This is a genomic window from Serratia sp. 22264 (genome assembly GCF_052045345.1).
Taxonomy (GTDB): domain Bacteria; phylum Pseudomonadota; class Gammaproteobacteria; order Enterobacterales; family Enterobacteriaceae; genus Serratia; species Serratia plymuthica.
In genome coordinates this window covers 56,230-113,323 of record NZ_JBQEOY010000010.1, presented here as the reverse complement: position 1 = coordinate 113,323, position 57,094 = coordinate 56,230, and the positions used below count along the sequence as shown (strand labels likewise).

The following is a 57,094-nucleotide window of genomic DNA, read 5'->3' as shown; positions in this document are numbered from 1 at the left end:
GAGCAAACCAGCGGCCGTCGTACACCACGTAGGACATTTCCAGGCCCAACTGCTCGCGCCATTTGAAGCTGTCGCGATCCAGAACCAGTTGCTCAACGCCGCGCAGTGCCGCCACCATGATGGTGCCGCCCGGAGTTTCGTAGCAACCGCGAGATTTGATGCCTACCAGACGGTTTTCCACGATGTCGATCCGGCCCACGCCATGTTTGGCGCCCAGCACGTTCAGGGTTTCCAGACATTTGTATGGGCTCAAGGCTTCACCGTTAACCGCCACAACGCGGCCTTTTTCTACGGTGATGGTCACTTGCTCAGGCTGGTCCGGCGCTTCCTGCGGATCTACGGTCCAAACCCAGCAGTCTTTGTTCGGGGCATTCCACGGGCTTTCCAGCACGCCGCCTTCGGTAGAGATATGCCAGGCGTTCTCGTCACGGCTGTAGATTTTTTCCAGCGACGCAGTCGTTGGGATATTGCGCTCTTTCAGGTAATCCAGCAGCGCTTCACGGGAACGCAGGTTCCACTCACGCCAAGGCGCAACCACTTTCAGGTGTGGCGCCAGCGCGGTGTAGGTGGTTTCGAAACGCACCTGGTCATTGCCTTTGCCGGTTGCACCGTGGCACAGCGCATCAGCGCCGACCTTCAACGCCAGCTCAACCTGCGCTTTAGCGATAATCGGGCGCGCCATTGACGTGCCCAACAGGTAGCTGCCTTCATACAGCGCACCGGTCTGCAGAACCGGATAAACGTAATCGCGGATGAATTCTTCACGCAGATCAACCACGTGACACTCAGAGGCACCGGATTGCAGGGCTTTTTGCTCCACGCCTTCCAGATCGCTGCGCTCCTGGCCGATATCCGCCACGAACGCCACCACTTCGCAGCCGCCGTAGTTTTCTTTCAGCCAAGGAATGATGGCCGAAGTATCCAGGCCGCCAGAGTACGCCAGAACGATTTTTTTGATGCCTTGGTTTTGCATGGTCTTTTCCTTTTTAATTCTAAATTTAAGCGAGGATCCGGGTGCCAATCGACACGCCGTTAAACAGAGCTGGAAGCTGATCGGCATGGCGCCAGCTGGCGATATCCACCGGCCGGCCAAGGGTGCGGGCCGCGTCGAGCGCCGCATTCACCTTCACCACCATACCATCGGTGATGATGCCTTGGGCAATCAGTTGTTCCGCTTTTTGTGCCGTCATTTCTGCAATGCGTTGCCCTTTCCCATCGAGAATGCCACTGACATCCGACAGCAGGATCAAATCCGCACCCAGCGTGGCGGCCAGGGCCGTCGCCGCCTGATCGGCGTTCACATTCATTAATTCCCCTTCGGCGGTGATGCCGATAGAACTGATCACCGGCAGGTAGCCGGCGCCCAGCAGGGTATTGAGCAGCACCGGTGAACCGGGTTGCGCATTGCCTACGTGGCCCAGCGCCGGATCGAGTTGGGTCACGGAAACGCTGCCGCCGTCCGCCAGGCTCAGGCCCACCGCATTGATCCGGTGCTTGATGGCCCACGCCAGCAGGGTCTTGTTGGCAGTACCGGCCAGCGCGCCGGTAATGATGTCGATCTGGTCAGCAGGGGTCACCCGCAGGCCGTTTTTCTTCACCACCGGCAGAGAAAGTTGTTTCATCAGCTCATCCACCAGGCAACCGCCGCCGTGAACGATAACCAGCGGGCGCTGATGCTGCTGACGGTAGCTGTCCAGGGCGGTGAATAAACGCTCCAGCGCCTCTTCACTGTCTAATAACACGCCACCTAACTTGATAATTAACGGATTCATCGCTGTTTACATCCCACGCTGGTTATTCATTAAAGTAATGACTGGGTTTCCGGGAACCCAAAACGGATATTCAGGCATTGCACCGCCTGAGCAGCCGCGCCTTTCAACAGGTTGTCTTCCGCCGCTACGGCGATCAGGTGTTCGCCCTGAACGGCAAAGCCGATATCGCAGAACGGCAGGCCCACCACCGCTTTCAATGCCGGCACGCCTTTGTCGTACAGCCGCACCAGCGGTTTGTCGTCATAGGCGGCGTGATAGGCTGCGGCCACGTCCTGCGAGGTAACGCCGGCTTTCAAACGGCAGGTGATGGTTTCGAGAATACCACGCGGGAAGTTACCCAAATGTGGCGTGAAGATGACCGGTGCACCCAGATGCGCAACGATTTCCGGGTGATGACGGTGGTTGAAGATGCCGTACGGCTGCAAGCTCACTTCACAGAAGCTGGTGGTCACGCTGGCTTTGCGGCCCGCGCCGCTGACGCCGCTGGTGGCGTTGATGACCGGCCATTGGTCAAGATTCAACAGTTGTTGATCGATCAGGGGTTTCAGCGCCAACTGCGCCGCCGTCGGGTAGCAACCCGGTACGGCGATCAGTTGCGCCTGTTTGATTTTTTCGCTCTGCCACTCCGCCAGGCCATATACCGCCTGATCCAGCAGCTCAGGATGCTGATGCTCGAAACCGTAGTACTGGGTATAGAAACCGGCGTCTTTTACGCGGAACGCACCGGACAGATCGAACACCACACAGCCCGCAGCCAGGAACAAAGGCGCGATATCGTGGCTGACCTCGTGCGCCGTGGCCAGGAACACCACGTCGATACCATCGGCGGCGGCAGCCACGTCAACCAGCGGTTGTAACGGCAGATCGACGATGCCTTTTAACTGGGGATGCAAATCAGAAAGCAATTTTCCTGCATCTGCACTTTGCGCTGAAACCGCTAATGCGGTTATGTTCATATGTGGGTGACGATTCAGGTAAGCCGTGAGCTCCGCTCCGGCGTAACCGCTGGCACCAACGATCAGCGTATTCAACATGTGGCCTTTCACCTTCTTGGCTTACGAGTGGTCGTATTCGACTCAGGTAACCGGGCTCACCAGCGTTGTTTCGCCGTTCACCCACGTGGTCGAGCGTTGATGTTTTTATAATCATCCGGGAATCGGGTTCCCTTACGCTCTAGCTTACTGTATTTTTATTCAAAATAAATGCATGAATATTGATACTACCCTAACCAAAGGCTGTCAACAGTGAAGATGAAATTACCTCCATTTATTGAGCTGTACCGGGCGTTGATCGCCACTCCGTCGATCAGTGCCACCGATGGCGCCCTCGATCAGAGTAATGAAGCGTTAATCAACTTGCTGGCCGGATGGTTTGCCGATTTGGGCTTTCGCGTCGACGTACAGCCAGTGCCCGATACCCGCAACAAATTCAACCTGCTCGCCAGCATCGGCGAAGGCAGCGGTGGCCTGCTTTTGGCGGGCCACACCGACACCGTACCTTATGACGAAGGCCGCTGGACACGCGATCCCTTCACCCTGACCGAACACGACAATAAGCTGTACGGTCTGGGCACCGCGGACATGAAAGGCTTCTTTGCCTTTATTCTGGATGCCGTGCGCGACATCGATGCCGGCAAACTGACCAAGCCGCTATACATTCTGGCCACCGCAGATGAAGAAACGACGATGGCCGGCGCACGTTATTTCGCCGCCTCGACCGCCATCCGCCCGGATTTCGCCATTATCGGCGAGCCCACCTCACTGCAACCGGTGCGCGCGCACAAGGGGCATATGGCCAACGCCATCCGCATTGTCGGCCAGTCCGGCCACTCGAGCGATCCGGCGCGCGGCGTCAACGCCATCGATTTGATGCACGAAACCATTGGCCGCCTGATGGAACTGCGCAAAACGCTGCAGGAGCGCTACAACAACCCGGCATTCGCCGTGCCTTATCCGACGATGAACTTCGGCCATATCAGCGGCGGCGACGCGGCCAACCGCATCTGCGCCTGTTGTGAATTGCACCTGGATATTCGCCCGCTGCCGGGCATGACGCTCGACAATATCAACGAGCTGATGCACCAGACGCTGGAGCCGGTCAGCCAGCGCTGGCCGGGCCGCCTGAACATTGAGGAACTGCATGCCTCGGTCCCGGGCTACGAGTGCCCGACCGATCATCATATGGTGGCGGTGATTGAGAAACTGCTGGGCACCCGCACTCAGGTAGTCAACTACTGCACCGAGGCGCCGTTCGTCCAGCAGGTGTGCCCGACGCTGGTGCTTGGCCCGGGGTCAATCAACCAGGCGCACCAGCCGGATGAATACATCGATACGGCGTTTATCGAGCCGACGCGCAAGCTGCTGGGTCAGTTGGTCGAGCACTTTTGCCATCAATAAACCTGACACAAGGTAGGGGTAATGATTTATCATCGTCCCTACCTATTAAGAAGTATCAAAACAATATAATAAGCCAGACTGATAACCGGCGCGCCGTAATTAAATTTCAGAAAATGCGCCGATTTTGATGTTTTTTTGCTAAAAATAGTGTCAATTGACGATTGGACAGGAACGTGGCGAGATGAAACAGGCGCTCTTCGCCTGACACGTGAAATTTACTTACAAGATAAAAAATCATACAGAACTGGGCCAGGGGTTATATGAACGAACAATATTCGGCAATGCGAAGTAATGTCAGTATGCTCGGCAAATTGCTCGGCGATACCATCAAAGATGCGCTGGGCGAGCATATTCTCGATCGCGTTGAAACTATCCGTAAGCTTTCCAAATCTTCACGTGCCGGTAACGAGGCGCATCGTCAGGAGCTGCTTTCCACCTTGCAGAACCTGTCCAACGACGAGTTGCTGCCGGTCGCGCGCGCCTTCAGCCAGTTCCTTAATCTGACCAACGTCGCCGAGCAGTACCACAGCATTTCGCCCAATGGCGAAGCCGCCAGCAATCCCGAAGCGCTGGCCCAGTTGTTCACCCGGCTGAAAGACAAAAAGCTCAGCACCAAAGAGCTGCAAAATGCGGTCTCTCAGCTCTCCATCGAGCTGGTGCTGACGGCGCACCCGACGGAAATCACCCGCCGCACCCTGATCCACAAGCTGGTTGAGGTCAATACCTGTCTGAGCCAACTCGATCATAACGATCTGGCCGATTACGAGCGCAACAAGATCATGCGCCGCCTGCGCCAGCTGGTTGCCCAGTCATGGCACACCGACGAGATCCGTAAAAACCGCCCTTCGCCTATCGACGAAGCCAAGTGGGGCTTTGCGGTGGTGGAAAATAGCCTGTGGGAAGGGGTGCCTGCCTTCCTGCGCGAATTCAACGAGCAGTTGGAAAACTCCATCGATTACAGCCTGCCGGCGGAAGCCGTGCCGGTGCGTTTCACCTCCTGGATGGGCGGTGACCGCGACGGTAACCCGAACGTGACCGCCGAAATCACCCGTCACGTGCTGCTGCTCAGCCGCTGGAAAGCCTGCGACCTGTTCACCCGCGATATCCAGGTGTTGGTGTCCGAGCTGTCGATGACCGAATGTACTCCGGAATTGCGCGCCCTCGCCGGTGGCGACGAAGTGCAGGAACCGTACCGCGAAATCATGAAACAGCTGCGCGGCCAGTTGATGCGCTCTCAGGCCTATCTGGAAGGCCGCCTGAAAGGCGAACGCGTGCTGAAACCGAACGACCTGCTGGTAAGCAACGATCAGCTGTGGGAACCGTTGTTCGCCTGTTATCAGTCGCTGCAGGCCTGCGGCATGAGCATCATTGCCAACGGTCAGTTGCTGGATACCCTGCGCCGCGTTCGCTGCTTTGGCGTGCCGCTGGTGCGTATCGACGTCCGTCAGGAAAGCAACCGCCATACCGAAGCCATCGCCGAACTGACCCGTTATCTGGGCCTCGGCGACTACGAAAGCTGGTCAGAAGCCGACAAACAAGCATTCCTGATCCGCGAACTGAACTCCAAACGCCCGCTGGTGCCGCTGAAGTGGGAACCGAGCGCCGATACCCAGGAAGTGCTGGAAACCTGCCGCGTGATCGCCGAAGCGCCGCAAGGCTCCATCGCCGCCTACGTCATCTCCATGGCACGCACCCCTTCTGATGTGCTGGCGGTCCATCTGCTGCTGAAAGAAGCCGGTTGCCCGTTTGCACTGCCGGTCGCGCCGCTGTTCGAAACCCTCGACGACCTGAACAACGCCGACGACGTTATGACCCAGTTGCTGAATATCGACTGGTATCGCGGCTTTATCCAGGGCAAGCAGATGGTGATGATCGGCTATTCCGACTCGGCGAAAGACGCCGGGGTGATGGCCGCGTCCTGGGCGCAGTACCGCGCGCAAGATGCCTTGATCAAAACCTGTGAAAAGGCCGGCGTGGCGTTAACGCTGTTCCACGGCCGTGGCGGGTCGATTGGTCGCGGCGGCGCGCCTGCGCATGCGGCGCTGCTGTCGCAGCCTCCGGGCAGCCTGAAAGGTGGCCTGCGCGTGACCGAGCAGGGTGAGATGATTCGCTTCAAATTTGGCCTGCCGGAAGTGGCCATCAGCAGCCTGGCGCTGTATGCCGGCGCGGTTCTGGAAGCCAACCTGTTGCCGCCGCCGGAGCCGAAGAAAGAGTGGCGTTCGCTGATGGACGACCTGTCGGAGACATCGTGCAAAATGTACCGCGGCTACGTGCGCGAAAATCCGGACTTCGTGCCCTACTTCCGCGCCGCAACGCCGGAGCTGGAACTGGGTAAACTGCCGCTGGGTTCACGCCCGGCCAAGCGCAAGCCAAACGGTGGCGTAGAAAGCCTGCGCGCCATTCCGTGGATCTTCGCCTGGACGCAGAACCGCCTGATGCTGCCGGCCTGGCTGGGTGCCGGCGCAGGTTTGCAAGAAGCGGTGAAAGCCGGCAAACAGAATCAGTTGGAGGCCATGTGCCGCGACTGGCCGTTCTTCTCTACCCGCATCGCCATGCTGGAAATGGTCTTCGCCAAGGCCGACCTGTGGCTGGCGGAATACTACGATCAGCGCTTGGTCGACAAATCGCTGTGGCCGCTGGGCCAGCAACTGCGCGATCAGCTCGAAAGCGACATCAAGGTCGTGTTGACCATCGCCAATGACGCTCACCTGATGGAGGATCTGCCGTGGATCGCCGAATCCATCGCGCTGCGCAACGTGTATACCGATCCGCTGAACGTGCTGCAGGCAGAACTGCTGCACCGCTCGCGCCAGCAGGAACATCCTGATACCCGCGTTGAACAGGCATTGATGGTCACCATTGCCGGCGTCGCCGCCGGCATGCGCAACACCGGCTAGGTTGCGCGTCAAAGCACGGCTCCTGTTCACAGGAGCCGTTTTTCCATGTGTCGCTGACGGGCGCGGAGGTGCGCGATGGCGTTATCCCTCTCGGACTGGTTTGTTGCCAACGATATCGAGTGCTCGCGCCTGACGGCGATCAATGCCTCCTTCCCCCGTCACACCCACGATGAATACGTGATCAGCGCCAATTTGAGCGGTACCGAACAGATTTGGCTGAACGGCAAAACCTCGCTGGTACGCGGTGGCGAAATCACCGTTTACAACCCGGCCAGCATTCAGTCCTCGCAATTTGGCAGCGAGCAAGTCGAATTCTGCAGCGTGCATTTGCCGCAATCACTTTTGCGCAGCCTGACTAACACCCATAACCTGAGTTCCGATCGCCAGGCGCCGGCGCTGACCGAAGGCGTGCTGCGCAACCCGGCGTTGTTCGACGCCATTTGCCGCTATGCCTGCACCCCGCACGACGCCGTTGAACAAGAGCAGAATCTGCTGTGGCTGCTGGGTACCCTGCTGGACGATCGCACCGCGGATCACCCGCAACCGACGGAAACCGTCGGCCGGGCACTGGAATTCATGCGCGACAACCTGACGCTGAAAATCAGCCTGGACACATTGGCCCAGATCAGCGGCATGAGTAAATATCATTTTGTCCGGCTGTTCCGGCAACGCGTCGGCATGCCGCCGCTGCAATATCACATGCAGTTGCGGCTGCTGGAGGCGCGTAACCTGTTGCGGCAGAATCAACACACGCTGGACGTGGCGCTGGCCCTGGGTTTTTACGATCAAAGCCATTTTATTAACGCTTTTCGCAAAACAATGGGCATCACGCCGCATCACTATCTGCAATCCTTCACCCGCTAAATAAACTCACGGTAGCCCGACACCACCACGTACAGCGCGAAGTAGCCAAAAATCACCGCCGAAGCAAAGTAAGAATATTTCAGCAGGCGTGCCCCCAGCATTTTGCCGCCCAGGCTGCCAACGGAACAAAGCACCGCCGTCCACACCACGCCGGCAATAAAAAAGCCGGAGAGGAACCACGACGTTGCCGCCGGCCCCCCCTGACCCATACGTGAAATCAGCGCGCCGCCCACCGCCGCAAACCACAGGATCGCCGTAGGAGATGACATCGCCAGCACCACGCCGCGCAGAAAGTTGCGCGGCACCGAGCGTGGCGTCTCCGGCTCAGCCACTGCCAGCTCAGTCGCCCTGGCGAAGGCCGCCCGCAGCATTTTGTAAGCGAACCACAGCAGCATCATTGAGCCGCCGATCCACAGTACCCAGCGGACACCTTGGTATTGCAACAGCACCGCCATGCCCGCCAGCGCCAGCACCGCATAAATCAGGTCACCCACGCAGGTACCGATCCCCAGCCAGAAGCCGTGAAAATAGCCGCGTTGCATCGCCAGCGTGATCATGGCGATATTGGCGATGCCAATATCCAGACAAAGCGACAAACTGAGTAAAAAACCATTGGAAAACGGCATCATGGTGACGAGCTCTTTTCATGGGGATGATGCGTCATCTCACCATGCCGCTAAAGAGGGGTATTGGAAGAAATTGCGCCCAACAAAAAGGGCGCTGTTTTTACGCAGCGCCCCTCCCGATAGTGAATGGATTATGCAGCGGCCGGGCGCACACCCAGCGTATGGCAGATGGCATAGCTCATCTCGGCGCGGTTCAGCGTATAGAAGTGGAAATCTTTCACCCCTTCGCGGCTGAGGATCTTCACCATGTCCATCGCGATATTGGCGCCGACCATTTTGCGGGTTTCGGCGTCGTCGTCCAGCCCTTCAAACATGCTGGTCATCCAGCTCGGTACGCGTACGTTGGTCATGGTGGCGAAACGCTGCAGCTGCTTGAAGTTGGATACCGGCAGAATGCCCGGCACGATTTCCACGTCAATACCGGTGGCGACACAGCGATCGCGGAAACGCAGATAGCTTTCCACGTCGAAGAAAAACTGGGTGATCGCGCGGTTGGCGCCGGCATCGATTTTACGCTTCAGGTTAATCAGATCCGCCTGCGGGCTTTTCGCCTCCGGATGCACCTCAGGGTAGGCGGCAACGGAGATATCGAAATCGCCGACCTCTTTCAGCAACCGAACCAAATCGGTCGCGTACATGTCCGGCTTGCCGCCACCCGGAGGCAGATCGCCGCGCAGCGCCACGATATGACGAATGCCGTTGTTCCAATAATCGGTGGCGATTTCACGCAGCTGAGCCGGGCTGGCGTCGATGCAGGTCAGGTGTGGAGCCGCATCCAGACCGGTGCGGTCCTTGATCCCTTTGATGATGCTGTGGGTGCGATCGCGCTCGCCCGAGTTTGCGCCATAGGTCACAGAGACAAATTTAGGTTTCAGGCTGCTCAGACGATCAATGGACTGCCACAGGGTATCTTCCATCTCGCTGGTGCGCGGCGGGAAAAACTCAAACGATACGTTAATCTGGCCGTTTAATTCCGCCAGACTCTGATTCAGCGCTTCCCGCTGGTTTGCGTGAAAAAAACTCATACCCTGTCCGCCTCTTATCGATCACTGTTTTGCATTTTGCTTTATTTTAATAAGCGTCTATACGTTTAGACGTCTAAATAGAAAATGCCGTATGTTGGCTAAAGAGTCAACAGGAAACTGGGGGAATAAGATGATTAATCCTCACCGGCAAAGAGAAAGAATTTCATGTTCGAAACAAGATGAATTATGGCAGGAAAAACGAGGGGCGCGGTGAACCCGCGCCCGCAAGAAAATTAAAGCAGTTGCGCCAAACGGTTAAGGTCTGACTGGATCGCCCCGGCCGTGACGTCGCGGCCGGCACCCGGCCCGCGGATCACCAACGGATTATCGCGGTACCAGCGGCTTTCGATAGCAAACACGTTGTCGCACGGCAACAGCGCCGCCAGCGGGTGCTCAGGACGCACCGCCTCTACCCCGACACGCGCCTTGCCGTTGGCATCGAAGCGCGCCACGTGCCGCAGCACCAGCCCCATTTCGCTGGCAGCCTCAAAACGCTGCAGCATCTGTTGGTTCAGCGCATCGCCGTTCTCGAAGAACTGATCGACAGAGCCCTGCTCGGCACCGGCAGGCACCAGCGACTCTACCCGCACCTGATTCGGTTCGATGTCATAGCCCGCTTCGCGCGCCAGAATGACCAGCTTGCGCATTACGTCCTGGCCGGAGAGATCGACGCGCGGATCCGGTTCCGTCAGCCCCTGCTGCCAGGCCTGATCCACCAGTTCGGTGAACGGCACCGTGCCGTCGAACTGCAGGAACAACCAGGAAAGCGTACCGGAGAAGATACCGCTGATCGCCAAAATGCTGTCGCCGCTGTCGCGCAGATCGCGCACCGTATGATTGACCGGCAGACCGGCACCGACGGTGGCGTTATACAGCCAGTGACGACCGGTTTTGGCGAAGGCATCGCGGATTTGGCGGTAGTTATCACCGCACGACGCGCCCGCCAGCTTGTTGGCGCTAATCACGTGAAAACCGTAGCTGGCGAAGTCCAGATACTGCTCGGCCAGATTTTCACTGGCGGTCACGTCAAGCACCACCAGATCGTCGAACGGGTGCGCACGCATCCACAGGAACAGAGACTCTTCGTCCAGCTCCTGCGCTTCGTCCTCGAAGAATGCCAGCGCGCGGCTGGCGTCCAGCCCGTCGTAATCCAGCAGGCTGCGGCGGCTGTCCACCACCCCGGCCAGAGTGAATTCAAAACCGCTGCGGGCGGAAATATTTTTCTGCTCGCGGGCAAACAGTTCCAGCCAGCGTGCGCCAATGTTACCTTTGCCGAACAGCACCAGACCGATGCGTTTTTCAGCGCGGAACAATGACTGGTGCAAGCCCTGAATCAGCAAGGCAGTCGGCCCCTGACGCAGTACCGCCACCAGGCTGATGCCGTCTTCCGCCTGCCAGATAAACTCAACCGGCTGGTCTTTCAACTGTTGGTAGAAACGATGGCTGTGCAGCGGGTTTTTGCAAACCCCCGCCCCCACCAGCGCCACCAGCGCCAGCCCTTCGCGCAGCTTCAGTTCCCCCGGCAACCCGGCATCCTGCAAGGTACGCAGCACGCTGTTCACCACTTCCGAGGTGTAGCACAGCTGAACCAGGTTGCGGTCCGGATGAATGCCGACAGCCAAGGGTTTGATCTGCGCGCGCTTCAGCACCAGATCCAGATCTTTCTGCGCCAGCTTGAAATCATGCTGGCTGGCGACGCGCAGCTCAATCAGGCACACGTCATCATGGCTGGTGACAATCTTCGCGCCCGTGCCGGAAGCCAGCACGCGTTCGATGCGCGTTGAACCCTGTTCCGGCTGGTAACTGCATCGCAGTTGGAGATCGATATCGCTGCCGGAAACCGGCTGCAAGGTGCGGGTATGCAGCACCGGTGCCGCCAGACGCGCCAGTTCGCTGGCTTCATCCAACCGCAGCAGCGGCAGCAGGCAGGCATCTTTCACTTTACGTGGGTCGGCGCTGTACACCCCGGCCACGTCGCTCCAGATAGTCACGCGCTCCACGCCGGCCAAAGCGCCGACCTGGGTCGCGGAATAGTCACTGCCGTTACGCCCCAACAGCACGGTTTCACCGGCGTCGTTGCGTGAAATAAAACCGGTCACCACCAGGCGTTTGCCTGGGTGCTGAGCCAGCAATTGTTGCAGCAGCGGGTAAGAACGGCCTTCATCAACCTGCGGCTGAGCAGAGCGTTCCGTACGCAGGAAATCGCGCGCATCCAGCCAGGCCGCCTGCATATCCAACTTGTTCAGTACCGCAGCCATCAGCCGCGCCGACCAGATTTCGCCGTGGCCGACGACCTCGGCATAAGTCACGTCGTCAATCTTGTCATCCAGCAAAACTGCCAGACGCTCCAGATCCTGAATAAATTCGGCGATCAGCGGTTCGGCGGTTTCCGGCGGCAATAAACCGCCGATCAATTCGCTGTGATAACGGCGCAGCGTCTGCTGAACCTGATGCGCAGAAAGGCGATCGCTCTGGCTGAGCTTCAGCCAGTTAATCAGTTGGTTGGTGGTGCTGCCGGCAGCCGACACCACCATCATATCGCCCGGCTGGCTGTATTCGGCCATGATCCCGGCCACACGCAGATAACACTTCACGTCCGCCAGGCTGCTGCCGCCAAACTTGTGCAGTTGACGCCCGCTCACCGGCCCTGCTACCGCAATTGCATTCATGCTTACCTCGTTGCCGCCGCCTGGAAAGCACGTTCCAGATCGGCAATCAAATCTTCGCTGTCTTCAATACCCACGGAAATACGCAGCAGGCTCTCGGAGATACCGGCCGCCGCACGTGCTTCCGCTGCCATACCGGCATGGGTCATGGTCGCTGCATGCGAAATCAGGCTTTCTACGCCCCCTAAGGATTCTGCCAGAGTAAACAGCTCAAGGGCAGAGAGGAAACGGCGAAGAAGCGCCTCATCACCATCCAGTTCAAAACTGAGCATCGCGCCAAAGCCGCGTTGCTGGCGGCGCGCAATCTCGTGCCCTGGGTTCTGTGGCAGAGAAGGATGATACAGCTTTTTCACCAGCGGTTGCTGCTGTAAATAACTGACAATCGCTTCGGCGTTTTGTTGCGCCGCCTTGATGCGTGGCGACAGGGTACGCATGCCGCGCAACAGCAAATAGCTGTCGAACGCGCCGCCGGTAACGCCGATATTATTGGCCCACCAAGCCAGCTCCACCGCCAGATCTTTATCTTTGGCGATCACCGCGCCGGCCACCACATCGGAATGGCCGTTGAGGTATTTGGTGCAGGAGTGAACCACCAGATCGGCTCCCAGTCCAATCGGCTGCTGCAGCGCCGGGCTGAGGAAGGTGTTATCCACTACCGTCAGCGCGCCTGCCGCATGCGCCGCCTCGCAAATCGCCGCAATGTCCACCACGCGCAAAAGCGGGTTGCTCGGGCTTTCTATCAGCACCAGTTTTGGCTTTTGCGCCAACGCCTGCGCCAACGCCTCTTCATTACTCTGATCGACAAACAGCACGCGGTAAGCGCCTCGCTTGCTCAGGCTGTCGAAAAGACGGTAGCTGCCACCGTAGCAATCGTGCGGCGCCACCAGCAGATCGCCGGGTTTCAGAAACACGGTGGTCACCAGATGGATCGCCGACATTCCGCTACTGGTCATTACCGCACCGGCGCCGCCTTCCAGCTCCGCCAGCGCACGTTGCACCACATCGCGCGTCGGATTGCCGCGGCGCGAGTAGTCATGAGCGCGAGGCTGGTTGAAATCGGTGAAATTATAGGTGCTGGAAAGATGGATCGGCGGGACAACGCAGCCGTACTGTTCGTCATCGTTCAGGCCGCTACGTACGGCAATCGTGGCTGGTTTACGCGTCATAGGGTCGCTCGGCTCTCAGGATTCGGATGAATGAGGGCTAAAGATTAATCGCAGCGGAGATGGACGTCAATACATCTGGACATCTAAACTTCTTTGCGTATAGATTGAGCAAAGCGGTAATACCCGCTAAAATTATGCCGGTTTGATATGACGATACGATGTTAACGCGAAATGCATAGGCGACACCTATTGATCCTGAGCATACAGTGACCCTGGTCGCGTAAAATTGACATTTATTTAGTGAGAACAGTGAAGATCGGGCATAATTGGCCGGTTTTTAGAATTTTGTAATTTTTCTGACAAATTTAAGGTGTCCCATGGCTGAGTGGAACGGCGAGTATGTCAGCCCTTACGCTGAACACGGTAAAAAAAGCGAGCAAGTAAAAAAAATCACGGTATCCATTCCGCTGAAGGTCCTGAAAATCCTCACCGATGAGCGGACTCGTCGCCAGGTCAATAACCTGCGCCACGCCACCAACAGCGAATTGCTGTGCGAAGCATTCCTGCATGCTTTTACCGGCCAGCCGCTGCCGAACGATGAAGACCTGCGCAAAGAACGCAGCGATGAAATCCCGGAAGCCGCAAAAGTGCTGATGCGTGAATTGGGTGTGGATCCCGATACCTGGGAATACTAACAGGTCGGCCTGCGAAAGCAGGCGGCAGAAACGAAAAAAGGCGCCGAAGGCGCCTTTTTCATCTGACGGTAAGAAATATTATTTCTTAGCGCCTGGTACGCTGAAACGCTTGTTGAAGCGGTCAACGCGGCCACCGGTAGCAACGTCACGCTGCTTGCCAGTGTAGAACGGGTGGCATTGACCACAAACGTCCAGGTTCAGATCGTGACCCACGGTAGAGCGGATTTTGATCACGTTACCGCAAGAGCAGTTAGCAGTAACTTCTTCGTATTTTGGGTGGATACCTTGTTTCATGGGAAACCTCAGTTAAGGCCGTGTCGCTATCCAGCCCTGTTTCGCCAGACACCACACGTGGTTGATAATATATTTTGGTATCGGATTATACCAAAGGCGGCAAACTATACAGAAATTCAATGTAGCGCGCAATTGGAACCGTACATTTTGCGGCCCGCAGTGTAAACTACCCGACACTTTTTCCATCTGGATGGCCGCCACATGCCCGTTGTACACGTTGCTTTACCGGTTCCCCTCGCCCGCACCTTCGACTATCTGCTGCCGCAAGGCCTGCAGCCGGTAGCCGGCGCGCGCGTTTGCGTACCCTGGGGTAAGCAACGGGCAATCGGCATCGTCACCGGCAGCAGCGACACCAGCGAACTGCCGCTGGATAAGCTCAAGCCCATCGACAGCATCATCGACAACGCCTCCCTGTTCTCCCCCAGCCTGTGGCGCATTCTTCGCTGGGCCAGCGACTATTATCATTATCCTATCGGCGAAGTACTGTTCCACGCGCTGCCGATCCTGCTGAGGCAAGGCAAACCGGCTGAAGCCGCGCCGCTGTGGCAATGGTTCGCCACTGAACAGGGCCGCGCCACGCCGCCGGAAAGCCTGAAACGCGCCCCCAAACAACAGCAGGCACTGGCCGCGCTGCTGCAACGCCCGGTGTATCGCCACCAGGTCAGCGAACTTGAACTGACCGAGAGCGCGCTGCAGGCATTGCGCGCCAAAGGGCTGATCGACTTACGGGCTCAGACTTTGGCGACGCAGGACTGGCGACCGGGTTTTGAAGTGCTCGGCGAACGGCTGCGGCTGAATACCGAGCAGGCCACCGCCGTGGGTGCGATCCGCAGCGAAGACAATCAGTTTGGCGCCTGGCTGCTGGCCGGGGTCACCGGCTCCGGCAAGACAGAAGTCTATCTCAGCGTGCTGGAAAACATTCTGGCCATGGGCAAACAGGCGCTGGTACTGGTGCCGGAAATCGGCCTGACACCGCAAACCATCGCCCGCTTTCGCGAGCGCTTCAATGCGCCGGTAGACGTACTGCACTCCGGCCTCAACGACAGCGAACGGCTGGCGGTATGGCTGCGCGCCCGCAGCGGTGAAGCGGCGATTGTCATAGGCACCCGCTCTGCGCTATTTACCCCGTTCTCACGCCTGGGCGTGATCATTATCGACGAAGAGCACGACAGCTCCTATAAACAGCAGGAAGGCTGGCGCTACCACGCACGCGATCTGGCGGTGTTCCGCGCCCGGGAAGAGAACATCCCGATGGTCATGGGTTCCGCCACGCCGGCGCTGGAAACGCTGCACAACGTGCAACTGGGTAAATACCGTCAACTCAAGCTCACCCAGCGCGCGGGCAACGCCAAACCGGCGGCGCAGCATCTGATCGACCTGAAAGGCCTGCCGCTGAAGGTGGGTCTGTCGCAGCCTTTGCTGAAAAGCATGCAGCACCACCTGAAAGCCGGCAATCAGGTGATGTTATTCCTTAACCGCCGCGGCTATGCGCCGGCGTTGTTGTGCCACGAGTGCGGCTGGATTGCCGAATGCCAACGCTGCGATCATTACTACACCTTCCATCAGAACCATCGCCAACTGCGCTGCCACCACTGCGACAGCCAGCGGCCGGTACCGCACCAGTGTCCGCAATGCGGTTCAACGCACCTGGTCTCGGTCGGCGTCGGTACCGAGCAATTGGAAAACGAACTGGCGCCGCTGTTCCCGGAAACGCCGATCACCCGTATTGACCGAGACACCACCAGCCGCAAGGGCTCGCTCGAGCAGCATCTGGCGGATATTCACCGTGGTGGCTCACGCATTTTGATCGGCACCCAGATGTTGGCAAAAGGTCACCATTTCCCGGACGTGACGTTGGTCGCCTTGCTGGACGTCGACGGCGCGCTGTTTTCGGCTGATTTCCGTTCCGCTGAACGCTTTGCCCAACTGTATACTCAGGTCTCCGGCCGTGCAGGGCGCGCCGGCAAGCAGGGTGAAGTCCTTTTGCAGACTCACCACCCGGAACACCCGCTGCTGCAAATTCTGTTGCAGCAGGGCTACGAGGCCTTTTCCAAACAGACGCTGGCGGAACGCAACAGCGTCTTCCTGCCGCCCTACACCAGCCATATCATCGTGCGTTCGGAAGATCACGATAACCAACAGGCGCCGCTGTTCCTGCAGCAGTTGCGCAACCTGCTGGAAGCCAGCCCGCTGAAAGACGACTCGTTGTGGGTCATGGGGCCCGTCCCGGCATTGCAGTCAAAACGCGGCGGCCGCTTCCGTTGGCAACTGCTGTTGCAGCACCCTTCGCGACGCGTGCTGCAACAGTTGATGAAAAGCTCGTTGCCGTTGATCGGTACACTGCCACAGGCACGTAAGGTGAAATGGACGCTGGACGTCGATCCGATAGATAGCTGAACCCGGAAAAGTCTGATTCAGTTCAGGCAAGGCAAACGTTTACCCTTGAAATTGCGAGCGAACGCTAAAAAACCTTCCCGGGTCACACTTTTTATGCAAATTAGGTAACAAAGGCGGGACATATTCTGTTTAGAATGTCTGCCAAGGCAATTTTGGCACCTAAAGTAGCACCGTGACAGAATGTTCGAATGCGGATGGCGCTAAATGATAACAACACCACCGTACGCCAAAATTTGTGAGCAAACTGCAGTAGTCGCGTTGGCATGGGGCTAACGCAAGGAGAAAGGCGTTGGAACACAAGAAAGAATTACCCATGGCAACCATGAAAGACGTTGCCGAGATGGCGGGCGTTTCAACGGCAACCGTGTCGCGCGCGCTGATGAACCCGGAGAAGGTGTCAACGCCGACGCGTCAGAAAGTGGAGCAGGCCGTCTTGGCCGTGGGCTACTCTCCTCATGCCCTCTCGCGCAATATCAAGCGCAATGAATCTCGTACCATTCTGGTGATCGTCCCCGACATTTGCGATCCGTTCTTCGCCGACGTGATCCAGGGGATCGAGCAGACCGCGGCGCAGCAAGGCTATCTGGTGCTGATTGGCGATTGCGCTCAGCAAAACCAGCAGGAACGGACCTTCGTCAATCTGATTATCACCAAGCAAATCGACGGCATGCTGCTGCTCGGCTCCAACCTGCCCTTCGACGCCAGCAAGGAAGAGCAGCGCAATCTGCCGCCAATGGTGATGGCCAACGAGTTTGCCCCGGAGCTGGAACTGCCGACGGTACACATCGATAACCTGACCGCCGCCTTCGAGGCTGTACATTATTTGCACCAGCTCGGACACAAGCAAATCGCTTGTGTCGCCGGACCGGAACAGATGCCTCTCAGCCATTATCGGCTGCAAGGTTACATTCAGGCGCTACGTCGTAATGGCATTAACGTCGAAAGCAGCTATATTACCCGGGGTGATTTCACGTACGAAGCCGGTGCGCAGGCGCTGACAGCGCTGATGGCGCAACCAAAACCCCCGACGGCAATATTCTGCCACAGTGACGTCATGGCAATCGGCGTGCTGTCACAGGCGAAAAAAATGGGGCTGCGAGTACCGCAGGACCTTTCCATCGTCGGCTTTGACGACATCAAGCTGACGCAGTATTGCGATCCGCCGTTAACCACGGTGGCTCAACCGCGCTATGAGATCGGCCGGCAAGCGATGCTGCTGTTGTTGGAACAACTGCACGGACAGACAGTACCAAGTGGCTCCCGGCTATTGGACAGTGAATTAATTATCAGAGGCAGCACCGCTGCCCCTAAACGCTAGTCAAATATTTTAGGGTTCAGTAACATGCAGGACTTATCTCCTCATCAGGACACAGCGGAATAATAGTGGCACAAAAAGACTATGTAGGCCGTGGGCGCACAGGAGCGCGGCGCAAAACCCCCAGCCGTAAAAAGAGCAGTTCTCCGAAAGTATCCAAAACCGTGCTGGCGCTAGCCGTAGCACTTCTGGTGATCTTTATCGGTGGCCTCTATTTCATTACGCACAATAAACCGGACGATGTACCGTTGTTGCCTGCACACAGCAACCGCCCTGGCAATGGCCTGCCGCCGAAGCCGGAAGAGCGCTGGCGCTATATCAAAGAGTTGGAGAACCGCCAGATTGGCGTGCAGACCCCGACCGAGCCAACGGCCGGCGGCGAAGTCAACTCCAAGACTCAGTTGACCACTGAACAACGCCAACTGCTGGAACAAATGCAGGCAGATATGCAACAGCGCCCTACGCAACTGAATGAAGTGCCGTATAACGACCCTTCTCAAGCCGCGGCGCGCGGCAACAGCCGCCAGCAGCAGGTGCAGCAACAACAAATACAGCAGCAAGTTCAGCAACAGGTGCAGCAACCACAGGTTACCCAGCCGCGTAATCCGTTTAACAACGGTGCAACCACGGCGCCGGTGCAACAGCACCAGCAGCAAGCTCAACCCAAACCCAAGCCGCAGCCGGTAACGCCGCCGCCGGTCCAGGTTAAGCAGCCTGAGCCTAAACCGCAGCCAAAACCTGAGGTAAAACCGGAAACCAAGCCGGAAGTGAAACAGGAAACGGCCAAGCAGGAAACCAAGCCTGAGCAGAAACAGAAGTGGATGGTGCAATGCGGTTCGTTCCGTGCCACCGATCAGGCGGAATCCGTCCGTGCGCGCCTGGCGTTTGAAGGTATCGAAAGCCGCATCACCGCCGGCGGCGGTTGGAATCGCGTGGTGCTCGGCCCCTACAGCAGCCGCGCAACAGCGGACAAAACCCTATCGCGTCTGAAGGGCGCTGGCATGTCAAGTTGCATTCCCCTCGCCGTTGGGGGTTGAAAAGCGTCAATCCCCCCCCATCTATACTCTCAATATGCCTCGTAGTGTCTGCGCAAGCAGACGCTGCGAGGGCTTCTTTCCGTCTTCAACGAGGGTCTGCTCGTGACAACAATTGTAAGCGTACGCCGCAACGGCCAGGTAGTGATCGGTGGCGATGGCCAGGCCACCTTGGGCAATACGGTAATGAAGGGCAACGTCAAGAAAGTGCGTCGCCTGTATAACGACAAAGTGATTGCCGGTTTCGCCGGTGGCACTGCGGATGCCTTCACGCTGTTTGAGCTGTTCGAGCGCAAGCTGGAAATGCACCAGGGCCATTTGGTTAAAGCGGCCGTTGAGTTGGCTAAAGACTGGCGTACCGACCGCATGCTGCGCAAGCTTGAAGCGCTGCTGGCCGTGGCGGATGAACACTCTTCGCTGATCATCACCGGCAACGGTGACGTGATCCAGCCTGAAAATGATTTGATTGCGATCGGTTCCGGCGGCCCATACGCCCAGGCTGCCGCTCGTGCGATGTTGGAAAATACCGAGCTGAGCGCCCGCGAAATCGTTGATAAATCCCTCAACATCGCCGGTGACATCTGTATTTACACCAACCATTTCCACACCATCGAAGAATTGCCTTCCAAAGCGTAAGGATCGAATACCATGTCTGAAATGACCCCGCGCGAGATCGTCAGCGAGCTGGACAGCTACATTATCGGCCAGAACAAGGCCAAACGTGCCGTTGCCATCGCCCTGCGTAACCGCTGGCGCCGGATGCAGCTCGACGAGATGCTGCGTCATGAAGTTACGCCAAAAAATATTCTGATGATCGGCCCGACCGGCGTCGGTAAAACTGAAATCGCCCGTCGTCTGGCGAAGCTGGCCAATGCACCCTTCATCAAGGTAGAAGCCACCAAGTTCACCGAAGTAGGCTATGTCGGTAAAGAAGTGGATTCCATCATCCGCGATCTGACCGACGCCGCGATCAAAATGGTGCGTCTGCAGTCGATCGAGAAAAACCGCACCCGCGCCGAAGAGATGGCGGAAGAACGCATTCTCGACGTCCTGATCCCACCGGCCAAAAACAACTGGGGCCTGCCGGAAGAACATCAAGAGCCGTCGGCCGCGCGTCAGGCATTCCGCAAGAAACTGCGTGAAGGCCAGCTGGACGACAAAGAGATTGAGATCGATCTGGCTTCTGCGCCAATGGGCGTGGAAATCATGGCGCCTCCGGGCATGGAAGAGATGACCAATCAGCTGCAGTCGATGTTCCAGAATCTGGGCGGCCAGAAGCACAAACCGCGCAAGCTGAAGATCAAAGAAGCCTTCAAGCTGTTGATCGAGGAAGAAGCCGCCAAGCTGGTGAACCCGGAAGAGCTGAAAGAGCAGGCGATCGAAGCGGTTGAGCAACACGGCATCGTGTTTATCGACGAGATCGACAAAATCTGTAAGCGCGGTGGCCAAAGCTCCGGCCCGGACGTGTCACGCGAAGGCGTGCAGCGCGATCTGCTGCCGCTGGTGGAAGGCTGTACCGTTTCCACCAAGCACGGCATGGTGAAAACCGATCACATTCTGTTTATCGCCTCCGGCGCATTCCAGACCGCCAGCCCGTCGGATTTGATCCCGGAACTGCAGGGGCGCCTGCCGATCCGCGTTGAATTGCAGGCGCTGACCACCGAAGATTTCGAGCGTATCCTGACCGAGCCAAGCGCCTCGCTGACCGAGCAGTACAAAGCGTTGATGGGCACCGAAGGCGTCAATATCGAGTTCACCGCCGAAGGTATCCGTCGTATCGCCGAAGCCGCGTGGCAGGTTAACGAAAGCACCGAAAACATCGGTGCGCGCCGTCTGCACACCGTGCTTGAGCGTCTGATGGAAGATATTTCCTACGATGCGAGTGAAATTAACGGCCAATCCATTACAATTGATGCGGATTACGTGCGTAATCATCTGGATGAACTGGTAGCGGATGAAGATTTGAGTCGTTTTATCCTATAATCGCTCAATCATGTCCTGTCGGTCATCTGTGTGGGAGGCATTGCCTCCCACAATTATTTCTAACGGACACAGCCACTTACTCTGAAGCGAAAAATGAGCTCATCAACTTCCACCTCCCCGGCCAGAGCCTGGCTTGAAAGTTTACGACCGCGCACCCTGCCGCTGGCCTTTGCCTCGATCGTGGTCGGTTCCGCCATTGCCGCCTGGCATGACAGCCTGAAACCCGGCGTGGCGCTGCTGGCACTGCTGACCGCCGGCTTGCTGCAAATTCTCTCCAATCTGGCGAACGACTATGGCGATGCGGTAAAAGGTAGCGACAAGGAAGATCGTATCGGACCGCTACGCGGCATGCAGAAAGGCATGATCACCCAGGCACAGATGAAACGCGCGCTGGTCGTGACGGTGGTATTGATTGCCATCGCCGGTTGTTCGCTGATCGCCGTGGCCTGTGAGCAGCCCAGCGACGTCATCGGCTTCCTGGTGCTGGGCGGGCTTTCTATCGTCGCCGCCATTACCTACACCGTAGGTAACAAGCCTTACGGTTATCTGGGATTGGGCGATATTTCGGTGCTGGTGTTCTTTGGTTGGCTGAGCGTAGCGGGCACCTACTACCTGCAAACCCACGCTTTTGACAGCATAGTGATGTTGCCGGCCACCGCCTGCGGTCTGCTGGCAACCGCGGTACTCAATATCAATAACCTGCGCGATATCGAAAGCGATCGCGCCAACGGCAAAAATACCCTGGCGGTGCGGCTCGGCCCGCAGAAGGCGCGCTACTACCACGCCCTGCTGCTGATTGGCGCGGTTGCGTGTTTTGCGCTGTTTACGCTGCTTAATCTGCATAGCCTGTGGGGTTGGCTGTTTGTGCTGGCTATCCCGCTGCTGGTGCGTCATGGCCTGCGCGTGCTGCGCGATCCGACCCCGGCCGGCATGCGGCCGATGCTGGAACATATGGTCAAGGCGGCGCTGCTGGCCAACGTATTGTTCGCCATCGGCGTGGCGCTCAGTTAAAAACTGATGATTTTGCCAACAGGGCGAATAAAGGGATATACTGATTATTCCAGCGGCAAACAGACGTAAAATCCTATGAAATACGATACTTCCGAACTTTGCGACATCTATCATGAAGAGGTGAACGTTGTTGAACCTCTATTCTCCAATTTTGGCGGGCGTACTTCATTTGGCGGGCAAATCACTACGGTGAAATGCTTTGAGGATAACGGCCTGTTATTCGATCTGCTCGAGGAGAACGGCCGTGGCCGCGTCCTGCTGATCGACGGTGGCGGCTCGGTGCGTCGCGCACTGATCAACGCTGAGCTGGCGCGTCTGGCAACCCAGAACGAATGGGAAGGCATCGTGGTTTACGGTGCAGTGCGCCAGGTAGAGGATCTGGAAGAGCTGGACATCGGCATTCAGGCGATGGCGGCCATTCCGGCGGGCGCCATCAGCGAAGGCGTCGGCGAAAGCGATATTCGCGTTAACTTTGGCGGCGTCACCTTCTTCTCCGGCGATCATCTCTATGCCGACAATACCGGGATCATTCTGTCTGAGGACCCGCTCGATATCGAGTAACCCGCAGAGATGAAAAAGGGCGCCTAAGGCGCCCTTTTCGATTCCGGCATCAGGGAATCAAACTTCTTCCATTTTGCCCAGCAGCGCGCGCAGGCGATCTTGCCATACGTGCTGCTCTTCTTTCAGTTGCTGATTTTCACGCACCAGAGATTCGTGGTTGCCTGAAGCAGCCTGAACTTCGTGAGACAGAGTATTGTTTTTGTCTTTCAGTTCTTCAATTTCCATCTGCAGCAGGGTGATGGTATCGATCGCCTGCTGAACTTTTGCTTCCAATTTCTCAAATACTTCAAATGACATTCTTCAGTCCCCTCATGATAGCAAGGCGTACATCTATAGCTAACGGCCGCAACTCAGGTTGCAACCGCTGCGAATATGCATCGCGCCAAGTGACACGCGTTTTTATTGAAAAAACGCGCCTGTCTCGATAAAACGGTTCTTTCGATAAAAACGATTGTAAGTAGCCTGTCCCCGACTGTCTAGCAACATACCGGCTCATCGCGCAGTCTGTTGCAATTTTCCTGCCCTCACTATCAGCAAAAACTGAAAATGCCCGTCGAACAAAAAAGGGTTTGTTAACAATTGGTGGGAAAACCACTGGTCAGATCACACTTTCATGGCGCAGAAAGAACACCAGACGACGCGAATTCGCTCAATTTTATGACGAAGCACACACATTTTGATTTCGCTATTTCTCGTTTATGTTCGTTAACGATAAATTTACATCACGTCCTCAATTAATAATTGGACGAGATGAAAAAAACTGTACCCATAGGCCAAGTGGATTAGCACAGTGAGCCTATAAACCTATAACCGCCGTTTTGCAGGACAACAACATTATGAGCCAAACCACCAGTCCGACCCTAAAAGGCCAGTGTATCGCCGAGTTCCTCGGCACAGGTTTGTTGATCTTTTTTGGCGTAGGCTGCGTTGCCGCACTGAAACTGGCGGGCGCCAGCTTCGGCCAGTGGGAAATCAGTATCATTTGGGGCCTGGGCGTTGCCATGGCCATATATCTGACTGCTGCCATCTCCGGTGCGCACCTTAACCCGGCCGTCACTATCGCGCTGTGGTTGTTCGCCTGCTTTGACGGACGCAAAGTACTCCCTTACATTGTCGCGCAGATCGCCGGAGCCTTCTGCGCAGCAGCCCTGGTCTACGGGTTGTATTACAACCTGTTCTTCGATTTCGAAGCGGCCAACCATATGGTCCGCGGCAGCGACGAGAGCCTTGCTCTGGCCGGTATCTTCTCCACTTATCCTAACGCGCACATCTCCGTCGGCCAGGCCTTCCTGGTGGAAACGGTGATTACCGCGATTCTGATGTGCCTGATTCTGGCGCTGACCGACGACGGCAACGGTATTCCACGTGGCCCGCTGGCACCGCTGCTGATCGGTATTCTGATTGCCGTTATCGGCGCCTCCATGGGACCATTGACCGGCTTTGCTTTGAACCCGGCGCGTGATTTCGGCCCGAAACTGTTCGCTTATCTGGCAGGTTGGGGCAAAGTGGCCTTCACCGGGGCACGTGATATCCCGTACTTCCTGGTGCCAATCTTTGGCCCTATCCTCGGTGCCGGTCTGGGTGCCTTCGGCTACCGCGCCCTGATTGGCCGCCATCTGCCGTGCGATGTTTGCGTAGAGGAAGAAGAACCCGCTACCAAGGCCCAACAGCGCAAAGCGTGATTGACACAGTTTTAAAACGGTTAACAACAGCAGGATTAAGATCATGACAGTAGAAAAAAAATACATTGTCGCTCTCGACCAGGGAACCACCAGTTCACGTGCCGTAGTGCTCGATCACGATGCCAATATTGTTGCGGTATCTCAGCGCGAGTTCACGCAGATTTACCCGAAAGCCGGCTGGGTTGAACACGATCCGATGGAGATCTGGTCATCACAAAGTTCCACGCTGGTGGAAGTGCTGGCAAAAGCCGACATCAACTCCGATCAGATTGCCGGCATCGGCATCACCAACCAGCGTGAAACCACCATCGTGTGGGAAAAAGAGACCGGCAAGCCGATTTACAACGCCATCGTCTGGCAATGTCGCCGCACCGCCGACATCTGCGAAAAGCTCAAGCGCGATGGCCTGGAAGAGTACATTCGTCACAACACCGGCCTGGTGGTCGACCCGTACTTCTCCGGTACCAAGGTGAAGTGGATCCTCGATAACGTTGAAGGTGCCCGTGAACGCGCCAAACGCGGCGAGCTGCTGTTCGGCACCGTCGACACCTGGCTGGTGTGGAAAATGACCCAGGGGCGGGTGCACGTGACCGATTACACCAACGCCTCGCGCACCATGATGTTCAATATCCATGAGCTGGACTGGGACGATCGCATGCTGGAAGCGTTGGATATTCCGCGCGTCATGCTGCCGAAAGTCCGTCCGTCCTCCGAGGTGTACGGCCAGACCAATATCGGCGGTAAAGGCGGCACGCGTATTCCTATCGCCGGTATCGCCGGCGACCAGCAGGCGGCGCTGTACGGCCAACTGTGCGTTCAACCGGGCATGGCGAAAAACACCTACGGCACCGGTTGCTTCCTGCTGATGAACACCGGCAAAGAAGCGGTGCGATCCAGCCACGGCCTGCTGACCACCATCGCCTGTGGCCCGCGCGGTGAAGTGAACTATGCGCTGGAAGGCGCGGTATTTATCGGCGGCGCCTCTATCCAGTGGCTGCGCGATGAGCTGAAACTGATCAGCGATGCGGCCGACTCCGAATACTTCGCCACCAAGGTGAAAGACAGCAACGGCGTCTACGTCGTACCGGCCTTCACCGGCCTGGGCGCCCCTTACTGGGACCCGTATGCCCGTGGCGCCATCTTCGGCCTGACCCGCGGTGCGAACAGCAACCACATCATCCGCGCCACGCTGGAGTCCATCGCCTACCAGACGCGCGACGTGCTCGACGCCATGCAGGCCGACTCCAACACCCGCCTGCAGTCGCTGCGTGTGGACGGTGGCGCAGTGGCCAACAACTTCCTGATGCAGTTCCAGTCCGACATCCTCGGTACCCGTGTTGAGCGCCCTGAAGTGCGTGAATCGACGGCTCTGGGTGCGGCCTTCCTGGCGGGCCTGGCCATTGGCTACTGGAACGATCTGGATGAGGTGAAGAGCAAAGCCGTTATCGAGCGCGAGTTCCGCCCAAGCATTGAAACCACCGAGCGTAACTTCCGCTACAGCGGCTGGAAAAAAGCGGTTGCCCGTGCCCAGGCATGGGAAGATCACGACTAACCCCCCTTTGCTTTGTTGACCGAATCACGCGCTGCCCCCGGGCGGCGCGTTTTTTTTTGCCCCGCCCGCTGCCGCCCTGCTGTGATAAACTTTGCCGATATTTTCTTCCTTTCTCACAACGGGTTTTGCCATGAAACGTGAATTAGCCATCGAATTTTCCCGCGTTACCGAAGCCGCCGCGCTGGCGGGCTACAAATGGCTGGGGCGCGGCGACAAGAATGCCGCCGACGGCGCTGCGGTCAACGCAATGCGCATTATGCTCAATAAAGTGGATATCGATGGCCGCATCGTGATCGGCGAAGGCGAAATTGATGAAGCGCCCATGCTGTATATCGGCGAACAAGTCGGCAGCGGCCAGGGCGATGCGGTGGATATCGCGGTCGATCCCATCGAAGGCACCCGCATGACCGCCATGGGCCAACCCAACGCGCTGGCCGTGCTGGCTGTGGGCGATCGCGGCACCTTCCTGCACGCGCCGGACATGTATATGGAAAAGCTGGTGGTGGGCCCGGCGGCGCGCGGCGCTATCGATCTCAACCTGCCGCTGGCAGAAAACCTGAACCATGTCGCAGCCCGACTGAACAAGCCGCTGGCGCAGTTGACGGTAGTCATTCTGGCCAAACCGCGCCACGACGGCGTTATCGCGCAGCTGCAACAGCTCGGGGTACGGGTTTTCGCTATCCCTGACGGCGACGTAGCGGCCTCCATCCTGACCTGCATGCCTGAAAGCGAAGTCGACGTGATGTACGGTATCGGCGGCGCACCTGAAGGGGTAATTTCCGCTGCGGTGATCCGTGCGCTGGACGGGGATATGCAGGCGCGACTGCTGCCGCGCCATCAAGTAAAAGGCGACAGCGCCGAGAACCGCCGCATCGGTGAAGAAGAACTGGTGCGGTGCAACGAGATGGGGATTGAGGCCGGCAAGGTGTTGGTATTGGACCAAATGGCGCGCAACGACAACGTCATTTTCTCCGCCACCGGCATCACCAAGGGCGACCTGCTGGAAGGCATTAGCCGCCAGGGCAATATGGCCACCACGGAAACCTTGCTGATCCGTGGTAAGTCCCGCACTATCCGCCGAATTCGCTCAACCCATTATCTGGACCGTAAAGATCCGGCGCTGCACGAGTTTCTACTGTAATTCGACAGGGCGCCATTGGCGCCCTGTTGGTTTTATGCGGTATGTCCCTGATGCTGGAGACGATTTGACAACGGCCACCAGCACAGCAAAATCAGCAGCGCCATCGCAAACATCAGCAGGCCGAGGCTAAACTGCCCGGTCTGCGGCAGCATGGCGGAGAGCCAGGTCGCCAAACCCGAGCCCATATTCTGCATACCGCCCACCAAGGCGCCCGCCGCACCCGCCAGATAGGGGAATGGCTCCATCGCGCCGGTGGTAGCCAGCGGGAACAACATCCCTGCGCCGAAAAAGAACAGCGCCGCCGGCACGATCAGCGTCCAGATGTTCATCACGCCAAACCAACCCGGGATCCACATCATCAGACCTGCCAGCAGACAGCTGATGACCGAATGCCACATCAGGCTGTGGAAGGTTTTGCCGTCACGGCCGGCGTACCAGGCACCGAAAAATGCGGCAGGGATCGGCAGGATAAACAGGATACTGACGGTCAGCCCGCTCAAGCCCAACACGCCGCCCATCAGCACGCCGCAACTGGCCTCGAACACCGCGATCCCCGCTAGTGCACCGATCAGCATCACCAGATAACAGCTGAAAGTGCCGTCGGCCAGCAGCTTGCCGAAACTCGCCAGCATGCGCCGTTTTTCTGTCTGTTGCGGCCGGGTTTCCGGCAGCCAGCGGAACATGGCGAAGGCGACGCCGGCGCAAAGCGCCAACAGGAAAGCGTAACAAGCGCGCCAGCCGAATATCATCGCCAATGCCCCACCGATAATCGGCGCCAGCAGCGGGCTCACCAGAATGCCCATATTGAGCAGGCTGTTGGCATAGCGCAGTGAGGTCCCGGCATACAGGTCACGCGGCATGGTACGCGCCATCACCCCCGCCACGCCGGTGCCCATCCCCTGAATGGCGCTGGCGGCAACCAGCATCGTCAGGCTATTGGACAAAAACGCGCCCAGGGCACCAATCAGGAAAATCATCATCCCGGCGAGGATCACCGGGCGGCGGCCAATGCGGTCCGACAGCGGGCCGTAAATCAGCTGTGAAAAGCCATAGGTCATCAGATACGCCGCCATCACGCGCTGTACCGCACCGGTACGCACCGACAGATCTCGGGCAATGTCGGCAATGACAGGAACATAAATGGTTTGCGCCATCTGACCGACGGCCACCAACAGGGTGAGCATCACCAGCAGGTGAAAATTGTCTATTTTTCTCATTGTCTTCGTTAGCGTATTAACTCGTCACAGCGTCCCGGCATGACTCCGGATTGAGTCAGAACGGCGAGCAGCCCTCTATGGCGGCATAAGCTAACAAATCTGATTTTTTTAGCGAGTTTCAGGCAGATATTGATCCCGGTCACACTGGCAGCAAAGGCAACCAACCTCGTAAATTAAACTGTACGTCTAACGCTTAAGGGGTAAAAATGGCGAGATCGCCGTAATTTGGCTTTAGCATTTAATCGATAATTATTTTCATCATCTTGAAATAAAATAACACCATAGGGATTTGGTTCATGAAAACACCAGAGCTGATTTTATTGCAGTTGAAAACCTTGGGGCCGCATTCCGCCAAAATGCTGGCTGAGCGTCTGGACATCACCCCAATGGGTATCCGTCAGCATCTGCAATCCCTGGAAAGACGTGAGCTGGTTTGTTACGAAGAAGCGCGTACCAAAGTAGGCCGCCCAACGCGTTACTGGTCGCTGACCCAGCAAGGCCACGCTGAGTTCGCCGATTGCCACGATACGCTTGCCACGGCGTTACTGGAGTCTGCCCATCAGTTGTTTGGCGCCGAAGGTGTGGAACAGCTGATTAGCGAACGGGAAGAAAAGCTCTATCAGCGCTATGCCAAAGAGCTGTCGGAAGAACGCAGCCATCAAGGCAAACTCGCCCGGTTGGTGCGCCTGCGGCAGCACGATGGCTACATGGCCGAACTGTTCGAACATCCGCAGGGCATGCTGCTGGTGGAAAACCACTGCCCGATCGGCGTGGCGGCCACCGTCTGCAGCAACCTGTGCAACTCGGAACTGCGGCTGTTTCACCGCCTGTTTGGCCACGGCTACCGAATAGAACGCGCTGCGCATGCCATTTCCGGCTCACGACATTGCGCTTATTTGATTCGACCATTGGAGCTTTAGAGTATGGCTGACTGGGTTAATGGCAAGGTTACGCAGGTAGAGCAATGGACCGACGGGCTGTTCAGCATTACCGTCCATGCCCCTATTGATACCTTTACCGCCGGGCAATTTGCCAAACTGGCGCTGGAAGTTGACGGTGAGCGCGTGCAGCGCGCCTATTCCTACGTCAATGCGCCCAGCGATCCGAATCTGGAGTTTTACCTGGTCACCGTGCCGGAAGGCAAACTGAGCCCGCGGCTCAATCAACTGCGACCGGGATCGGAAGTGATGGTGACCAAAGAGGCCGCCGGTTTCTTCGTGCTGGAAGAAGTGCCGGAGTGCGACACCCTGTGGATGTTGGCGACCGGTACCGCCATCGGCCCTTACCTGTCCATCCTGCAGGAAGGCAAAGACCTGGAACGCTTCAAAAATTTGGTGCTGGTGCATGCCACCCGCTTTGCGCGCGATCTCAGCTACCTGCCGCTGATGCAGCAATTGCAGCAGCGCTACAACGGTAAGCTGCGCATTCAGACCGTCGTCAGCCGCGAAGACGCCGCAGGTTCACTGACCGGGCGTGTGCCAGCGCTGATCGAAGACGGCCGGCTGGAAGCGGCGGTGGGGCTGCCCCTAGATGCCGAAACCTGCCACGTCATGCTGTGCGGTAACCCGCAGATGGTGCGAGACACCCAGCAGACGCTGAAGGATCAGCGGCAGATGCGTAAACATCTGCGCCGCAAGCCGGGCCATATGACCAGCGAGCATTACTGGTAACCGCAGGCTTATTTCCTGCGGAACCTGACCGGCTCGGCTTCCGGGCCGAAACGGTTGTTCCCTGGGGTGCCGACAAAGGCGCCCAGATCAATCATCATCATCACGAGAATCAGCGTCGGGATAAAACGCCCGACGCCCCACTGCCAGATTGGCGCCAGCATCTGCCAATTGCCCGCCGCCAGCATCCACGCCAGAATCAACAGCAGCGCCCACCAGCCGGCCTTGTTGCGATCGTGCAAGCGCTTGATCAGCACCGCCGCAGTTGGCCACAGCAACGCAACGATAAAGAACGCTATCGACTGGATAGCCACCAGTTGGTAATTCGCCAGCGTAAAGGCGACGGCCATCAATACCAGCCAGGCCCCCATCCAAATCCAGAAGTCACGCCGCCCGATACGGCCCTTAAAAGAAAAACACCACTGCTGTAACGTCATCGATTCCTGCGCTCTTAGCCTGCCCATATTCTGTCGCGCAGTGTAACATAGGCTCCGCCGGGCGGAGATTTACGCCCTGCATTACGCGGAGTAACGCACAGCTTTCCTGTCAGCGAGCGATAATGGCGCGGGATCTTTGACAATCCCCCTCGGTTATCGCTTTAATCGGAGCCATCTTTGTTCTTGATGCCGTGTATGCCATGCTGAGAAAATCCATCGCCATCGCCTGCCTGTTGCTGGGTATCAGCAGTGCCTGGGCCGATCCACCGGATGCCGCCGCCAGTGCGTCGCCCACCGCACCTTACCTGCTGGCCGGCGCGCCGACGTTTGATCTGACGGTGGTAATATTCCGCGAAAAATACAATCGCGATAATCCAACGCTGCCGATCGGCGAATTTCGCGCCATTGCAACCGCAGAAGACGACTCGCCATTGCTGACGCGTGCCGCCAGCAAGCTGAATGAAAACCTCTATGCCTCCACCGCGCTGGAAAAAGGCACCGGTAAAATCAAAACGCTGCAGATCACTCACCTGCCGCTGCAACAAAGCAGCGAAGAGAAAGCCGCTCGCAGCGTTGCCGTCAGCTACATGGCCGCGCTGATGCGCCAATTTGAACCTGCGTTGACGGTGGAGCAAAGTCTGGCGAAAGTGACCAGCCTGTTGGAAAAGGGCAAAGGCTCACGCTTCTACCAACAGCAGGTCGGCGCGATCCGCTACGTGGTATCGGACAACGGCGATAAAGGGGTAACTTTCGCTGTTGAACCGGTTAAGCTGGCGTTATCCGAGCCTTAACAGCTGGGTATTTAATGACGAAAAGCAAAGCCTTCGCGCTTAATCATCTCTATACTGTTGGCCAGGTAAACTGCCGGTCCGGCAGTGGTTATTTCGACTCTCGCGTTCCCTTGTTGGAGGAAAAAACATGCGTCATCCATTAGTTATGGGTAACTGGAAGCTTAACGGCAGCACTCACATGGTTAACGAACTCATTGCCGCTCTGCGCAATGAACTGAGCAGCGTTGACGGTTGTGGCGTGGCTATCGCACCGCCGGTGATGTACCTGGATCAGGCCAAGCACGCTCTGGCCGGCAGCCGCATTGCTCTGGGCGCTCAAAATGTAGACGTGAACCTGTCCGGTGCATTCACCGGCGAAGTTTCCGCTGACATGCTGAAAGATGTAGGCGCGCAATACATCATCATCGGCCACTCCGAACGTCGCACTTACCACAAAGAAACCGACGCTGCGATCGCCGAAAAATTTGCCGTGCTGAAAGCGGCTGGTCTGATCCCGGTGCTGTGCATCGGTGAAACCGATGCAGAAAACGAAGCGGGTAAAACCGAAGAAGTTTGCGCACGCCAGATCGACGCCGTGCTGAAAACCCAGGGCGCTGAAGCGTTCAAAGGTACCGTTATCGCTTATGAGCCAGTTTGGGCCATCGGTACCGGCAAGTCAGCTACGCCTGCGCAAGCACAGGCAGTACACAAATTTATCCGCGATCACATCGCCAAGCAGGACGCAGCCGTAGCTGCAGAAGTGATCATCCAGTACGGCGGTTCTGTAAACGATAAGAATGCTGCCGAGCTGTTCACCCAGCCGGACATCGACGGCGCGCTGGTTGGCGGCGCATCACTGAAAGCTGACGCTTTCGCCGTGATCGTCAAAGCCGCTGCAGCCGCTAAAAAAGCCTGATTTCATTCGGCTCATAAATAACAAAACCCCGGCATGCCGGGGTTTTTTATTGCAGTCACAAAAGCATCAGCGCTTGCTTATCTCGTCGAACACGCCACCGGTGGCAAAGTGCACCTTCTGCGCTTCGGTCCAGCCGCCGAAAGTATCATCCACGGTGAACAGCTTCAGTTTCGGGAACTGGTCGGCAAACTTGGCCGCCACCGCCGCATCACGCGGGCGATAGTAGTTTTTCGCCGCGATGGTCTGCCCTTCCGGCGTATACAGATACTTCAGGTAAGCCGTAGCCACATCGCGAGTGCCACGCTTATCGACCACTTTATCTACCACTGAGACGGTCGGCTCCGCCAGAATCGATTCGCTCGGGGTGATAATTTCAAACTTGTCTTTGCCCAGCTCTTTTTCCGCCAACAACGCTTCGTTTTCCCAGGCAATCAGCACGTCGCCGATACCGCGTTCAACGAAGGTATTGGTCGAGCCACGCGCACCGGAATCCAGCACTTCAACGTTTTTATACAGGTTTTTCACGAACTCCTGCGCCTTGGCTTTATCGTTATTGTTGTGGTGCAGCGCGTAACCCCAGGCAGCCAGATAGTTCCAACGAGCACCGCCGGAGGTTTTCGGATTCGGTGTAATCACCGACACGCCCGGTTTAATCAAATCGGCCCAGTCGTGAATTTGTTTTGGGTTGCCTTTGCGCACCAGGAACACGATGGTCGAGGTATAAGGCGCGGAGTTGTCCGGCAGACGTTTAATCCAGTCTTTGTCGATGCGCCCACGCTCGGCGATGGCATCCACATCATAGGCCAGCGCCAGTGTAACCACGTCGGCCTCAATACCGTTAATCACCGAGGTGGCCTGCTTGCCGGAACCGCCATGCGACTGACGCACCGTCACTTTATCGCCGGTTTGCTGCTGCCAGTACTTACCGAATGCGGTGTTGTATTCCTGATAGAACTCACGCGTCGGGTCGTACGAAACGTTCAGCAGTTGGATATCTTTCGCCATGGCACCGGACGCCAGCAGCATTATTGTCAGACCTACACCCCATTTACGCATCGACTCGCTCTCCCAGGAAAATAATCGCAACCTCAATCGGTTGATTTAGCATCAGAGCCTGCCAGAAACTCTCCCACCAATTAAAGAATTAAAAATTTTGGGCTAGACGATTATGGAATATAAACGCGCCGGACAAAAAAAAGCCCCCGCATGCGGAGGCTGTGACTGCTGGGCTGGACGGGGATCAGTACAGTTTTTTCGCCGTATCCAACCAGTCGCCCTTAAACGGACGCTTCATGTTTTCGATCGCATCGATGATGTCGTGATGCACCATCTTCTCGTTCTGGATACCGACGCAACGGCCACCGTAGCCTTGCAACAGCAGTTCGATGGCGTAAGCGCCCATGCGGGAAGCCAGAATACGATCGTAAGCCACCGGCGAACCGCCGCGCTGAATATGCCCCAGCACGGTAGCACGGGTTTCGCGTTTGGTTTCTTGTTCGATATGGCGCGCCAGTTCATCGATATCGCAGATGTGCTCGGTGATCGCCACGATCGCGTGTTTTTTGCCTTTGGCGATGCCGGCCTTGATTTCACAAACCAGGTCTTCGCGGTTGAATTCGGTTTCAGGCAACACGATAAATTCACAGCCGCCGGCGATGGCCGCTGCCAGCGTCAGATCGCCGCAATAGCGCCCCATCACTTCAACGATGGAAATACGCTGATGCGAAGATGAGGTATCGCGCAGACGGTCAATCGCTTCGACCACGGTTTCAAGCGCGGTGAAGAAGCCGATGGTGTAGTCGGTACCGGCCACGTCGTTATCAATGGTGCCCGGCAGGCCGATACAAGGGAAACCTTCTTCCGTCAGGCGCTTGGCCCCCATATAGGAACCGTCGCCGCCGATCACCACCAACGCATCGATACCGCGGTTTTTCAGGTTTTCAATCGCCTTGGCACGCACGCTGTCGTCTCTGAACTCAGGGAAACGCGCTGAACCGAGGAAGGTGCCACCGCGGTTGATCATATCGGACACGCTATAGCGGTCCAACCGTTCCATGCGATCTTCGTACAAACCAAGGTAGCCATCGTAAATACCAAAAACTTCCAGACCTTCCGAAAGCGCGGCACGCACAACGCCACGGATCGCAGCATTCATACCCGGCGAATCACCGCCACTCGTCAGTACACCGATTTTCTTGATCATGACTACCTCTGAACTGTAGATGCAATTTCTTAAGAATTCTGTATTCGCCGATTGCCTTGGAACCTCTCCGGCTGCAGAAAACCAGCGTTACGGCTTTATTGCTGGATATTATAACAAAAACACCCAGCTGAATTGATTCAAGTCACGCAATATTACGGTAAAAAATCGACATGGCACGCTGAGCTAACTCGTTATTCGCCTGCCGTACTTATCCTGACCGCCCTGCATGAATTATAGCTCCCAATGCCCCTGCCGGCCCGATGGCACCACGGAACAAGGATCTTGGTGGATGAGGACATCCGCCCCCGGAAAACGGTGCAACAGCGCCTGCTCCACCTGTTCGGCCAGAATATGCGCCTGCATCAGCGGCAGCTCATCGTCCATTTCCAGATGCAACTGGATAAAACGCGTCGGGCCGGACTGGCGTGTGCGCAGATCGTGCGCGCCTTTCACCCCCGGCCAGGAAGAAATTACGTCGATAATCGCCTGGCGCTCGTCATCCGGCAATGCTCTGTCCAGCAGCGATTGTACCGCTTCATAGCCCATCCGCAGCGCGCTATAGAGAATGTAGACGCCAATTCCCAATGCAAACAGCGCATCTGCCCGCTGGAAACCGTACCAGCTTAGCCCAAGCGCAATAAGAATAGCACCATTCATCATGACATCTGACTGATAATGCAGCATATCTGCTCGCACGGCCTGGCTGCGAGTTTTTCTTACCACCCAACGCTGATATGTGACCAGGATCAGGGTGCTGACCAGCGCAACGATTGTCACGGCAATACCTATGCCGGGGTCACGCAAGGTTTCCGGCGAATACAGATGCTGAAAACCGGTCAGAAACAGAAAAAGCGCCGAGCCGGAAATAAACATGCTTTGCGCCAGCGCCGCCAGCGACTCCGCCTTACCATGCCCGAAGGTGTGCTCCTCATCGGCCGGTTGCAGCGAGTAACGCACCACCAGCAGGTTAGTCAGCGACGCGGCAACATCCACCAGGGAATCCACCAGCGCAGCCAGCAGGCTCACCGAACCGGTGCGATACCAGGCAACAATTTTTATCAGTAACAGCGTGGAGGCCAACACGGTGGCAGCTAACGCGGTGGACTTCACCAAACGCGCATATTGCGGTTCCATAACCCACCTTGGGTAAAACATGAGAGGGTCAGTATAACGGAATGACGGGCAAAAAAAGCCCCGCCATCATGGCGGGGAAGACAGGGATGGTGTCTATGGCAAGGAAAAACAGGGGACTACTCAGTCATACTCAACTTCTGGGCAGAAGTTTGCTGCAAACCAGAAATTTGTTGCTCCATCTGCTGCATTCGCTGCTGATGTTTCTGGTCTAAAACGCTTTTTTGCTGTGGCGTCAGCAGGTTATACATTTGATTACGCACCCGGGCCATTTCGACCTGGCGCTTAACCTGTTGCTGAGCCATTGTTTCCGCCTGAGCATACACGGCGGCTTCATCAAATTTGTCTGCGGTCACCAGTTTATGCATGGCTTCCATTTCAGCTACATTGACACCAGGCAGATCGTGGCGCGCCTGGCGCATTAAATCGCGCATTTGCTGGCGCTGCTGCTCAGTCAGGCTGACACCGTCAAACATGTGGTGCTGGCCAGGGACTCTGGTTATCGCATCGTTTCCGGGAGTCGGTGCAGTTTCCGAAGTAGTGTCAGCAGCAAACGCAGCGGTAGAACCTATTGCCAGCATTGATGCCATAACTAATGCGGTTACCTTACGCATTTTAACTCCTCGTTCTTTCTCACTTTGCGAATCAACGAGGAGCAGTGTACTGCTGCACCTGCAAACATGCGTCAGTGCATGTAAAACTACGTAAAGTCATGGAATGCCAACAGTTGATGACGTATTTTGCGTCAGGAGGTAAAACATAATGAATAAAATTCTGTTAGTTGACGACGACCGCGAGCTGACCTCGCTGTTAAAAGAACTGCTTGAAATGGAAGGTTTTACTATCGTCGTTGCTTACGATGGCGAACAGGCGTTGTCGCTGCTCGACAGCTCCATCGATCTGCTGCTGCTCGATATCATGATGCCGAAGAAAAACGGTATCGATACCTTGAAAGAGCTGCGCCAGCATCACCAGACGCCGGTCATTATGTTGACTGCCCGCGGCAGCGAACTGGATCGCGTGCTGGGGCTGGAACTGGGTGCCGATGACTACCTGCCGAAACCCTTTAACGATCGTGAATTGGTGGCGCGTATCCGCGCCATCCTGCGCCGTTCCAACTGGAGCGAACAGCAGCAAAATGTCGATACCGGCGCACCGACGCTGGACGTTGACGGCCTGCAGCTCAATCCGGGCCGCCAGGAAGCCAGCTTTGACGGCCAAACGCTGGATCTCACCGGTACCGAATTTACCCTGTTGTACCTGCTGGCGCAGCACCTTGGCCAGGTCGTGTCGCGTGAGCTGCTGAGCCAGGAAGTATTGGGTAAGCGCCTGACGCCATTCGATCGCGCCATCGACATGCATATCTCCAACCTGCGACGTAAACTGCCGAACCGCAAAGATGGCCATCCGTGGTTCAAGACCCTGCGCGGCCGGGGTTATTTAATGGTATCTGCAACATGATCAACAGTTTGACGGCACGTATCTTCGCCATTTTTTGGTTCACATTAGCCCTGGTGCTGATGCTGGTGTTGATGGTGCCCAAGCTCGACTCCCGCCAAATGACCTCGCTGCTGGACAGCGAGCAGCGGCAGGGGTTAATGCTGGAACAACACGTCGAGGCCGAGTTGCAAAACGATCCGGCCAACGACCTGATGTGGTGGCGGCGCTTATTTCGCGCCATCGAAAAATGGGCCCCACCGGGGCAGCGGCTGCTTTTGGTCACCAGCGAAGGCCGCGTGATTGGTAACATGCAGCGCAACGAAATGCAGCTGGTGCGTAACTTTATCGGCCAGTCTGATAACTCTGATCATCCGAAGAAGAAAAAATACGGCCGCGTCGAGCTGGTCGGCCCGTTCTCCGTGCGCGATGGCGAGGACAACTACCAGCTGTATCTCATTCGTCCCGCCAACAGCCCACAATCCGATTTTATCAACCTGATGTTCGACCGGCCGCTGTTGCTGCTGATCGTCACCATGCTGATCAGCGCCCCCCTACTGTTGTGGCTGGCCTGGAGCCTGGCCAAACCGGCGCGCAAGTTGAAAAACGCCGCCGATGACGTCGCCCGCGGCAACCTGAAACAGCATCCGGAGCTGGAATCTGGGCCGCAAGAGTTTCTGGCCACCGGCGCCAGCTTCAACCAGATGGTTAGTGCGCTGGAGCGCATGATGACCGCCCAACAGCGGCTAATCTCCGACATCTCGCATGAGCTGCGCACACCGCTCACCCGCTTGCAGTTGGCTACCGCGCTAATGCGCCGTCGTCACGGCGAAGGACATGAACTGGCGCGCATCGAAACCGAGGCGCAGCGTCTGGACTCGATGATCAACGATCTGCTGGTGCTGTCGCGCGGGCAGCAGAAAAGCGAGTTGGCGCGCGAGCGGCTGCTGGCCAACGAACTGTGGGCCGACGTGCTGGATGACGCCGGATTCGAAGCCGAGCAAATGGGCAAACACCTGGAAGTCAGCTCCCCTCCAGGCCCCTGGGCGCTATTCGGCAACGCCAGCGCATTGGACAGCGCGCTGGAAAACATCGTGCGTAACGCCCTGCGCTATTCGAACACGCGCATTGCCGTGGCGTTTAGCGCCGACAACCAGGGCATCACTATTGTGGTCGACGACGACGGTCCTGGCGTCAGCGAGGAAGATCGCGAGCAGATTTTCCGGCCGTTCTACCGTACCGACGAAGCACGCGATCGTGCATCGGGCGGCACCGGTCTGGGCCTGGCGATTGTCGAGGCTGCGGTCAATCAACACCGCGGCTGGGTGAAGGCGGAAGACAGCCCGCTCGGCGGCCTGCGGTTGGTACTGTGGCTACCTCTGCACCAGCGTTGATCGCCTAAGACAGATCGGCAAGATTTTGTTATTCTGCGCCCCTCTTCATGAGGGGCCTTTTACATGCTGAACATCGTTTTATTTGAACCTGAAATTCCACCCAATACCGGCAATATTATCCGTCTGTGCGCCAATACAGGCTTCCAGTTACACCTGATAGAACCGATGGGTTTTCCATGGGACGACAAACGGCTGCGCCGCGCCGGGCTGGATTATCATGAATTCGCCAATATCCGACGTCACGCCGATTACGCCGCCTTTATCGCCAGCGAAAACCCGCAGCGACTGTTTGCCCTGACCACCAAAGGTACCCCAGCACACAGCGCGGTCAGCTATCAGCCCGGCGACTACCTGCTGTTTGGGCCGGAAACTCGCGGCTTGCCCGCCGAGATCCTCGAGGCCTTGCCTGCACAGCAGAAAATCCGCATCCCCATGCAGGCGCAAAGCCGCAGCATGAACCTGTCGAACGCCGTCGCGGTGGTGGTGTACGAAGCCTGGCGGCAGTTGGACTATGCCGGTGCACTGATTAAACCTTAAGCGGTGACAACCCGTCCTGCGGGGAGGATAATCTGAACAGATCACCTCTCCGGGGACATCGCATGGCTTTCACAGAGAGTATTATCGCCCACTTCCGCAGGCTCGAGAATGCGCTGAATCAGGCGCTGGCGCGTTTGCAGGACACGACGGACACTGAGGCTCTGCACGACGTACGCATCAACCTGCGGCGAATCAGGAGCCTGCTGAGACCATTGCGCGGCACACCCGGCGTCGCACAACTCGACAACGCCGCCGCCAGCCTGGGGAAACTCACCACGCCGATACGCGATTTGGAAGTGTTGATCGCCGAGTTGGCGCGACATCCGCTAGAGTGGCAGACCAACGTCCGCAAAACCGAATTGCAAAGCCGCAACCTCGCCCTTGCGTCACATCCCTTGCTGTTCCGCTTTCCCAACTTGCTGCACGACTGGCCAAAAAGCTTCCATAAAGCCAAACGCCGGCACGCAAAACGTCGCGTTGCCCATCGCCTGTCCCGGCAGGTGAAACAGCTGCGTCTGGCGCTGGCCGACGGGCACTACGATCGCCACCGGCTGCGCCTGCTGATCAAGCGGTTGCGCTATGTTACCGACGCCTACCCACAGTTCTCGCTTATCACACCGGAAGCCGCCGCCAGCCTGAAAGAGGCGCAAAATGCACTGGGAGACTGGCACGATCGTTTTGTCTGGTGCCGGCAAGCCGAAAATCAGCAAGATCTCTGGCCGCTGCTGCCAGAATGGCAAGACGCTCAGGAAACAGCGCTGGAGAGGGCTGAAGCTGCATTGTTTGCGCTTTCGCGGGCGCTCACCTCTAAAACCCGCGACGCATCACGATCCTGACAAAGTATGCAAAGACAGTGCACGTCTGGCCCCAAAACATTCGCTGCAATAGAAGATAATGAGCTATGTTTTGTAAGGGTAATAGACATTCATCATAGGAAATCGTATGAAAAAAAAACGCTTGAGCGTTGCCATGGCGGTGCTGGCAACAGGCCTGTTGTTGGCGGGCTGTTCGTCTAAAGTAGCAAATAAGCAGCAGTATTCAGGTTTTCTGAGCGATTACAGCAAGCTGCAGGAAACCGAATCGGCCACCGGCCATAAAACGCTGCGTTGGATCGATCCTACCTTTAAAGAATCCAATTACCGGGGCGTCTATTTTTCTCCTGTGACCTATTACCCGGCGGCCAAACCGACGGCACGCGTCAACCAGGATACGCTGAACAAAATCAAAGACTACGCCAATCAGCGAATCAACGCCGCACTGAGCGAGCGAATGACAGTGCTGCAAAGCCCGTCAGGATCGCGCGTGCTGCTCGCCAAAGTGGCGATCACCGCCGTGTCGGCTGAAAATGAAGATCTGAAGTTCTATGAAGTGACCCCGGTTACCGCAGTGATCGCCAGCACTATGGCCGCCAGCGGGCACCGCACGCAAAACACCACGCTGTTCCTCGAAGCGCAACTGATCGATCAGGATACCGGCAAAACGGTGATGGAAGTGGTGCGTAAAGGCTATGGCAAGACCGTCAGCAATGACTCCGCGCCGGTGACGGCGAACGAGGTCAAAGCGGCGATCGATAGCATGGTTACCGATATCGTGAAATTCCCGAAACAGGGTTAATTCTCTGCCGGAAAACATCGGGGGGAGCCTAAAGCTCCCCCCGATTTTATCCATCAGCAAACCGGCTTAAATGCCGTCGCCGAACTCAAAACCCTGATTGGTGCCGTTGAAGTACTGATCCATATCCATCGAAGGCGTATCGCTTTCCGGTCGGCCGACGATGCGCGCCGGCACCCCGGCGGCGGTGGTATGCGGCGGTATGGATTGCAATACTACCGAGCCGGCACCGATTTTTGCGCCTTTGCCCACCTCGATATTGCCGAGAATTTTAGCCCCGGCGCCAATCATTACGCCCTCTCGGATCTTCGGATGACGATCGCCGCTGGTTTTGCCGGTACCGCCAAGGGTGACCGACTGCAGGATAGACACGTCGTTTTCCACTACTGCGGTTTCACCAATAACGATGCCGGTGGCATGGTCGAGCATAATACCGCAGCCAATAGTGGCCGCAGGGTGAATATCAACGCCAAAGGCGACCGAAATTTGATTTTGCAGGTAAATCGCCAATGCCTGGCGCCCCTGCAACCACAGCCAGTGGCCGATACGGTAAGCCTGCAGCGCATGGAAACCTTTCAGATACAGCAACGGCGTCGAGTATTTATCTACCGCCGGGTCGCGCAAACGCACCGCCAGGATATCGCGCGCTGCCGAGACGATCATCTGCTTATCGGCAAGGTAGGCGTCTTCCACCACTTCACGCACCGCAATAGCCGGCATAATCGGATTTGCCAGCTTGTTTGCCAGAATATAGCTGAGCGCACTGCCCAGGTTTTCATGCTTGAGCAACGTCGCATGGAAAAAGCTAGCCAGCATCGGTTCACACTCAGCCAGCTCTCTCGCTTCTGATTTGATGCTCTTCCAGACCTGCTCTAACTCTTCTGACGACATCAGGTTCCTCTCCACCTTGCAAAACAGGCTGCCTCACCGCATCACGGTCAGGCAGCCCAAATCAATTGCCGGGGTCAGCTCGCTGCCCCGCCTATCGGTTTTATACTTGTCGCCCTTCAAGCCGTAGCACCCACCGTTGGCTGCAACCTGAAATCTCCAGGGTATGGGGATCAGATGCTGTGCTTTTCGTCTTTTCTGGTGCGCCCTAACAGGCTCAACGCGGCTTCCCGGGCATTTTTATGGCAGTACAACACCTGGTAAATCTGTTCGGTAATCGGCATTTCCACACCGTGTCGCTGCGCCAGCGCCAACACCTCTTTGGTATTGCGATAGCCTTCAACCACCTGACCGATACTGTCTTGCGCCTCTTGCACGCCTTTTCCCTGCCCCAGCATAATACCGAAACGGCGGTTGCGCGATTGATTATCGGTGCAGGTCAGCACCAGATCACCCAAACCGGCCATGCCCATGAAGGTCGAGGGATCGGCGCCCAACGCCGAGCCGAGGCGGCTCATTTCCGCCAGGCCACGGGTAATCAATGCAGTACGCGCATTGGCGCCAAAGCCGATACCGTCTGACATCCCGGCGCCGATGGCAATCACGTTCTTCACCGCACCACCCAACTGCACGCCGATAAAATCGGGGTTGCTGTAAACGCGGAAGCTTTTACCGCAATGCAGCAGCTGTTGCAGATCTTCGGCAAACTGAGTATCGGTGGAAGCCAGCGCAATCGCGGTCGGCAGCCCGGCGGCCAGCTCTTTGGCGAACGTTGGCCCTGAGACCACCGCCAGCGGGATATCATCGCCCAGCGCTTCGCGCGCTACGTCCTGCAACAACCGGCCGGTCTCCGCTTCCAGCCCTTTGGTCGCCCACACAATGCGGGCATCCGGGCGCAGATGCGGCTTTAGCTGGCGCAATACGTCACCGAACACATGGCTTGGCACCACCACCAGCACATCGCGACTGGCAGCCAGCGCACGTGCCAGATCGGCTTCTAACAGCAGCGTGTCGGGGAAGGCAACGTCGGGGAGAAACGCCTGATTGCAGCGGTCACGCTGCAATTTTTGAATTTGCTCTGGGTTATGCCCCCACAGCACCACGGGGTGGCCGTTACGCGCCAGCGTAATGGCTAATGCGGTGCCGTACGAGCCGGCACCGATAACGGTCATTGAAGCATTGACGGTGTTCATCAGGCATCCTGATGTGGTGCGGCACCTTCGCCTTCCGCCTGCTGTTGCAGATAGTTCATGAACAGCGCGTCGAAGTTAACCGGTGCCAGGTTCAGTTGCGGGAATGTGCCGCGAGAAACCAGGCTGGTGATGCACTCACGCGCATACGGGAACAGAATGTTCGGGCAGTATGCACCCAGGCAATGCGCCAGCTGCGTGCCGTCGATGCCTGCAACGGAGAAGATGCCCGCCTGCTGCACTTCACACAGGAACGCAGTTTCTTCGCCCAGAGACGCAGTCACGGTTACGCGCAGTACAACTTCATACACTTCGTCAGCCAACTGGCTGGAAGCGGTATCTAGATCCAGTTTAACTTCTGGCTGCCATTCCTGCTGGAAAACCTGCGGAGCGTTTGGCGCTTCGAAGGAGATATCCTTGGTGTAAATGCGCTGAATCTGGAAAGCCATCTCTGTGCTGTTTTGTTCTGACATGTGTGTAATACCCTTGGTTAAACGTCCTTATTGACACTCAGTAACCGGCAGTGGTCCGCTTATAGCAACGGATCCAGACCACCACGAGCATCGAGTTCATATAAATCATCGCAGCCGCCGATATGCCGGTCGTCGATGAAAATCTGAGGCACGGTGGTGCGCCCACTGCGCGCAATCATCGCTTCGCGTTTTTCATTATCGCCATCAATGGCGATTTCGTTAAACGCCGCGCCCTTACTGTTCAGCAGCGCTTTGGCGCGATGGCAGAACGGACAGGTCGCTTTGGTGTAGATATCAATGTTAGCCATGGATTACCACCTCAAATACATTAAAGAATTACTTACCGCGCACTAACGGCAGGTTTTCCCCGCTCCAGCCGGCAATACCGTCTTTCAGCATGGCCACGTTTTCAAAACCGGCCTTGCTCAGGTTTTCCGCCGGCTCGCGAGAGGCAGTGCCGTTGGCGCAAACCACGATGATCGGCTGAGCCTTGTGTTTTTCCAGCTCGCCCAGGCTGCCGCTTTTGATTTCGCTCGCCGTCAGGTTGATGGCGTTGGCCAGGTGGCCTTTACGGAAATCATCACGGCTGCGGGTATCAACCACAACGGCATCTTCTTTATTAATCAGGCGAGTGGCTTCACCACGAGCGATCTCTTTCACCTTGGAGAAACGGCTTTTGAACGTCATGACGATCACGGCAACCAGCAAGCCAATCCAAGCCAGGCTCAGTATCGGATGCTTGCTAACGAATTGCATAATTTCTTGCAGCATGGGGTGTAACAACTCCCGTCAGTTAAGGGATAAAATAAGTCAAGGTTCCAGAGTATACCTGCCGAGTGCGGCAAATACAGCCAATAAGCAAGCGCTATTGCAGAAACTGCGGAGTACGCTGAGAAATTCCTGACGTCAGAGCATAAAAGCCGGTCTTGTTCGCCGCAACTTTGATCTCTCGGGGCTCTTTTTAATCGTACGCGTTGTAAAATCGGGCGGTTTTAAGGTGAATAGCCATCATTCCGATTGCGGGCAGATGGCTATTCACAACTTAAAAGTTCATAACGAGGTTAATGCAATGTCGAGTAACAAAAAGCCGATGGTGCTGGTGATCCTGGACGGCTACGGCCATCGGGAGGAGCAACAGGACAATGCCATTCTGAACGCCAAAACGCCGGTGATGGATCGCTTGTGGCAACAGCAGCCGCATACCCTGATCGCCGCTTCCGGCCTGGACGTGGGCTTGCCTGATGGCCAGATGGGCAACTCGGAGGTCGGCCACGTCAACCTGGGCGCCGGACGCATCGTTTATCAGGATCTGACCCGACTGGATAAAGAAATCAAAGACGGCGACTTCTTCGCCAACCCGACGCTGACGGCAGCGGTCGACAAGGCCGTACAAGCGGGCAAAGCGGTGCATATCATGGGCCTGCTGTCGCCGGGCGGCGTGCACAGTCATGAAGACCACATTTTGGCCATGATTGAACTGGCCGCTCAACGCGGCGCGAAAGCCGTGTACCTGCACGCCTTCCTGGACGGCCGCGACACTCCGCCACGCAGCGCAGAAAACTCGCTGCAACGCTTTAGCGACGCCTTTGCCAAACTGGGCGCCGGGCGCATCGCCTCGCTGATTGGCCGCTATTACGCCATGGACCGCGACAATCGCTGGGACCGTGTTCAACTGGCTTATGCACTGATGACCGAGGCTCAGGGCGATTATGTGGCCGATAACGCCGTTGCCGCACTGCAAGCCGCTTATGAGCGCGGCGAAAACGACGAGTTCGTGAAACCGACCGTGCTTCAGGCCGCCGGTGAAGCCTCCGCCGCTCTGCAGGATGGCGACGCGCTGATTTTCATGAACTTCCGCGCCGATCGCGCGCGCCAGATCGTTCGCGCCTTCGTGAATGCCGATTTCGACGGATTCCCCCGCGCCAAGGTGGTGAACTTCGGTGATTTCGTGATGTTGACCGAATATGCCGCCGACATCAAAACCCCTTGCGCCTACCCGCCGGCGTCGTTAAACAATACCTTCGGCGAATGGCTGATGAAGCACGACAAAACGCAGTTGCGCATCTCGGAAACCGAAAAATACGCACACGTCACGTTCTTCTATAACGGCGGTGTGGAAGAACCGTTCAAAGGCGAAGAACGCGTGCTGGTCAACTCGCCGAAGGTCGCCACCTACGATCTGCAACCGGAAATGAGTTCGGCGGAGCTGACCGACAAACTGCTGAGTGCCATCAGCAGCGGCAAATACGACGCCATTATCTGCAACTACCCGAACGGCGACATGGTGGGCCATACCGGCGTCTATGACGCGGCGGTGAAAGCGGTGGAAACCCTCGATAGCTGCATCGCGCAGGTCGTGGAGGCCGTTAAGGCCGTTGACGGACAGCTGTTGATCACCGCCGATCACGGCAACGCCGAACAAATGCGCGATCCGGCCACCGGTCAGGCGCATACCGCCCACACCAGCCTGCCGGTGCCGCTGATTTACGTCGGCAAGCCTGCTCACGCGGTCAACGGCGGCAAGCTTTCCGATATCGCGCCGACCATGTTGACGCTGATGGGAATGGAAATCCCGAAAGAGATGACTGGTAAGCCGCTGTTCATCGTGGAATAATCCTTCTCCATGAGGGAGAAGGCGTTTTTTGCACTATCAAGGGTAACCCGAAGCGCAAACGCAGGCAGCCGGCCGCTGCCTGAACGCACAGCGCCAAGGAAGTTGACCGCCATGTGCGCCAGCGTATTTTGCGCTGGCGTCTTGCTGTTGCCGTTAGCCGGACAGGCGGCGGAAGACAACAAATCCCAGCTCAAAGACATCCAGCAAAGCATCGCCGAAAAAGAGAAGGCGGTTAAACAGCAGCAACAGCAACGCAGCTCATTGCAGGATCAGCTTAAACAGCAGGAAAAAACCATCGCGCAGGCCAGCCGCCTGCTGCGTGACACCCAGGGCACGCTAAGCAAACTGGGGAAAGACATTTCCGGCCTGAACGCCTCCATCGCCAAGCTGCAAAAGCAGCAGTCTACTCAGCAAGAGATCCTCGCCAAACAGCTCGACGCCGCTTTCCGGCAGGGGCAACACAGTGCAGTACAACTGATCCTCAGCGGTGAGGAGAGCCAGCGCAGCGAGCGTATTCTGGCTTACTTCAGCTATCTGAACGAGGCGCGTCAGCAAACTATCGAAGAACTGAAGCAAACCCGTGTCGAGCTGGCAAAACAAAAAACCACGCTGGTGGCCAAACAGGGCCAGCAAAAATCGCTGTTGAGCGAACAGCAAACGCAACAACAGAAGCTGGAGCAGGCACGTGGCGCACGTAAGCAAACGCTGACCGCACTGGAAGCCTCGCTGGAAAAAGATCAGCAGCGGCTGGTGGAACTGCGTCAAAACGAAACCCGCATGCGCGATAAAATTGCCCGAGCTGAACGCGAAGCCCGCGCCCGTGCCGAACGTGAAGCGCGTGAAGCCGCCAAGGTGCGCGAGCAAATGCGCGCCAAAGAACAGCAGGCGAAGAAAACCGGCACCAGTTACAAACCTAGCGAAGCCGACCGCTCGCTGATTGCCCGGACCGGCGGCCTTGGCAGACCGAGCGGACAAGCGATGTGGCCGGTTCGTGGCCGCACCTTGCACAGTTTTGGTGAACAATTGCAGGGCGAGTTACGCTGGAAAGGCATGGTGATCTCGGCCGCCGAAGGCAGCGAAGTGAAAGCCATTGCCGACGGCCGCGTATTGCTGGCCGACTGGCTGCAAGGCTATGGTCTGGTCGTCGTAGTCGAGCACGGTAAGGGCGACATGAGCCTGTATGGCTATAACCAGAGCGCGTTGGTCAACGTCGGGGCGCAGGTCCGCGCCGGGCAGCCGATAGCCTTGGTAGGCACCAGCGGAGGCCAGGGAACGCCGTCGCTTTATTTCGAAATCCGTCGTCAAGGTCAGGCGGTTAACCCACTACCGTGGTTGGGAAGATAGATTTGCGCTATATCAAAACCCGTACTGTCGTATTGATTGGCTGTCTGTTGCAGGTTTGCGCCGCGCAGGCTGGGAAGTTGTCCATCGTTATCGATGACGTGGGTTATCGGCCGCACGAGGAAGGCGCCGTGCTGCAAATGCCGACGGCGATCTCCGTTGCCGTGCTGCCCAATGCCCCTCACGCCCGTCTAATGGCCACTCGCGCCCACAGCCAGGGCCGCGAAGTGTTGATTCACATGCCAATGGCCCCGCTCAGCAAACAGCCGTTGGAGCGCGATACGCTGCAGCCGTCCATGAGCAGCGAAGAGATCCAGCGCATCATCCGCAATGCGGTGAATAACGTGCCCTACGCGGTCGGGATGAACAACCACATGGGCAGCGCCATGACCTCCAGCCTGCCGGGCATGCAGAAAGTCATGCAGGCGCTCGAAAGTTACCGCCTGTACTTTCTCGATAGCATGACCATTGGCAATAGCCAGGCCACCCGTGCCGCTGCAGGGACCGGAGTGAAGGTCATCAAGCGTAAAGTGTTTCTGGACGATACCGCCAACGAGGCCGATATTCGCCGCCAGTTTAACCGTGCGGTCGATCTGGCACGCCGCAACGGTTCCGCCATCGCGATTGGCCATCCACGTCCGGCGACGGTAAAGGTGCTGCAGCAAATGCTGCCGACGTTGCCAGCCGATATCGTGCTGGTAAAACCCAGTTCGCTGCTGAATGAACCGCAGAGTAACAGCGGCGGCGGCAGTTACGTTCCACCGCCGGTCAAGCCGCAGAAACCGCAGCCGAAGAACCCGTTCACCGGCGGTATCAAGCAGTGCAAGGTCAAGTTGCCGAAGGAAAAAGTCAACGCAGGCAAGGCGATAAGCGTGATCGGCGAAAGCGTGACACAGTCGCCGGCGGCAGAGTTTATCAAGCGCCAGTGGCATCGCTGGGTCGACTCAGCGCCAGACAAACCGAAAGCATAAAATCAGGGCCGGAATCTTCCGGCCCTTTTTACTGTCAATCCCAGCTCAAAACCACTTTTCCGGACTGCCCGGAGCGCATGGCGTCAAAGCCCTGCTGGAACTCATCGATCGAGAAACGGTGGGTGATGATAGGTGTCAGATCCAGACCAGACTGGATCAGCGCCGCCATCTTATACCAGGTCTCAAACATCTCACGGCCATAAATCCCTTTGATAAACAGCCCTTTGAAGATCACCTGATTCCAGTCGATCGACATATCCGACGGTGGAATACCCAGCATGGCGATGCGGCCGCCGTGGTTCATCGCATTCAGCAGCGTACGGAACGCCGGTGGTGCGCCGGACATTTCCAGCCCCACGTCGAACCCTTCGGTCATGCCCAGTTCGGCCATCACGTCGTTCAGGTTTTCTTTGCTGACGTTCACCGCACGGGTCACGCCCATTTTACGCGCCAGTTCCAGCCGGTATTCGTTAACGTCGGTGATCACTACGTGGCGGGCACCAACGTGCTTGCACACCGCAGCGGCCATAATGCCTATCGGGCCGGCACCGGAAACCAACACGTCTTCGCCAACCAGATCAAACGACAGCGCCGTATGAACCGCGTTGCCGAACGGGTCGAAGATTGACGCCAGCTCATCGGAAATATTGTCCGGGATCTTGAAAGCGTTAAACGCCGGGATCACCAGGTATTCGGCAAAGGAACCTGGACGGTTCACGCCCACGCCAATGGTGTTGCGGCACAGATGGGTGCGGCCGCCACGGCAGTTACGGCAGTGGCCACAGGTGATATGGCCTTCGCCGGAAACGCGGTCCCCGACGTTAAACCCTTTAACTTCCTGCCCCATGGCAACCACTTCACCCACGTACTCGTGGCCGACCACCATAGGTACCGGGATGGTTTTCTGCGACCATTCATCCCAGTTATAAATATGAACATCGGTACCGCAGATCGCGGTTTTACGGATTTTAATCATGATGTCGTTATGGCCCAGCTCAGGCTGAGGCACATCCGTCATCCAAATCCCTTCTTCCGCTTTCAGTTTTGACAATGCTTTCATGGTTTTACCTTATGCAATAACGCCAAGATCCTTACCGATACGAATGAACGCCGCGACTGCACGCTCAATTTGCTCCGGGGTGTGGTCAGCAGACATCTGGGTACGGATGCGCGCCTGGCCTTTCGGCACCACCGGATAGAAGAAACCGGTCACATAAATGCCTTCCTTGAGCAGCGCGTTGGCGAACTCCTGCGCCAGCTTTGCTTCACCCAACATCACCGGGATGATGGCGTGATCGGCCCCGGCCAGCTCAAAGCCCGCCGCGGTCATTTTTTCGCGGAACAGGCTCGCATTGGCCCACAGACGATCGCGCAGCGCATCGCCCTGCTCCAGCAGTTCCAGCACTTTGATCGAAGCGGCGACAATCGCCGGCGCCAGCGAGTTGGAGAACAGATAAGGCCGCGAACGCTGGCGCAACCACTCCACCACCTCTTTTTTCGCCGCGGTATAACCGCCGGACGCGCCGCCCAGCGCTTTGCCCAGCGTACCGGTAATGATGTCGACGCGGCCCATCACGTCGCAATATTCGTGGGTGCCACGCCCGTTGGCGCCAACGAAACCTACCGCATGGGAATCATCCACCATCACCAACGCCTGATACTGGTCCGCCAGGTCGCATACCCCTTTCAGGTTGGCGATCACGCCGTCCATGGAGAACACGCCGTCGGTTGCGATCATGATGTGGCGCGCGCCATCGGCCTTGGCCTGTTTCAGCTGCGCAGCCAGCTCGTTCATGTCGTTATTGGCATAGCGGTAACGCTTCGCCTTGCACAAACGCACGCCGTCGATGATCGACGCGTGGTTCAGCGTGTCGGAGATAATCGCGTCTTCCGGCCCAAGCAGCGTTTCGAACAGCCCGCCGTTGGCATCGAAGCAAGAGGAATACAGGATGGCGTCTTCCATACCGAGAAAATCGGCCAATTTCCGCTCCAGCTGCTTATGGCTGTCCTGAGTGCCGCAAATAAAGCGCACCGACGCCATGCCGAAACCGTGGCTGTCCATACCGGCCTTGGCCGCCGCGATCATCGCCGGATGGTTGGCCAGGCCAAGGTAATTGTTGGCGCAGAAGTTGATGACATGGCGGCCGTCGGCAACGGCGATATCAGCCTGCTGAGCGGTGGTGATAATGCGCTCTTCCTTGAACAACCCTTCGCTACGGGCGGTTGCAAGCTGTTGTTCCAACTGCTGATAAAAAGACGCGGACATTCGGTTATCTCCAGGATGGGTCTGTTTTCCACATATTTTACTGATTTGTAACCAAACTGACGACAATACACAGGAGAGAATATGAAAATTGCAGCAGATATCACGGCAAAGTGCTTTGATGCTCGACATCGCGGGATATTCGGAGCCCGTCCGATGTTTGCGGCGGCATGAAATGCTATTATAAGCGGCATTGAGCGTGGGGCACCCTGTCCCACCGGGCAGAATAATAGGGGTAACCCAATGATTATCGTTACTGGTGGCGCCGGCATGATCGGCAGCAATATCATTAAGGCGCTGAATGACACAGGGTATCGCGATATCCTGGTGGTAGATAACCTGAAAGACGGCACCAAATTCGCCAACCTGGTCGATCTGGATATCGCCGACTATATCGATAAAGAAGATTTTATCGCCAACATCGTGGCCGGTGACGATCTGGGTGAAATCGACGCGGTATTCCATGAAGGTGCCTGTTCATCCACCACCGAGTGGGATGGCAAGTACATGATGGACAACAACTATCAGTACTCCAAAGACCTGCTGCATTATTGCCTGGATCGCGAAATCCCGTTCCTGTACGCCTCATCGGCAGCCACCTACGGCGGCCGTGAAGAATTTATCGAAGAGCGCCAGTTTGAAGAGCCGCTGAACGTATACGGTTACTCCAAATTCCTGTTCGATCAGTACGTACGTGAAATCCTGCCTGAGGCGGATTCACAGATCTGCGGCTTCCGTTACTTCAACGTTTATGGCCCGCGCGAAGGCCACAAAGGCAGCATGGCCAGCGTTGCATTCCACCTGAACAGCCAGATCAACCGCGGCGAGAACCCGAAACTGTTCGACGGCAGCCAAGACTTCAAGCGTGACTTTATCTACGTCGGCGACGTCGCCGCGGTAAACCTGTGGTTCTGGAAAAGCGGCGTGTCCGGCATTTTCAACTGCGGCACCGGCCGTGCGGAAACCTTCCAGGCGGTGGCCGACGCGGTAGTCGATTTCCACCAGAAAGGCGCGGTGGAAAACATCCCGTTCCCGGAAAAACTCAAAGGTCGCTACCAGGCGTTTACCCAGGCCGACCTGACCAAGTTGCGCGCTGCCGGCTATGACGCGCCGTTCAAAACGGTCGCCGAAGGCGTGAAAGAGTACATGGCCTGGTTGAACCGCACCGCTTAAGCTGAAGGAAATCATTCAGGGTATGAAAATACTGGTTATCGGCCCTTCGTGGGTTGGCGATATGATGATGTCGCAAAGTCTCTACCGCACCCTGAAGGCCGAGCACCCGACAGCGGAAATTGACGTGATGGCGCCTGCCTGGTGCCGTCCGTTGCTGGCGCGTATGCCGGAGGTCAATCAGGCTCTGTCGATGCCGTTAGGCCACGGCGCGCTGGCGCTCGGTGAACGCCGGCGCTTGGGGCGCGCCCTGCGCGCCAACGGCTACGATCGCGCTTACGTGCTGCCCAACTCGTTCAAATCCGCGTTGGTGCCGTTCTTCGCCCAGGTGCCGCAGCGGACCGGTTGGCGTGGCGAAATGCGCTACGGTCTGCTCAATGATATCCGCGTCCTGGACAAAGCCGCCTTTCCATTGATGGTACAGCGCTATGTGGCGCTGGCTTACGACAAGCAACGCATTCAGCGCGCCGAAGATCTGCCGCAACCGCTGCTGTGGCCGCAGTTGCAGGTAAGCGACGAAGAAATTGCCGAAACCACCGCGGCCTTCAACCTGACAGATCACCGGCCGATTATCGGTTTCTGCCCAGGGGCCGAATTTGGCCCGGCCAAACGTTGGCCGCACTACCACTACGCCCAGTTGGCGCAGATGCTGATCGATCAAGGCTATCAAATCGCGCTGTTCGGCTCGGCCAAGGATCACGAAGCGGGCGAACAAATCCGCACGGCGCTGGATGACGACGCCCGAGGATTTTGCATGAATCTGGCCGGGGAAACTCAGCTGGAGCAGGCCGTGATCCTGCTGGCGTCCTGCCAGGCCGTGGTCAGCAACGACTCAGGCCTGATGCACGTTGCAGCGGCATTGAACAAACCGCTGATAGCATTGTACGGCCCAAGCAGCCCGGATTTCACGCCGCCGCTGTCCGATAAAGCCAAAGTGATCCGCTTAATCAGTGGTTACCATAAGATACGCAAAGGCGATGCCGATCAGGGTTACCATCAGAGCCTGATCGATATTCAGCCACAGCAGGTGTTGGACGCGCTGACGCCGTTACTTGCCGCCAGCGAGGAATAAGTAAGCATGCAGGTGTTGATTGTAAAAACCTCCTCGATGGGAGACGTACTCCATACGCTACCGGCGTTGACCGACGCCATGCAGGCCATTCCCGGCATTCGCTTCGACTGGGTGGTGGAGGAAGGTTTCAGCCAGATCCCCACCTGGCATCCTGCGGTAGACCGCGTGATCCCGGTGGCGATCCGCCGCTGGCGCAAAAACTGGTTTGGCAGCGAGACGCGCCAGGAACGCTGCGATTTTAAACGCCTGGTGCAGGAGCGCACCTACGACGCGGTGATCGACGCCCAGGGGCTAATCAAAAGCGCCGCACTGATCACCCGCATCGCCAAAGGCAACAAACACGGCCAGGATGCCAAGAGTGCCCGCGAACCCTTCGCCAGCTGGTTCTATAACCACCGTCATGACATCGACAAGCAGCAGCACGCCGTGGAGCGTACCCGCGAACTGTTCGCCAAAAGCCTGGGCTATGCTAAGCCGGAAAGCTACGGCGATTACGCCATTGCGGCGCGCTTTCTCAGCCACCTGCCGGCCGACGCCGGACAATACCTGGTGTTTTTGCACGCCACGACCCGCGATGAGAAACATTGGCCTGAGTCGCACTGGCGGGAATTGATTGGGCTGATGGCACCAAGCGGGCTGAAGATCAAATTGCCATGGGGTGCGGAACACGAACGCCTGCGCGCGCTGCGTTTGGCGGAAGGCTTCCCGCACGTCGAGGTGCTGCCAAAACTCAGCCTGCAGCAGGTCGCCGAGGTGCTGGCTGGCGCGAAAGGCGTGGTCTCGGTCGATACCGGTCTCAGCCATCTGACCGCTGCGCTCGACAGGCCTAATATCACGCTGTTCGGCCCGACCGATCCGGGATTGATCGGCGGCTATGGGCAAAATCAGCACTCCCTGATTTCTCCGGAAAAAAGCATGGCGACGCTCAGCGCTGACGCAGTCTGGGCAGAATTGCAAAAGGTTATTTGATGAAAAAACTGCACATTATCAATTTAGGGAAAATGGGTGGTGTCGAACGTCTGTTCCTGCAGTATATCAACGACACGACCGATGGCAGCAACGAAGTCATTTGCATCAGCGGTGAGGTCGGTGAAGAAATCCGTCGGCAAATGCCTGACCAGAAGATCACCTTTGCCAACAGGTTGATTAACGCGTTCCCGCTGCGTTGCCCGCAATTCTTGCGCAAATACCTGCTGAAAAGAAAAATCGAGAAAGCCAACGCCGACATAGTGATTGTCTGGGATCTTGTGCCCGGCCTGGCAGCGAAGCCTAAACGCGGCAAACTGGTTTATTACGATCATGGCTGCTCCTGGCGCTATCCGAAAAACCCGAAGACATTACGATTTCTCGCCATGCTGGACGGCTGCATCTCTGCGTCTTACGCCTCAAAGCGGGTGATGGCGCTACGCTTTAACCTGCCCTGTCCCAATCACGTGGTGATTAACCGGCTTAAAACCCCTATCGGTATCCATGATAGTTTGAAACCACTTAGCCGGCCGGTGAGGATAGGTACGGCGTCTCGCCTGGTAAGCCTGAAAGGCATCAGCGTTTCATTGCTGACGCTGCAGGAGTTGCTGCGCCGCGGGCATGATGTCACCCTGGAAATCGCCGGCAAGGGGCCGGATCGGGCGGCGTTTGAAGCACTGGCAGAAAAACTCGAACTGGGCGATCGGGTCACTTTCAGCGGCTTTCAGGATAACGTGGCCGACTTTTTCAACCGTACCCATATCTATATGAGCACGCCGATTACCGAACCCTTCGGCTTATCCTGCATGGAATCGCTTTATTTTGGCGTACCGGTGATCTTCCCGCAGGTGGACGGCCAGCCTGAAGTGATCAAGGACGGGCAGTGCGGTATTGGGCTGACGCCTGCAGTGACAATCGAAGAACATCGCCGGCTGACCGGCATCAAGGTGGATTTCCCTCACGATGTTTACGATCCGGCTACCGATGCCCTGGTGGTGCCAAAGCTGCTGTCGCACCTGGAATGCGCGGATGCGGTCGAAAGGCTGATGGTGCCAGAAACCTACCAAACCATGAGCCGAAATGCGCAGCGTTACCCCGTCGAACATTTCAGCTACGCTATGTTCAAGACCGAGTTTGATGATTCGCTGAAATCATTTATTGCCCAAACGTGATATGAGCAGGAAACCCAGCCCCATGCTGCTAAAAGAAACAACCCCGCATCCCGCCTTCAGCTATCTTATTTATTTGGGATGCGCTATCGCTTTTTGCACTATCCCCTTTGGCTCCGCCACCGGGCGCAATCTGTTTTATATTTCCAGCTATATCTCGTTCATCGCCGTCTGCCTGAACATAAAGTATTTTGTTAAAAACAAAAGAAATCTAATTCTGCCGGTCCTGTTTTTCTGCGTAGGCATGGGGAGCATTTTCTGGTTGCAGCACTTTAAACAACCGGGCGAGTACATCAATATTTACCGTTCCTATATGTCGACCGGGAAATTGCTGATCGCTACCGCGTTTATCCTGTTGATTGCGTTAAATGAACGCCTTTGCATGCAGCGCGCGTTTGTTGTCGTCGCGCTGGCGACCGGCATCGCGGTCAACGGTTATTCGCTTTACCAAGGGTTGTGGCTGGATATTCCGCGTATAGAAATCAACTTCGACCGCGCCACAGTCGCCGCCTACCTGATTACCGCCATCAACCTGGTGATGCTGCAGGCGATACTGATGCTGCGCAGTAAATACCGAATCCCTTTGTATATCATTGGCTTCCTGGTTACGTTTTCTACGCTGGTGCTCACCGGAACGCGAGCGGCCATGCTGGTTTACCCGGTAGCGATTGGCCTGTCGATACTGGCGACGAAACAACTGATATCCCATAAGCACAAGATCCTGCTGATAGCCTCAGTGCCATTGTTGTTGCTCGCCTGCGGTTTGGTCTTCAAATCACAAATAGAGCAGCGCATCGCGGCATTTCAGACCGACATGCGGCTGATCGATCAACCGCAGACCGAGAACTCGATTATTTCCCGCATCTCAATGCAGATCGTCGCAATACGCGCCGGTTCGGCGGCGCCGCTGGGCCAATCCGCGGAACAACGCGGGGAAGAAATCCGCGCCATGGTTGCCCACGAGCCCCATCTGTCCGGCGTCATGCCTTATATCAATGTGCATCTGCATAACGAACTGCTGGAAACCTACTCGCTCAAAGGTGTTTGGGGTGTGCTGTTTTTACTCGCGCTCTACGTTGGCTTATTCGTCAGTTCTCTTAAGCCGCACCGTAATGCGTTATTGTTAGGGGTGACATTCAGCCTGTTTGTTTATGGACTCAGCGACGTTATCTTCTTCAGCACCGAGGGCACGGCAATATTCTGCCTGGCGATAATTGCCAGCATGCTGTCGATGAAGAAAATGCCGGTTTCCCAGGATTGAACGATATGAACTCATCACCGCCGCTGCTCAGTTTTATTGTGCCGTTTTACAATAATGAGGATTTCGTTGTCGCCAGCCTGAGTTCACTGTTCGACCAAATCGGCGATGATATTGAAGTGGTCATCATTGACGACGGTTCAACCGATGCTTCCGCCGATCGGGTACGCCAGTTGTTGGCAGAGCTCCCGCACCCGCATGTGACCTTTATCTCGCAGAAAAATGGCGGCATCGCCTGTGCCCGGAACATCGGGCTGCAACACGCGCGTGGGCGCTACATTACCTTCCTTGACGGGGACGATTTGCTGAGCGGTGACTACCTGACCATTCTGCGGCCGTTGCTACTGGCCGATGAAGATGACCTGATCGACTTTAATTATCAAAAGTTTATCGATACCCCGCCAGTGCTGTCTCACCAGACAACCGCCCGCCGCAGCGTTTATGATTTTGACAACCAGGGCCTGTCCTGCCTCACTCCGCTGTTTGCCCGCTCAATGTGGCATCTCTGGAGCCGGGTCTACCGGCGTACGCTGTTGGAAGGGGAATCATTCGAAAACGGCCGGCGCTATGAAGACGTTATCTTCACGCCGTTCCAGTATTTCAAAACCCGGAAAATCGCCCATCTCGACCATGAGCTTTATTTCTATCGGGATAACAGCCAGGGCATCACCCGCAACGTCAAAGCCAAAGATATTGAAGATATGCTGTTTGCCATCAGCAAAACGCTGCGTTTTATCGATCAGCACCCGCATGATGAGCCCTTGCGACAATTGGCGGCCTTAATGCTCGCCAACTGTTTCTCGGAAGTGAAAAGCATGTCGAAAGCGCTGTACGGCTACTACCATTATGAGCCGGAAGCGCTGCGCACCTTCAACCGCGTGGCTGAGGTATGCCGCAACAGCGGCGTACCGCGAAAAAAAATCCGGCAAATGCGCTACGCCCGGGTCGATACCTGGTTGTCAAAAATCCGCTGGCGACTGAAAACGCGCTAAAAACACGCTTAATTCAATGACAGATGCTCCACCACCTCAGCATAAATACGCTGCGGCTGGATCACACCCATTGGGCTTTCGGCTTCCAGCGGCATAGTGTAACCGGTGCGGGAAACCTGAATAATCCGATGAAGCTCCGGATCCTGAATGGGCCCGGTAGAACGTGAATCAGCCGTGACGAACAGGCTGATGGTTTTTACTTTCAGCGCGACCGCCAGATGCAGCGGCCCGGTATCGCCGGTGATCAGCACATGGAAGCTGTCGATCAGCGTCAGCAGCGCCTGCAATCCCGTTTTACCAATCCGGTTGTCCACGCAAGCCCGGGTTTCAGGTTTCACCTGGCTCAGGAACTGCTGCGCTTTCCCCTCATCAAAAGGACCGCCAATCAGC

Annotated in this window: 55 protein-coding genes (2 of these 55 running past the window's edge); 32 read left to right on the top strand and 23 right to left on the bottom strand. The window is 56.9% G+C overall.

The window, feature by feature from the left end; all coding sequences use genetic code 11:
* The 3 genes in view from ACTJJ1_RS24185 to argC are tightly spaced (at most 29 nt apart) and all read right to left on the bottom strand, a layout consistent with a single transcriptional unit that may run on beyond the window.
* On the bottom strand, positions 1-973 hold the 5' portion of the coding sequence (locus ACTJJ1_RS24185; RefSeq protein WP_004953146.1) for an argininosuccinate synthase. 248 nt of this gene lie to the left of the window's left edge; only the first 973 of its 1,221 coding nucleotides appear in the window; it begins with the start codon at positions 971-973; its stop codon lies beyond the left edge, outside the window.
* 25 nt (positions 974-998) lie between these two features.
* Entirely contained in the window at positions 999-1,772 is a 774-nt protein-coding gene (gene argB, locus ACTJJ1_RS24180) for an acetylglutamate kinase (RefSeq protein WP_004953149.1), read from the bottom strand.
* A gap of 29 nt (positions 1,773-1,801) precedes the next feature.
* The gene (gene argC / locus ACTJJ1_RS24175; protein WP_440835639.1) at positions 1,802-2,806 is read right to left on the bottom strand and encodes an N-acetyl-gamma-glutamyl-phosphate reductase; all 1,005 of its coding nucleotides are present in this window, start codon (positions 2,804-2,806) and stop codon (positions 1,802-1,804) included.
* 216 nt (positions 2,807-3,022) lie between these two features.
* Between argC and argE the strand changes: the two genes are divergently transcribed.
* The 3 genes from argE to ACTJJ1_RS24160 all read left to right on the top strand — a co-directional run bounded on the left by argE (position 3,023) and on the right by ACTJJ1_RS24160 (position 7,929).
* Complete coding sequence (argE, locus tag ACTJJ1_RS24170) at positions 3,023-4,168, top strand: acetylornithine deacetylase (RefSeq protein ID WP_004953157.1); 1,146 nt, start codon at positions 3,023-3,025, stop codon at positions 4,166-4,168.
* Positions 4,169-4,428: 260 nt separating this feature from the next.
* A complete protein-coding gene (ppc, locus tag ACTJJ1_RS24165) occupies positions 4,429-7,065 on the top strand; it encodes a phosphoenolpyruvate carboxylase (protein WP_004953159.1) in 2,637 nt (878 codons plus the stop codon).
* Positions 7,066-7,140: 75 nt separating this feature from the next.
* The gene (locus ACTJJ1_RS24160) at positions 7,141-7,929 is read left to right on the top strand and encodes a helix-turn-helix domain-containing protein (RefSeq protein WP_421414516.1); all 789 of its coding nucleotides are present in this window, start codon (positions 7,141-7,143) and stop codon (positions 7,927-7,929) included.
* Here ACTJJ1_RS24160 and ACTJJ1_RS24155 read toward each other — a convergent pair.
* From ACTJJ1_RS24155 to metB, 4 genes are all read right to left on the bottom strand, one after another.
* Positions 7,926-8,558, bottom strand: a complete 633-nt coding sequence (locus tag ACTJJ1_RS24155) for a LysE family transporter (RefSeq protein WP_004953165.1) — start codon at positions 8,556-8,558, stop codon at positions 7,926-7,928. The two genes, ACTJJ1_RS24160 and ACTJJ1_RS24155, sit on opposite strands and share 4 nt — an antisense overlap.
* A 128-nt stretch (positions 8,559-8,686) precedes the next feature.
* The gene (metF, locus tag ACTJJ1_RS24150) at positions 8,687-9,580 is read right to left on the bottom strand and encodes a methylenetetrahydrofolate reductase (protein WP_004953167.1); all 894 of its coding nucleotides are present in this window, start codon (positions 9,578-9,580) and stop codon (positions 8,687-8,689) included.
* A gap of 233 nt (positions 9,581-9,813) precedes the next feature.
* Positions 9,814-12,249 carry a bifunctional aspartate kinase/homoserine dehydrogenase II gene (locus ACTJJ1_RS24145; protein ID WP_004953170.1) on the bottom strand — a complete coding sequence of 812 codons (2,436 nt, stop codon included), beginning with the start codon at positions 12,247-12,249 and terminating at the stop codon, positions 9,814-9,816.
* Positions 12,250-12,251: 2 nt separating this feature from the next.
* Positions 12,252-13,412, bottom strand: coding sequence for a cystathionine gamma-synthase (metB, locus tag ACTJJ1_RS24140; RefSeq protein WP_004953172.1), 1,161 nt, complete (start codon positions 13,410-13,412; stop codon positions 12,252-12,254).
* Positions 13,413-13,729: 317 nt separating this feature from the next.
* Here metB and metJ point away from each other — a divergent pair, with 317 nt between their 5' ends.
* Positions 13,730-14,047, top strand: coding sequence for a met regulon transcriptional regulator MetJ (metJ, locus tag ACTJJ1_RS24135; protein ID WP_006317756.1), 318 nt, complete (start codon positions 13,730-13,732; stop codon positions 14,045-14,047).
* A 78-nt stretch (positions 14,048-14,125) separates the two neighbouring features.
* Here metJ and rpmE read toward each other — a convergent pair whose 3' ends face one another.
* Positions 14,126-14,341, bottom strand: a complete 216-nt coding sequence (gene rpmE, locus ACTJJ1_RS24130; protein WP_004953176.1) for a 50S ribosomal protein L31 — start codon at positions 14,339-14,341, stop codon at positions 14,126-14,128.
* Positions 14,342-14,542: 201 nt separating this feature from the next.
* Here rpmE and priA point away from each other — a divergent pair, with 201 nt between their 5' ends.
* The 7 genes from priA to rraA all read left to right on the top strand — a co-directional run bounded on the left by priA (position 14,543) and on the right by rraA (position 22,642).
* On the top strand, positions 14,543-16,738 hold the full coding sequence (gene priA / locus ACTJJ1_RS24125; RefSeq protein ID WP_440835635.1) for a primosomal protein N': 2,196 nt from the start codon (positions 14,543-14,545) through the stop codon (positions 16,736-16,738).
* Positions 16,739-17,027: 289 nt separating this feature from the next.
* The gene (gene cytR, locus ACTJJ1_RS24120) at positions 17,028-18,056 is read left to right on the top strand and encodes a DNA-binding transcriptional regulator CytR (protein ID WP_006328842.1); all 1,029 of its coding nucleotides are present in this window, start codon (positions 17,028-17,030) and stop codon (positions 18,054-18,056) included.
* Positions 18,057-18,121: 65 nt separating this feature from the next.
* The gene (gene ftsN, locus ACTJJ1_RS24115; RefSeq protein ID WP_004953182.1) at positions 18,122-19,090 is read left to right on the top strand and encodes a cell division protein FtsN; all 969 of its coding nucleotides are present in this window, start codon (positions 18,122-18,124) and stop codon (positions 19,088-19,090) included.
* Between the two features lie 102 nt (positions 19,091-19,192).
* Complete coding sequence (gene hslV / locus ACTJJ1_RS24110) at positions 19,193-19,723, top strand: ATP-dependent protease subunit HslV (protein WP_004953184.1); 531 nt, start codon at positions 19,193-19,195, stop codon at positions 19,721-19,723.
* Positions 19,724-19,735: 12 nt separating this feature from the next.
* The gene (gene hslU, locus ACTJJ1_RS24105) at positions 19,736-21,070 is read left to right on the top strand and encodes an HslU--HslV peptidase ATPase subunit (RefSeq protein WP_062789478.1); all 1,335 of its coding nucleotides are present in this window, start codon (positions 19,736-19,738) and stop codon (positions 21,068-21,070) included.
* Positions 21,071-21,163: 93 nt separating this feature from the next.
* Positions 21,164-22,081, top strand: coding sequence for a 1,4-dihydroxy-2-naphthoate polyprenyltransferase (locus ACTJJ1_RS24100; protein ID WP_004953189.1), 918 nt, complete (start codon positions 21,164-21,166; stop codon positions 22,079-22,081).
* A gap of 75 nt (positions 22,082-22,156) precedes the next feature.
* Positions 22,157-22,642, top strand: a complete 486-nt coding sequence (rraA, locus tag ACTJJ1_RS24095; RefSeq protein ID WP_004953191.1) for a ribonuclease E activity regulator RraA — start codon at positions 22,157-22,159, stop codon at positions 22,640-22,642.
* A gap of 57 nt (positions 22,643-22,699) precedes the next feature.
* On the opposite strand, the gene zapB is transcribed toward rraA, so the two are convergent.
* Positions 22,700-22,939, bottom strand: coding sequence for a septal ring assembly protein ZapB (gene zapB / locus ACTJJ1_RS24090; RefSeq protein WP_004953193.1), 240 nt, complete (start codon positions 22,937-22,939; stop codon positions 22,700-22,702).
* 539 nt (positions 22,940-23,478) lie between these two features.
* On the opposite strand from zapB, the gene ACTJJ1_RS24085 reads away from it, so the two are divergent.
* The 3 genes from ACTJJ1_RS24085 to glpX all read left to right on the top strand — a co-directional run bounded on the left by ACTJJ1_RS24085 (position 23,479) and on the right by glpX (position 27,017).
* Positions 23,479-24,324: an MIP/aquaporin family protein gene (locus tag ACTJJ1_RS24085; RefSeq protein WP_004953195.1), complete on the top strand. Its 846-nt coding sequence runs from the start codon at positions 23,479-23,481 to the stop codon at positions 24,322-24,324.
* 43 nt (positions 24,325-24,367) lie between these two features.
* A complete protein-coding gene (glpK, locus tag ACTJJ1_RS24080; RefSeq protein WP_006328848.1) occupies positions 24,368-25,876 on the top strand; it encodes a glycerol kinase GlpK in 1,509 nt (502 codons plus the stop codon).
* Positions 25,877-26,006: 130 nt separating this feature from the next.
* Positions 26,007-27,017, top strand: coding sequence for a class II fructose-bisphosphatase (gene glpX, locus ACTJJ1_RS24075; RefSeq protein ID WP_440835631.1), 1,011 nt, complete (start codon positions 26,007-26,009; stop codon positions 27,015-27,017).
* Between the two features lie 32 nt (positions 27,018-27,049).
* Here the strand turns inward: glpX and emrD are convergent, their stop codons facing one another.
* Positions 27,050-28,234, bottom strand: coding sequence for a multidrug efflux MFS transporter EmrD (gene emrD / locus ACTJJ1_RS24070; protein ID WP_004953205.1), 1,185 nt, complete (start codon positions 28,232-28,234; stop codon positions 27,050-27,052).
* A gap of 296 nt (positions 28,235-28,530) precedes the next feature.
* On the opposite strand from emrD, the gene ACTJJ1_RS24065 reads away from it, so the two are divergent.
* Positions 28,531-29,154 carry a helix-turn-helix transcriptional regulator gene (locus ACTJJ1_RS24065; protein WP_004953208.1) on the top strand — a complete coding sequence of 208 codons (624 nt, stop codon included), beginning with the start codon at positions 28,531-28,533 and terminating at the stop codon, positions 29,152-29,154.
* Positions 29,155-29,157: 3 nt separating this feature from the next.
* Positions 29,158-29,904 carry a ferredoxin--NADP(+) reductase gene (gene fpr / locus ACTJJ1_RS24060; protein ID WP_004953210.1) on the top strand — a complete coding sequence of 249 codons (747 nt, stop codon included), beginning with the start codon at positions 29,158-29,160 and terminating at the stop codon, positions 29,902-29,904.
* Positions 29,905-29,912: 8 nt separating this feature from the next.
* On the opposite strand, the gene ACTJJ1_RS24055 is transcribed toward fpr, so the two are convergent.
* Complete coding sequence (locus ACTJJ1_RS24055) at positions 29,913-30,338, bottom strand: DUF805 domain-containing protein (RefSeq protein WP_004953214.1); 426 nt, start codon at positions 30,336-30,338, stop codon at positions 29,913-29,915.
* Positions 30,339-30,538: 200 nt separating this feature from the next.
* On the opposite strand from ACTJJ1_RS24055, the gene ACTJJ1_RS24050 reads away from it, so the two are divergent.
* Both ACTJJ1_RS24050 and tpiA read left to right on the top strand, forming a co-directional pair.
* Positions 30,539-31,129: a DUF1454 family protein gene (locus tag ACTJJ1_RS24050; RefSeq protein ID WP_006328853.1), complete on the top strand. Its 591-nt coding sequence runs from the start codon at positions 30,539-30,541 to the stop codon at positions 31,127-31,129.
* A gap of 127 nt (positions 31,130-31,256) precedes the next feature.
* Entirely contained in the window at positions 31,257-32,024 is a 768-nt protein-coding gene (tpiA, locus tag ACTJJ1_RS24045) for a triose-phosphate isomerase (protein WP_004953219.1), read from the top strand.
* 66 nt (positions 32,025-32,090) lie between these two features.
* On the opposite strand, the gene ACTJJ1_RS24040 is transcribed toward tpiA, so the two are convergent.
* From ACTJJ1_RS24040 to cpxP, 4 genes are all read right to left on the bottom strand, one after another.
* Positions 32,091-33,080 carry a sulfate ABC transporter substrate-binding protein gene (locus ACTJJ1_RS24040; protein ID WP_004953224.1) on the bottom strand — a complete coding sequence of 330 codons (990 nt, stop codon included), beginning with the start codon at positions 33,078-33,080 and terminating at the stop codon, positions 32,091-32,093.
* A 184-nt stretch (positions 33,081-33,264) separates the two neighbouring features.
* Positions 33,265-34,227, bottom strand: coding sequence for a 6-phosphofructokinase (gene pfkA / locus ACTJJ1_RS24035; protein ID WP_004953227.1), 963 nt, complete (start codon positions 34,225-34,227; stop codon positions 33,265-33,267).
* Positions 34,228-34,458: 231 nt separating this feature from the next.
* Positions 34,459-35,361, bottom strand: coding sequence for a CDF family cation-efflux transporter FieF (gene fieF / locus ACTJJ1_RS24030; protein WP_004953229.1), 903 nt, complete (start codon positions 35,359-35,361; stop codon positions 34,459-34,461).
* A gap of 116 nt (positions 35,362-35,477) precedes the next feature.
* Entirely contained in the window at positions 35,478-35,972 is a 495-nt protein-coding gene (gene cpxP / locus ACTJJ1_RS24025; RefSeq protein WP_004953231.1) for a cell-envelope stress modulator CpxP, read from the bottom strand.
* Positions 35,973-36,120: 148 nt separating this feature from the next.
* Between cpxP and cpxR the strand changes: the two genes are divergently transcribed.
* From cpxR to ACTJJ1_RS24000, 5 genes are all read left to right on the top strand, one after another.
* Positions 36,121-36,819, top strand: a complete 699-nt coding sequence (cpxR, locus tag ACTJJ1_RS24020) for an envelope stress response regulator transcription factor CpxR (protein ID WP_004953234.1) — start codon at positions 36,121-36,123, stop codon at positions 36,817-36,819.
* A complete protein-coding gene (gene cpxA / locus ACTJJ1_RS24015; RefSeq protein WP_004953237.1) occupies positions 36,816-38,189 on the top strand; it encodes an envelope stress sensor histidine kinase CpxA in 1,374 nt (457 codons plus the stop codon). Before cpxR ends, cpxA begins: the two co-directional genes overlap by 4 nt.
* Positions 38,190-38,252: 63 nt before the next feature.
* The gene (trmL, locus tag ACTJJ1_RS24010) at positions 38,253-38,726 is read left to right on the top strand and encodes a tRNA (uridine(34)/cytosine(34)/5-carboxymethylaminomethyluridine(34)-2'-O)-methyltransferase TrmL (RefSeq protein ID WP_004953239.1); all 474 of its coding nucleotides are present in this window, start codon (positions 38,253-38,255) and stop codon (positions 38,724-38,726) included.
* A 62-nt stretch (positions 38,727-38,788) separates the two neighbouring features.
* Positions 38,789-39,562 carry a CHAD domain-containing protein gene (locus tag ACTJJ1_RS24005; protein WP_004953242.1) on the top strand — a complete coding sequence of 258 codons (774 nt, stop codon included), beginning with the start codon at positions 38,789-38,791 and terminating at the stop codon, positions 39,560-39,562.
* Between the two features lie 106 nt (positions 39,563-39,668).
* Positions 39,669-40,340 (top strand): DUF3313 domain-containing protein, encoded by a 672-nt coding sequence (locus tag ACTJJ1_RS24000; RefSeq protein WP_004953244.1) that lies wholly within the window; start codon positions 39,669-39,671, stop codon positions 40,338-40,340.
* A 66-nt stretch (positions 40,341-40,406) separates the two neighbouring features.
* Here the strand turns inward: ACTJJ1_RS24000 and cysE are convergent, their stop codons facing one another.
* The 5 genes from cysE to ACTJJ1_RS23975 form a co-directional block, all read right to left on the bottom strand.
* A complete protein-coding gene (gene cysE, locus ACTJJ1_RS23995; protein ID WP_004953246.1) occupies positions 40,407-41,228 on the bottom strand; it encodes a serine O-acetyltransferase in 822 nt (273 codons plus the stop codon).
* Between the two features lie 170 nt (positions 41,229-41,398).
* Complete coding sequence (gene gpsA / locus ACTJJ1_RS23990; RefSeq protein WP_004953251.1) at positions 41,399-42,418, bottom strand: NAD(P)H-dependent glycerol-3-phosphate dehydrogenase; 1,020 nt, start codon at positions 42,416-42,418, stop codon at positions 41,399-41,401.
* Entirely contained in the window at positions 42,418-42,888 is a 471-nt protein-coding gene (secB, locus tag ACTJJ1_RS23985) for a protein-export chaperone SecB (protein WP_004953255.1), read from the bottom strand. The genes gpsA and secB overlap by 1 nt, the downstream gene beginning before the upstream one ends.
* A gap of 59 nt (positions 42,889-42,947) precedes the next feature.
* Positions 42,948-43,196, bottom strand: a complete 249-nt coding sequence (grxC, locus tag ACTJJ1_RS23980) for a glutaredoxin 3 (RefSeq protein ID WP_004953258.1) — start codon at positions 43,194-43,196, stop codon at positions 42,948-42,950.
* Positions 43,197-43,224: 28 nt separating this feature from the next.
* Positions 43,225-43,659, bottom strand: coding sequence for a rhodanese-like domain-containing protein (locus ACTJJ1_RS23975; RefSeq protein ID WP_004953261.1), 435 nt, complete (start codon positions 43,657-43,659; stop codon positions 43,225-43,227).
* 298 nt (positions 43,660-43,957) lie between these two features.
* Between ACTJJ1_RS23975 and gpmM the strand changes: the two genes are divergently transcribed.
* Genes gpmM through ACTJJ1_RS23960 form a run of 3 tightly spaced genes read left to right on the top strand, consistent with a single transcriptional unit; the run spans position 43,958 to position 47,814 of the window.
* Positions 43,958-45,502 (top strand): 2,3-bisphosphoglycerate-independent phosphoglycerate mutase, encoded by a 1,545-nt coding sequence (gene gpmM, locus ACTJJ1_RS23970; protein WP_006328897.1) that lies wholly within the window; start codon positions 43,958-43,960, stop codon positions 45,500-45,502.
* A 9-nt stretch (positions 45,503-45,511) separates the two neighbouring features.
* Entirely contained in the window at positions 45,512-46,846 is a 1,335-nt protein-coding gene (gene envC, locus ACTJJ1_RS23965; RefSeq protein ID WP_440835621.1) for a murein hydrolase activator EnvC, read from the top strand.
* A 2-nt stretch (positions 46,847-46,848) separates the two neighbouring features.
* The gene (locus ACTJJ1_RS23960; RefSeq protein ID WP_004953271.1) at positions 46,849-47,814 is read left to right on the top strand and encodes a divergent polysaccharide deacetylase family protein; all 966 of its coding nucleotides are present in this window, start codon (positions 46,849-46,851) and stop codon (positions 47,812-47,814) included.
* A gap of 34 nt (positions 47,815-47,848) precedes the next feature.
* On the opposite strand, the gene tdh is transcribed toward ACTJJ1_RS23960, so the two are convergent.
* Together tdh and kbl are read right to left on the bottom strand one after the other, a co-directional pair.
* Positions 47,849-48,874, bottom strand: a complete 1,026-nt coding sequence (gene tdh / locus ACTJJ1_RS23955) for an L-threonine 3-dehydrogenase (RefSeq protein WP_004953275.1) — start codon at positions 48,872-48,874, stop codon at positions 47,849-47,851.
* A 9-nt stretch (positions 48,875-48,883) separates the two neighbouring features.
* Entirely contained in the window at positions 48,884-50,080 is a 1,197-nt protein-coding gene (gene kbl / locus ACTJJ1_RS23950; RefSeq protein ID WP_004953277.1) for a glycine C-acetyltransferase, read from the bottom strand.
* 240 nt (positions 50,081-50,320) lie between these two features.
* On the opposite strand from kbl, the gene rfaD reads away from it, so the two are divergent.
* From rfaD to ACTJJ1_RS23920, 6 genes are read left to right on the top strand one after another with little or no spacing between them, the layout of a single operon-like run.
* Positions 50,321-51,250 (top strand): ADP-glyceromanno-heptose 6-epimerase, encoded by a 930-nt coding sequence (rfaD, locus tag ACTJJ1_RS23945; protein WP_004953280.1) that lies wholly within the window; start codon positions 50,321-50,323, stop codon positions 51,248-51,250.
* 22 nt (positions 51,251-51,272) lie between these two features.
* Positions 51,273-52,319, top strand: coding sequence for an ADP-heptose--LPS heptosyltransferase RfaF (gene rfaF / locus ACTJJ1_RS23940; RefSeq protein WP_440835618.1), 1,047 nt, complete (start codon positions 51,273-51,275; stop codon positions 52,317-52,319).
* 6 nt (positions 52,320-52,325) lie between these two features.
* Positions 52,326-53,288, top strand: a complete 963-nt coding sequence (gene rfaC, locus ACTJJ1_RS23935; protein ID WP_006328903.1) for a lipopolysaccharide heptosyltransferase RfaC — start codon at positions 52,326-52,328, stop codon at positions 53,286-53,288.
* Complete coding sequence (locus ACTJJ1_RS23930) at positions 53,288-54,457, top strand: glycosyltransferase family 4 protein (protein WP_004953290.1); 1,170 nt, start codon at positions 53,288-53,290, stop codon at positions 54,455-54,457. Before rfaC ends, ACTJJ1_RS23930 begins: the two co-directional genes overlap by 1 nt.
* Before the next feature lie 22 nt (positions 54,458-54,479).
* The gene (locus ACTJJ1_RS23925) at positions 54,480-55,715 is read left to right on the top strand and encodes an O-antigen ligase family protein (RefSeq protein WP_122289678.1); all 1,236 of its coding nucleotides are present in this window, start codon (positions 54,480-54,482) and stop codon (positions 55,713-55,715) included.
* Positions 55,716-55,720: 5 nt separating this feature from the next.
* On the top strand, positions 55,721-56,704 hold the full coding sequence (locus ACTJJ1_RS23920; protein ID WP_421414553.1) for a glycosyltransferase family 2 protein: 984 nt from the start codon (positions 55,721-55,723) through the stop codon (positions 56,702-56,704).
* Positions 56,705-56,712: 8 nt separating this feature from the next.
* Here ACTJJ1_RS23920 and ACTJJ1_RS23915 read toward each other — a convergent pair whose 3' ends face one another.
* Positions 56,713-57,094: the 3' portion of a glycosyltransferase family 9 protein gene (locus tag ACTJJ1_RS23915; RefSeq protein WP_440835615.1), read on the bottom strand. Its footprint extends 710 nt past the window's final position; only the last 382 of its 1,092 coding nucleotides appear in the window; its start codon lies off the right edge, out of view — the gene reads right to left on this strand; the stop codon is at positions 56,713-56,715.

Bases quoted from the DNA above. Each gene is read 5' to 3' on its own strand.
- argB (WP_004953149.1), bottom strand. From the start codon at position 1,772: ATGAATCCGTTAATTATCAAGTTAGGTGGCGTGTTATTAGACAGTGAA.
- argC (WP_440835639.1), bottom strand. From the start codon at position 2,806: ATGTTGAATACGCTGATCGTTGGTGCCAGCGGTTACGCCGGAGCGGAG.
- argE (WP_004953157.1), top strand. From the start codon at position 3,023: ATGAAATTACCTCCATTTATTGAGCTGTACCGGGCGTTGATCGCCACT.
- ppc (WP_004953159.1), top strand. From the start codon at position 4,429: ATGAACGAACAATATTCGGCAATGCGAAGTAATGTCAGTATGCTCGGC.
- ACTJJ1_RS24160 (WP_421414516.1), top strand. From the start codon at position 7,141: ATGGCGTTATCCCTCTCGGACTGGTTTGTTGCCAACGATATCGAGTGC.
- ACTJJ1_RS24155 (WP_004953165.1), bottom strand. From the start codon at position 8,558: ATGATGCCGTTTTCCAATGGTTTTTTACTCAGTTTGTCGCTTTGTCTG.
- metF (WP_004953167.1), bottom strand. From the start codon at position 9,580: ATGAGTTTTTTTCACGCAAACCAGCGGGAAGCGCTGAATCAGAGTCTG.
- ACTJJ1_RS24145 (WP_004953170.1), bottom strand. From the start codon at position 12,249: ATGAATGCAATTGCGGTAGCAGGGCCGGTGAGCGGGCGTCAACTGCAC.
- metB (WP_004953172.1), bottom strand. From the start codon at position 13,412: ATGACGCGTAAACCAGCCACGATTGCCGTACGTAGCGGCCTGAACGAT.
- metJ (WP_006317756.1), top strand. From the start codon at position 13,730: ATGGCTGAGTGGAACGGCGAGTATGTCAGCCCTTACGCTGAACACGGT.
- rpmE (WP_004953176.1), bottom strand. From the start codon at position 14,341: ATGAAACAAGGTATCCACCCAAAATACGAAGAAGTTACTGCTAACTGC.
- priA (WP_440835635.1), top strand. From the start codon at position 14,543: ATGCCCGTTGTACACGTTGCTTTACCGGTTCCCCTCGCCCGCACCTTC.
- hslU (WP_062789478.1), top strand. From the start codon at position 19,736: ATGTCTGAAATGACCCCGCGCGAGATCGTCAGCGAGCTGGACAGCTAC.
- ACTJJ1_RS24100 (WP_004953189.1), top strand. From the start codon at position 21,164: ATGAGCTCATCAACTTCCACCTCCCCGGCCAGAGCCTGGCTTGAAAGT.
- rraA (WP_004953191.1), top strand. From the start codon at position 22,157: ATGAAATACGATACTTCCGAACTTTGCGACATCTATCATGAAGAGGTG.
- zapB (WP_004953193.1), bottom strand. From the start codon at position 22,939: ATGTCATTTGAAGTATTTGAGAAATTGGAAGCAAAAGTTCAGCAGGCG.
- ACTJJ1_RS24085 (WP_004953195.1), top strand. From the start codon at position 23,479: ATGAGCCAAACCACCAGTCCGACCCTAAAAGGCCAGTGTATCGCCGAG.
- glpK (WP_006328848.1), top strand. From the start codon at position 24,368: ATGACAGTAGAAAAAAAATACATTGTCGCTCTCGACCAGGGAACCACC.
- glpX (WP_440835631.1), top strand. From the start codon at position 26,007: ATGAAACGTGAATTAGCCATCGAATTTTCCCGCGTTACCGAAGCCGCC.
- emrD (WP_004953205.1), bottom strand. From the start codon at position 28,234: ATGAGAAAAATAGACAATTTTCACCTGCTGGTGATGCTCACCCTGTTG.
- ACTJJ1_RS24065 (WP_004953208.1), top strand. From the start codon at position 28,531: ATGAAAACACCAGAGCTGATTTTATTGCAGTTGAAAACCTTGGGGCCG.
- fpr (WP_004953210.1), top strand. From the start codon at position 29,158: ATGGCTGACTGGGTTAATGGCAAGGTTACGCAGGTAGAGCAATGGACC.
- ACTJJ1_RS24055 (WP_004953214.1), bottom strand. From the start codon at position 30,338: ATGACGTTACAGCAGTGGTGTTTTTCTTTTAAGGGCCGTATCGGGCGG.
- ACTJJ1_RS24050 (WP_006328853.1), top strand. From the start codon at position 30,539: ATGCTGAGAAAATCCATCGCCATCGCCTGCCTGTTGCTGGGTATCAGC.
- tpiA (WP_004953219.1), top strand. From the start codon at position 31,257: ATGCGTCATCCATTAGTTATGGGTAACTGGAAGCTTAACGGCAGCACT.
- ACTJJ1_RS24040 (WP_004953224.1), bottom strand. From the start codon at position 33,080: ATGCGTAAATGGGGTGTAGGTCTGACAATAATGCTGCTGGCGTCCGGT.
- pfkA (WP_004953227.1), bottom strand. From the start codon at position 34,227: ATGATCAAGAAAATCGGTGTACTGACGAGTGGCGGTGATTCGCCGGGT.
- fieF (WP_004953229.1), bottom strand. From the start codon at position 35,361: ATGGAACCGCAATATGCGCGTTTGGTGAAGTCCACCGCGTTAGCTGCC.
- cpxP (WP_004953231.1), bottom strand. From the start codon at position 35,972: ATGCGTAAGGTAACCGCATTAGTTATGGCATCAATGCTGGCAATAGGT.
- cpxR (WP_004953234.1), top strand. From the start codon at position 36,121: ATGAATAAAATTCTGTTAGTTGACGACGACCGCGAGCTGACCTCGCTG.
- cpxA (WP_004953237.1), top strand. From the start codon at position 36,816: ATGATCAACAGTTTGACGGCACGTATCTTCGCCATTTTTTGGTTCACA.
- trmL (WP_004953239.1), top strand. From the start codon at position 38,253: ATGCTGAACATCGTTTTATTTGAACCTGAAATTCCACCCAATACCGGC.
- ACTJJ1_RS24005 (WP_004953242.1), top strand. From the start codon at position 38,789: ATGGCTTTCACAGAGAGTATTATCGCCCACTTCCGCAGGCTCGAGAAT.
- ACTJJ1_RS24000 (WP_004953244.1), top strand. From the start codon at position 39,669: ATGAAAAAAAAACGCTTGAGCGTTGCCATGGCGGTGCTGGCAACAGGC.
- cysE (WP_004953246.1), bottom strand. From the start codon at position 41,228: ATGTCGTCAGAAGAGTTAGAGCAGGTCTGGAAGAGCATCAAATCAGAA.
- gpsA (WP_004953251.1), bottom strand. From the start codon at position 42,418: ATGAACACCGTCAATGCTTCAATGACCGTTATCGGTGCCGGCTCGTAC.
- secB (WP_004953255.1), bottom strand. From the start codon at position 42,888: ATGTCAGAACAAAACAGCACAGAGATGGCTTTCCAGATTCAGCGCATT.
- grxC (WP_004953258.1), bottom strand. From the start codon at position 43,196: ATGGCTAACATTGATATCTACACCAAAGCGACCTGTCCGTTCTGCCAT.
- ACTJJ1_RS23975 (WP_004953261.1), bottom strand. From the start codon at position 43,659: ATGCTGCAAGAAATTATGCAATTCGTTAGCAAGCATCCGATACTGAGC.
- gpmM (WP_006328897.1), top strand. From the start codon at position 43,958: ATGTCGAGTAACAAAAAGCCGATGGTGCTGGTGATCCTGGACGGCTAC.
- envC (WP_440835621.1), top strand. From the start codon at position 45,512: ATGAGGGAGAAGGCGTTTTTTGCACTATCAAGGGTAACCCGAAGCGCA.
- tdh (WP_004953275.1), bottom strand. From the start codon at position 48,874: ATGAAAGCATTGTCAAAACTGAAAGCGGAAGAAGGGATTTGGATGACG.
- kbl (WP_004953277.1), bottom strand. From the start codon at position 50,080: ATGTCCGCGTCTTTTTATCAGCAGTTGGAACAACAGCTTGCAACCGCC.
- rfaD (WP_004953280.1), top strand. From the start codon at position 50,321: ATGATTATCGTTACTGGTGGCGCCGGCATGATCGGCAGCAATATCATT.
- rfaF (WP_440835618.1), top strand. From the start codon at position 51,273: ATGAAAATACTGGTTATCGGCCCTTCGTGGGTTGGCGATATGATGATG.
- rfaC (WP_006328903.1), top strand. From the start codon at position 52,326: ATGCAGGTGTTGATTGTAAAAACCTCCTCGATGGGAGACGTACTCCAT.
- ACTJJ1_RS23930 (WP_004953290.1), top strand. From the start codon at position 53,288: ATGAAAAAACTGCACATTATCAATTTAGGGAAAATGGGTGGTGTCGAA.
- ACTJJ1_RS23925 (WP_122289678.1), top strand. From the start codon at position 54,480: ATGCTGCTAAAAGAAACAACCCCGCATCCCGCCTTCAGCTATCTTATT.
- ACTJJ1_RS23920 (WP_421414553.1), top strand. From the start codon at position 55,721: ATGAACTCATCACCGCCGCTGCTCAGTTTTATTGTGCCGTTTTACAAT.